Below are 55,737 nucleotides of genomic sequence, written 5' to 3' on the forward strand. Positions count from 1 at the left end.
GTTTTCCCGTCGTCGGGCATGATGCTGACGGCGAACACGTTCGCACCGGCTTTGGCCAGCGCGAGGGTGAACGCCTGACCGAGCCCGGTGTTTCCACCGGTGACGATCGCGGTCTTGCCCTTGATTGAGAAGAAGTCCATCTGGAAGTCCGAGATGTTGACGTCAGTCATGCGTTTTCTCTGTTTCTTGTTCAGTGGGGTTGTGCGGGGGTGCGCCGGTCGGCACACGGTCATCGTGTGCCTTTCGGCGCACCCGCGCCGGAATGGGTGGCTACTTCTTGAGCGGGAAGATGGTGCCGCGGTTCATGATTCCGTTCGGATCGAACGCGGCCTTGAGGGTCTCGAGCATGTACAGCGACGAGCCGTATTCCTCGGCCAGGAAGTGCGTGCGGTGCTTTCCGACGCCGTGGTGGTGGCACATCGACCCGCCCAGCTTGAGGGTTTCCTCGACGATGATGTTCTGGATCGGGTCGTGGTAGGTAGCACGTTCTTCGGTGGGATCAACGTCGATCTTGTAGTAGTAGACGAAGTACATATTGGTTCCGTTGAGGTAGCTGTGGCTGGAGTGGCCGCCGAGCAGGCTGAACTCCGCCGAGATCTCATTCCGGATGCGAGCAAGCGCGTTGGTGTAGATGTCGTGGATGACGCTCCAATTGCCCGAGATCTCGGTGGTGAAACCGTTGATCAGGGTTTCGCGAATCTCCACTCGTTCTTCCTCGATCTTCGAGACATCCCAGTTGAGGTTGTCGAACCAGTCCTCAATGAGTTTGTCGTCGACTCGATCGGCAGAGCCGAAGGTGGAGACGATCTCTTCGATCGCGGCTCCCGTCGCATCGGCGATCGGCTTGGGTCCTTCGGCGACGAAGATGAGCACGCAGCGTCCGTCGGAGAAGTGCTTGAAGTGGTACAGGCCGTCTTCTTTGTCGTAGAGGCGGGCAACGGACGGTCGGTAGCCCTGGGTGATGACCTCCCGCAGAATCTCCAGCCCGGTCTTCATGTCGTTCAGCAGGTAGCCGTAGAACTTATTGTTCTCGGGGTAGTAGCGGAAGATCTTGACGGTCACTTCGGTGATGAAGTTGAGCGCACCCTCATTGCCGATCACCAGGTGGCGGATGTCCGGCCCGGCGGCGCGGCGCGGCACGTTCTTGATGCGGCAGATCTGGCCGTTCGGGAAGACCGTTTCAACACCGACGAGCATGTCTTCGATTCCACCGTAGAGGGTGGAGAACTGTCCGATGGAGCGGGTTGCGACCAGCCCGCCGTATTGCGCGAGGGGCTTGGACTGCGGCGAGTGCCCGGTGGTGTAGCCGATCTTACGGAGCTCATTCTCAAGGTCTTCGAGGCAGACGCCGCACTGCACGGTGGCCAGCATGTTGGCGGTGTCGATGCTCAGAATCTGGTTCATGCCGGAGCCGTCGACGACGATGGAGTCTTCGATCACCGTTTCGAGGCCGCCCTCAGTGGCTGAGCCTCCGGTCTTCGGAACGACGTTGATGCCGTTCTCGTTCGCGAATTTCAGCACCTGGGCAACCTCCTTGGGGGTGCCGGGCTTCACGACGGCCGCGGGCAACGGCAAGGCGTAGATGCCGAAGATGTTCTCGACTTTGTAGTACCGATCTGCGCTGTTGTCCTTCAACGTCTGCTCGTCGGTGATGACTCGCTCGCTACCGAGGATGTCAACGTAGGCACTAACGATCTGTTCACGGGTGAGGCGCATTATTCGACTGGTTCCGTTCGTTCTAGGTGTTCGTGTTTTGCGGTGTGAGGCACTGAACCCACCACTTCGTGGATTGACGACAAAAAAAGAACAGCGATCCCCTCAGAAGAGGGGGTCGCTGTTCTCTAAGTTTTAAGCAACAGTCCCGAACCAGGTCCGGAACGCGTGTGAAGTTGTAGGTTGAGCGGAAGCCTAGCATGGCCATTCGTCTCCCGCGCAAGCAGGTTCTCGAATGAGGCGCGTGGAACCGTGCCTGAGTCGCCCGGTAGAGTTCAGCGCATGGCTGACGAATCGTCCCGGATCAGCGACGTCATGTCGCTTCACCCCGTAATCGCGAGCATCAAGGATGAAGACGGGCTCAGGGCGGTTTTGCGTGCCCCCTGCCCTGTCGTCTTCGTTCTCTTCGGATCCGTGATGACCATTCAGGGCATCGTTGCGACCCTGAAGAACGCCGAGAAGACGGTCTTCGTGGATGTGGACCTGCTCGACGGCTTTTCGAGCAAACCGATCGCAGTCGATTTCCTGAAGGCTCACACCCAAACCGACGGAGTTCTGAGTTCAAAGACCATCATGGTGAAGGCGGCGAAGGCAGCCGGCCTGATGGCTGTCCATCGACTGTTCCTCGTTGATTCCCTCAGCTACAACAACGTGTCCAAACAGGTGAAGATTTCGGAACCGGATGCCATCATGATCCTGCCAGGATGCATGCCGCGAGTGCTCTCCTGGGTGCGCGCCGACACCAACCTTCCCCTGATCGCGGGGGGATTGGTCTGCGACAAGGAAGACGTGATGGCCGCCCTGAACGCCGGCGCCAATGCGATCGCGTCTTCGAATCGCGGCGTCTGGCTGATGTAGCGGCCACCCGGCTCGGGCTGCGCCAATCTGCGTCACCGCTACCAGCCGTCGCTCAGCACCTGGTCGAGCGCGTCCACGAAGAAATCCGCGCTCTCCCGACTCAGGCAGAGGGGCGGCTTGATCTTCAGCACGTTCTGCCGTTCGGAAGTCGGCTGCACGATCACGCCGAGCTCCAGCATCCGTTCGCAGATGGCGGCGGTCTCGCTCGTCGCCGGCTCGAGGGTGTCCCGGTCGCGCACGAGTTCCACCCCCAGGTACAGGCCCAGGCCGTGCACCATCCCGATCAGCGGATGCCGCTCCGCGAGTTCCGCGAGCCGGCCTGCCAGGTGCCGGCCCACGGCATCCGCGTTCTGCTGGAGGGATTCGTCCCGGATGACGTCGAGCACCGCGAGGCCCGCGACGCAGCCGACCGGGCTGCCGCCGGCCGAGGAGAAGAAGTTGCCCTCCTCGGCCAGGGATTCGGCGATGTCCCGGCGGGTGAGCACCGCGCCGAGCGGATAGCCGTTGCCCATGGCCTTGGCCACCGTGATGATGTCGGGCACCACGCCCTGCTGCGCCGAACCCCAGAAGTGGCTGCCCAGCCGGCCGTAGCCCACCTGCACCTCGTCGGCGATGCACAGCCCGCCGCGGGCGCGGACCTGCTCATAGGCGAGGCCGAGGTAGCCCGGCGGGGGCACGACCCCGCCGGCGTTGCCCAGCACGGGCTCGCAGATGAAGGCGGCCAGGTCAGCCCCCGGGCCGTTCGGAGCATCGAGCAGCCGGGCCAGATCGGCCGCGTATCCCTGCGCCGCCCCGGCGCCGCGATGCGTCCCGCGATACGCGTTGGGAACATCCGCGATGTGCACCCAGCCGGGCCGGGAGGCCGCGGCCCGGGGGTTGTCGAAGGCCGAGGTGGACACCGCGTCGGAGGCCATCGTCCAGCCGTGGTAGCCCTCTCTGAGGGCGACGACGCTGTCGCGGCCGGTGTGGATCCGGGCCAGGCGCAGGGCCAGGTCCACGGCCTCGCTGCCGCTGTTGACCAGCAGCACGGTGTCGAGTGAGGGGTCAGGCGATGTCGCCACGATCCGTTCGCAGAGATCGGCCAGCGCCGAGTAGAGAAAACGGGAGTTCGTGTTGAGCAGCTGCAACTGGTCGCTGACGGCCCGGCTGAACCGGGGATGGCTGTGTCCGATCACGGCGACGTTGTTGACCATGTCGACGTAGGAGCGCCCGCGGGTGTCGACGAGCAGTTCCCGCCAGCCTCGTTCGATCTGCGGCGGCTGTTCGTAGTACTTCTCCTGCGCGGCGGCCATGACCCTGCCGCGCCGGGCCAGTTCGGCCGCCGGATCGGCGACGGATGCCTGCGCGGCCAGCCCCAGCAACCGCGCCGGGTCCGGCACGAGGGTTGCCCACGCCGCAGCGCGGGAGGTCTGAGCGAAGGGCGGGGCGGCATCCGGGGCCGCCAGCCCCGGGCGGGCGAACTCCTGCACGGTCACCCGGCCGACCGGCCCCGCCGCCGACTCCCGGTCGCCATTCGGGCGGGCAACACCCAGTGGCTCCCCCGCGGCGACCGACGCCCCCGGCACCTGGTTCGACGCGATCCCGCCGATGCGCAGTTCGAAACCGGCCAGGGCCAGAACCAGATGGTCGGCGCCGACCTCGGCGACCTCGGCGCGAGCGGGCGCCACGATCTCCGACCCGGCAGGCAGGAAGACCTCGGTGAAGAGGGCGAAGGTGTGAGGTTCCGCGTGCGAGCGCGGCGGGGTTCGGGTGAGCCGGAACTGCCCGTAGGGGGCGACGGCCGCGGTGCGCCGGGCGAGGGCTGCACGCGCGAGCTGCCATTCGGCATCCGTCTGCTGCCAGAGGCCGTCGGCCAGCAATGGGCTGGTCACAGAGAAGTCGAGCACCTCGTAGTCGCCGCCGGTGAGCGCGGGGATCATCGGGAGGAACGTTTCCGGCTCGGCCGGGGGGTGAGGCGGCCGGCCGAGCGCCTGCCGGATGGCCGCTTCCGCCTCCTCCCAGCCGATCGCGCTGGCCGCGGCGAAGACGCGCCACTCCGCGTCCATCCGGTGCCTGGCATAGTCGTTGTCCTCGTCGATCCGCACCTGCTGCTCGCCGCTGGCCACCAGCACCGCCCCGCGCAGCACGATCAGTGGCCACAGCGCGACGATCTCGTCGTCGGTCAGGGGAACCACCTCGTCGAAGGCGACGATCGCCGCAAGGGCGGCGAACGGATTGTCCGGCACGTGGTGCAGCACGGATGCGGCGGTGACCGCGAGTTCCGCGATCAGCCACCCTGTTCCGAGGTCGCCGAAGTCGATCACCCCGTCGGGGAGGTGGTGGCCGTTCGGCAACACCCGGCAGATCACGTTGTCGTCGGTGATGTCCCCGTGGATCGTCTGCAGCCGGAGGGCCGGGATCACCGTCGCCAGGCGCGCGGCGGCGCTGTCGGCGATGGCGCGGAGCCGCGCCCGGGTGTCCTCCTCCGGCACCCAGTGCACCAGCAGGTCGACCACTGCCTTCGCGTTGCGCAGGTCCCACTGCAGCGTGCGGTCGAGCCCCGCCGCCGCGAAGTCCTGCAGGTGCAGAGCCGTGGTGCCCGAGAGCCGGCCCAGCGCCCTGACCACCGGCGGGGCCAGATAGCCCTGGGCCTCGAGGGAGGGGCCCTCGATGAAGGTCAGCAGCCGAACCGGGAGGGCGCCGTCCGTTGCCGGCCAGTACTGACGGATGTTACCGTCCAGTCCGCGCACCGGCTGCGGCACCCGCATTCCGCGCGCGGACAGGTGCTCCATCACCGCGTCCTGCGCGGCCAGCTCGGAGGCGGAGAAGGCGGGATTGTCGACCTTGAGCACGTAACGCGGCGCTCCGTCACTGGATGCGGCGTCGTGGGAGCCAATCAGGAAGTTGCGGTCCTGTTGGCTGCCGAGCTCGCGGGCCGTGCCCGTGATCCCGAAGAGGGAGGCGGCCATGGTCTCGGCGTCCGCCGCGGTGACGTCCGGGCGCACGAGTCCCTGCCCACTGAAGAAATCAAAACCTGGCACGTCGACGCTCCTCGCAGATGGGGCAGTGAATCCTGCCAGTTTGGCACCACCGCGACCCGATCACCGCCCGGCTACGTCGGCGACCGACCTGGCCCGCTGAGAGGGCGCAAGCTGGCCCGGTCACCCAGCGAGACGGTGCCCGGGCGGATCACCCGGGCATAGACGCCGAACTCGATCTCGCCGGCGTTGAGCCGGTAACCGGCGAGCGTCTTGAGCAGGCTCGTGCCGCGTGCCCCGGTGTCCGGCTCGAGGTCGATGACGGCGCACCGCGGGATCCCGTGCCCCACGAGCAGCCGGGCACCGCCCAGGTCCAGTTCCCGGCCGGCCCAGGAATCCTCGGCGTGAGCCGCGGCGTCGCCGGTGTCGATCGTGAAAGTCGACCGGAACCGGCGCTCGTCGACGATGATCCCGGCCTCGTCGGCCAGGCGACCCAGCGACCCGGTCGTGGAGAGCGTGACGGAATCCCCGTAGACCACCGCACCCACGACGGAGCAGCGTGCCAGCACGACCGCTCGTCCGAGAAGCCGGGAGAATTCTTGGGCCCAGGGCCCGTCGACCACCTCCATGGCGGCGGCACGGCCCCAGTACTCGAGTGCGAGGCGGCGCCCGCTCATCCGGGGAACCGCCTCGATGCGTTGCCCGTCGATCTCAACCGACAGCACCCCGTCGTCCCAGCGCGCGTCGCAGGTCACCAGAGACGGATGCTCAACGGTCCTGATGACCTGTCCGGCCTCCAGATCGACGACCGCGAAGACCCGGTCTCCGACCGGCCCATCCGGCCCGAGCAGAACGTGGCTCCGCGACCGGTGGCGACCGCCCTTGAGCGCGGAAACACCGATGCCGTGCACGTGCATGATGATCACCACCCAATCGGCCGGATGCGGCCCAGCACAGCGTACCCAACAGCGCGCGGGCCGTGCGCCCAGCATTGACCACACCACTGACCGCCAAATGATATATGATTCAACAAGCGATAATCGAACTGCGCGTTCCATTATCGAATCGACAGTGCCGTCCGATTCGCCCACACAGAGAAGTGAGGAAGCCGTGCAGTTCCACCACCACGGATACGTGTCCACCGATCCCCGCATACAAGACGCCGCGGGCGTCGGCCTCGATCGCCCCGACGAGCTCCCCGAGAACGTCGACGTTCTCATCGTCGGCACCGGCCCCGCGGGCATGATCACCGCCGCCCAGCTCTCTAAGTTCCCGGGCATCACCACCCGCATCGTGGAGCGCCGCGGCGAACGCCTGGCGATCGGGCAGGCCGACGGCATCCAGGCCCGCAGCGTCGAGACCTTCCAGGCGTTCGGCTTCGCGGAGCGCATCATCGCCGAGGCCTACCGCATCACCGAGATGGCGTTCTGGAAACCCGACCCCGCAGACCCGTCCCGCATCGTGCGCACCGCCCGCGCCGTCGACGACCCCACCGGCATCAGCGAGTTCCCGCACCTGATCGTCAACCAGGCCCGCGTGCTGGACTACTTCGGCGAGGTGATGGCCAATTCGCCGACGCGGATGAAACCCGATTTCGGCTTCGACTTCCGCAGCCTCGTGAACACCGACGCGGGCGAGTATCCCGTGACGGTGACGCTCGTGCACACGACCGGGGAACGGGCGGGCCAGGAGCGCATCGTGCACGCCAAGTACGTGGTCGGCGCCGACGGCGCCCGGAGCGCCGTGCGCGACTCGATCGGCGCCGTGATGGCCGGCGACCAGGCCTTCCACGCCTGGGGAGTGATGGACGTCCTCGCGGTCACCGACTTCCCGGACATCCGCACGAAGTGCGCGATCCAGTCCGGCTCGGGCGGGAACATCCTGCACATCCCCCGGGAGGGCGGCTACCTGTTCCGCATGTACGTCGACCTGGGCGAGGTGGCCCCCGACGACAACGGGGCCGTGCGCAAGACGACGATCGAGGAGATCATCGTGAAGGCGAACGAAATCCTGCACCCCTACACGCTGGACGTGAAGAACGTGGCCTGGCACAGCGTGTACGAGGTCGCCCACCGGCTCACCGACCGGTTCGACGACGTGCTCCCCCACGAGATCGGCACCCGCACCCCGCGCGTGTTCATCACCGGTGACGCCTGCCACACGCACAGCGCCAAGGCCGGCCAGGGCATGAACGTGTCCATGCAGGACGGCTTCAACCTGGGCTGGAAGCTCGCCTATGTGCTCGACGGTCGCAGCCCCGAGTCGCTGCTCGGCACCTACTCCGCCGAACGCCAGGTGATCGCGAAAAACCTGATCGACTTCGACAAGGAGTGGTCGAGCCTGATGGCGACGAGGCCGGAGGACCTCGAGGTGCCGCTGGAAGACTTCTACACCCGAACGGCCGAGTTCCCGGCCGGTTTCATGACCCAGTACCCGCCGTCGATGCTGGTCGGCGAGGCAACGCACCAGGATCTCGCCACCGGGTTCCCGGTCGGCAAGCGCTTCAAGTCCGCCCCGGTCGTGCGGGTCGCCGACGCCAACCCCGTGCAGCTCGGGCACCACCACCGTGCCGACGGACGCTGGCGGGTGTACGCGTTCGCGGATGCCCACCTCTCCGGTGAGCCCTCGGCCCTCGCCGACTGGGCGCACTGGCTTCAGACCTCGCCCGAGTCGCCGCTTGGCGTGCACACCCCCGCGGGCAGCGATATCGACAGCGTCTTCGATGTCAAGGTGGTGTACCAGCAGGACCACACCGGCGTCGACGTCGGCCGGGTGCCCGAGGCGTTCCTGCCCAGGACCGGCCCGTTCGAGCTGATCGACTACGAGAAGCTGTACGCCGCCGACCCGGAGCACGACATCTTCGAGCTCCGCGGGATCAGCCGGGACGGCGCCGTCGTCGTCGTGCGCCCCGACCAGTACGTGGCGAACGTGCTGCCCCTGGCCGCGACGGCGGAGCTCGCTGCGTTCTTCCGGCAGATGCTGCTCCCCCGGTAGACGTCACCGCCCGGCGGCCGCGCTCCGCTACTCGGCGGGCGGGCGCTGCCGTTGCCGTTTGGTTTCCGACCGCTGCTGCTTGGCGGCCAGGTGCCGCCGCCCAGACCCTCGGGTGGGTTTGGTCGGGCGGCGGGGAGCCGCCGCGGGGGCAAGCCCGGCCGCGACGAGTTCGGCAAGCTTGGCCAGGGCGATCTCGCGATTGCGCAGCTGCGATCGCCGCTCTGAGGCGGTCACGGTGATCACCCCGGCGATGAGCCGCCGGCCGAGGCGGGTGATCAGCAGCATCCGCTGATCGTCGGTGAGCGCGGCCGACTCGGCGACGTTCCAGAACAGTTCGACCCGGCTGTCCGAGGTGTTGACGTGCTGGCCGCCCGGGCCGGACGACCGCGAGAACCGCCAGCCGAGTTCCGACGCGGGAATCGTGAGCGCGGGTGACACCTCCAGGTCCATCCCCCCAGCGTGGCACGATCCGAGGTCGAGCGAGCGCCGCACGGGGCTCTGAGAGCGAACGCGTTGCGCTCAGGCGGAGCCGACTGGGGGTTCGCCGTGCAGCGGCAGCGTGCGCACGCTCTCGAACTCGCGCAATTGTCCGTCCACGGGGTCGGTGAATCGCACCTCGCTGGCCAGGAGCTGCAGCGGGCGGGTGAAGTCGTCGATCTCGACGTCCTGGACGACCGGGTACACCGGGTCATCGATGATGGGAATGCCGAGGCCCAGCATGTGCATCCGCAGCTGATGCGTGCGCCCGGTCCTCGGCGTCAGCCGGTAGACGGCCGCGTCCTCGACGACCGTCTCCAGCTCGATCAGCGACTCCGCGTTGGGCGGCAGGTCGGCCACCAGCTCGGCCTGCCACTGGCCTCGGCGCGTGGTGAGGTGGTTGCGCACGGTGACGGGCAGATCCAGATCGGGCCGCAGCGGGGCCAGCGCCCGGTAGGTCTTGCCGACCTCGCCGCGCTGGAACATCGACTGGTACGCCCCGCGCCAGCGTCGTTCGGTGGCCAGGATCAGCAGCCCCGACGTCACCCGGTCCAGCCGGTGCAGCGGCGAGAGCTCGGGCAGTCCGAGCTCGGCGCGCAGGCGCACCACCACGCTCTGCAGAACGTGCCGGCCGCGGGGGATGCTCGAGAGAAAGGCCGGCTTGTCGATCACCACGATTCGCGCGTCCTGGTGCACGATGTGGACGATCCCGGGCACGAAGGCCTCATCGGCGAGATCGCGGTGGAACCAGACGAAGGTGTGCGGCGCATACGGGTCGCCGTCGACGACCGGCGTGCCCGAGTGGTAGGCGAAGCGCTCCCCGGCCAGAAACCCGGTCACGTCGACGAACTCGGACAACCGCTCGTTCAGCCAGGCGCCCATGCTCGGCCACGGGTGCGCTGGGGCGCTGCCCCGTTCCGGGGTGCACACCCACGCCGCATCGAGCCCGTGACGTTGCGGCAACGGGGAAGGTGGGGGCATCACCGTATCGTACGTCTCACGCGACCTGCCCGCACGAGGAGTCGACGCCCGCGGCGGCCCACTTCCCCTCCTGCCAGGACACACTGACCACGCCACAATTCGGCACGCTCGCGCCGAAGCGATGTTCGGGCACCAGGCTGCGAAGCAGGCTCCCGAGCACACTTCCGTGGGTCACCACGAGCACGTCACCGGCATCCTGCTCGGCTGCGCGCCCTGCCGCGGCGACCACGACCTCGAGTGCGGCCGTGACGCGTGCGGTGACATCGGCCCCGGTCTCGGCGCGGCCGATCGGGTCGAGACGATGGATGCTGTCGATGACGCTGTCGAAGCCGTCGGCCGTCACTCCCGGCCAGTCGGCCGGGCTCGGGGCGTAGCGTTTGCCGTGCGCCTCGAAGACCGGCGTCCAGAGGTCGGCGTTGGGCTGGCCCTCCCAGCTGCCGAAGTGCCACTCGCGCAGTTCCCGCAGCGGCGTCGGCTCCAGCTGCGGATGCCCGGCGAGCGCCGCCGTCATCGTCGAGCGGGTGCGGGTGAGATCGCTCACGAACGCCGCGGCCAGCGGAACGTCACGCATCCGTTCGCCGAGGGCGGCGGCCTGGCGTTCGCCGCGTTCGGTCAGCGGAGAGTCGCACCAGCCCTGCAGTTGCCCGCTGACGTTGAAAAGGGTTTCCGCGTGCCGGACGAAGTGGATCTGGGCCATGGTGGGTGAGGCCTTTCGGTTGTCTGGAGCATTCCGGGCGCGCAACCGCGCCGAAAATCGGAATCAGGCCAGGAAGAATTGGGGGCCGGTCAAAAGTCTAGGCCGAGAGAATCGCTCTCAGAACAGCGGCCAGGGCACCGCGGGCATCTGCCCGTGCGGGGCGGGGAATCGCCCTTCGGCGCGCAACCGGTCGCAGCGTGCGGCGAGGGCGGCGATCTCCGGGTCGCTGAGCAACCCGGCGAGGGTCTCCCCGAGCCCGCCGGCCAGCTGGGAGACGACCCGGTCGATCCCGGCCAGCTCCTCGGCGGTGAGCGCCTCACCTATCCACCCCCAGAGCACGGTGCGCAGCTTGTGGTCGGCGTGGAAGGTGAGTCCGTGGTCGACGCCGTGACGGTGGCCGCCCGGCATCGCGAGGATGTGGTCGCCCTTGCGATCGGCGTTGTTCACGACGATGTCGAACACCGCCATCCGTCGCAGCGCGGCCGAGTCCTCGTGGATGAGCGTGACCTGGTTGCCCTGCTCGTCCGTCCCGTCGAGCACGGGGCGCCAGCCTGCCTCGGGCACGGCTCCCGATCCGACCAGGTCGACGGCATCCTGTTCGGGGTCGGACTCCTGCCAGAGCTGCACCATCCCCCGGCCCATCGGGCCGTCGCGCAGCCAGGTGCGGGGCACCACGTTCCAGCCGAAGACCTCCGAGACCAGGTACGCCGCGGCCTCCCGGCCGGCGAGATCGCCGTCGGGGAAATCCCACAACGGATGCTCGCCGGCGATGGGCTTGTAGACGACCGTGACGCCGCCGATGCTGCCGAGGAAGGTCGCGTTCGAGGCCGTCGTGATCCGGCCCGTGAGCTCGAGCTCGCCGTCGCGGAGGTCGGTATCGGCATCCGCGTCGGAGCCGGCCTCGGGCGGCATCAGGGACTGCCGGGGAGGGCGCAGGTGTGCCCGTCCTCGTCGATGGGCTCGCCGCAGAACGGGCAGAGTGGGCGGCCTGCCCCCACCACTTCGCGGGTGCGCTTCGCGAACGCCCGGGCGGTGCCGACCGGCATCCGCACCAGCAGCACATCCTCCGGCTCCGGCGCGGCCTCGTCGAACTCGTCGGCCTCGCCCTCCACGAGCGGGTAGGCCTCGACCACGACCTGCACGGTCGAGGGGTCCCAGGCCAGGCTCATCGAGCCGGTGCGGAATTCCTCCGCGACCGGCTCGTCCAACGGGTCGTTGTCGACGAGTTCGACGGGAGTGCTGGTGGGGATGCTGAACGGGTTGCCCGTGTGGCTCATCAGCTGGTCGAGCATCTCGTCGATCTTCTCGGCGAGCAGCGCGGACTGCTGCTTCTCCAGCGCGACGCTGACGATGCGGGCTCCGTCGCGCACCTGAAGATAGAACGTGCGCGACCCGGGCTGGCCGATGGTGCCGACGACGACCCGGTCCGGCCAGTCGAACTCGTGGACGATTGTGGGCATGTGGGTATTTTAGGCGCCGGATGCGTGCGGCGCCTGACCGGCCCCGCCACCGACCGGCGCGTCGGCCGGCGGGGCTCCGGCGCCCAGCCAGGAGAGGTCGCCGGCGTCGGTGTTGACCGCGTGCACGCTCGGCCGGCCGGCGCCGTAGCGCACGATCGAAACGGATGCGGGGCCCACGTTGATGCGCTGGAACAGGTCAAGGTGCATGCCGAGCGCGTCGGCCAGGACCGACTTGATGATGTCGCCGTGGCTCACCGCCACCCACACGGCGCCGGGCCCGTGCTCTGCTTCGAAGGCCGCGTCGAGGCGCCGGATCGCGGCGACCGACCGGGCCTGCATCGCCGGCATCGACTCGCCGCCGGGGAAGGTGACGGCCGACGGCTGCGTCTGCACCACCGACCAGAGCTCCTCCGCGGCGAGGTCACGGAGGGTTCGGCCCTGCCACTGCCCGTAGTCGCACTCGGTGATGCCCTCCTCGATCGGCGTCGCCAGGGAACCACCCTGGCGGTCGAGGATCAGTTGCGCCGTCTGCCGGCACCGTTCCAGTGGGCTGGAGACCACGGCGACCAGCGGCACCGCGGCCAGTCGCGCACCCGTCAGGGCGGCCTGGTCACGGCCGAGCTGGTCGAGACGGACTCCCTCGGCCCGCCCGGCCAGCACGCCGTCGGCGTTCGCGGCGGTGCGGCCGTGCCGCACGAGAAGGACTGTGGCCATGGGTACAGCCTAGAGAGCCGCCGGAGAAGCGGACTCCCGGGTCAGCGGACGCTCCTGATCGGCAGGATCGCCAGCGCCCCGATAAAGACGATGACGCCTGCCACGACGAACAGCCCCTGAAAGCCGAAGACCGTTCCGATCAGCGCCGCGGACAGGGCGGGCGCGAGAGCCGTCGGGATGCCGGTCGCCATGTTGAGGATGCCGAGGTCTTTGCCCGCGGTCTGCCCGGCCCGCGGCAGCACCTGGGTCATCAGCACAACGTCGGACGCCTGGTACATCCCGTAGCCGAAACCGGTCAACATCGACATCACGGTGATCCCGACCAGGGTCGGCAGTGCGATCGGAACGACCAGGCCGGCAATCATCACTCCGGATCCGATCCAGATGAAGATCTTCCGCCGGCCGAGCCGGTCGGAGAGGAAGCCGGTCAGCAGCACAGCGATCACCATCCCCGGCAGGGCGGCGAGGCCGACAAACCCGACGTTCGCGTTCGCCTGCGCGAGCGACAGCCCCGCGTAGTTCGTGAGCAGGAAATAGGTGAACGTGCTCACCGAGGAGAATCCGAGCACGAACAGGAAACGCGCGAGGAACACCCACCCGAACTCCGGATGCTTCCTCGGACTCAGCCAGAACTGGGTGATGAAGGTGCGCAGGGAGAAGGGGTCGAGGCTGAGCTCCGTCGACGAGTAGTCCCGGTTGAGGATCAGGAAGAGCAGCGTCAACACCAGCAGCATTACGGCGAACGCGACGTACGCGACGCCCAGCTGCGCCGCCAGCATCCCCGCGATCACCGAACCGATCGTCGCCCCTAACATGGTCCCGGCACCGATCATGGCGGATGCCCCGCCCCGCCGCGCAACGGCGTACCGGTCGGGCAGCGTCGCCGTGAGCGGGGAGATGAGCGAGTTGATCCCCAGGCTCAAGACCGCCGCGGACAGGCCGACCGCCACCACGCTGGTCGATGCGCTCAACGCCAGTAGCGCCGCGGAGCCCAGTCCCGCTCCCAGCAGCATCCAGAGCGCTCGACGGCCGAACCTGGATCGAGTGCGATCGGAGAACGCGCCGATCAGCGGTTGCGACAGTGTCGTCACCACCGCGAAGAGCGTCGCAATTACCGCAAAATCGTTGATTTTGTTCGCCGGGTCGATGATGCTCAACTGGTTCGGGATCAGCACCGCCGCCACCGCCCCGTAGACCCCGTAGATGGCGAGCGCCTGCACGAGGAGCCACCTGGTCAGCCGGCCCGTGGCAGGGCGCGCGATCTGCTGCACCGGGGCGCCGGATCCGTTCGAGGGGAGACCGGCACCCGAATCGGCCGCACGATCGGGCAGGGTCATGCGGGTCCCTTCCGCTTCGGTGGATTCAGGCTAGGGCATGAGTGGTCGTTTCGGGCCTCACCGCTGGGCCGGATCCTCGCCCTGCGGAACGACCCTAGGATGGTCCGATGCAGTTCTCCCTGTGGTTGGCCCTTGTCGGCGCGGGCACGTTGATCAGTTTCACGCCCGGCGCGGGCGCGATCAACACCATGAGCAACGCCCTGAACGCGGGATTTCGCCGCTCCATCTGGGGAATCCTCGGCCAGCAGGCCGCGCTGCTGATCCACATCGTGATCGTGGCGCTCGGTGTCGGTCTGCTCGTGGCCAGCTCCCCGATCGCCTTCAACATCATCCGTTACGCCGGCGCCGCCTACCTCGTCTATCTGGGCATCCGGCAGTTTCTCGCCCAGCCGGAACTCGACTCCGAGCGGGCGAGGGCGCTGAGCGACGAGCCGCGCTGGTCGATGTTCCAACGCGGCCTGTGGGTGAACATACTCAACCCCAAGGCGATCGTGTTCTTCCTGGCGTTCCTGCCCCAGTTCATCCGGGTCGACCGGCCGCTGCCGGCCCAGTACCTGATTGTGGCGGCCACCGTCGTGGCGATCGACGTTCTGGTGATGTGGTTCTTCTTCGCCGGGACGGCCCGCTCATTCCAGCGATTCACCCGCGACGCCCGCGGCCAGCGCGTGCTCAACCGCGTCTTCGGCGTGCTCTTCGTCGGCGTCGGCGTGCTGCTCGCGTTCATCCACTGAGCGCTCAGGGCGCACGCCGCGCCGGCAGCTGGACGAGGCGGGTGAGCTGGATCAGGTTGCCGCAGGTATCGTCTACGCCGACCCCAGGTGATCAGCTGACGTGGATGTGCGGGCGTCGCTTGGCGTTGGGTTCCGATTCGCGCAACACCTCACGGGTGACGGGAGCGATCTCGCCGAGTCCGGTGAAGAAGAACTTGAACATGTTGGAGATCGGGTTCCCCTGGGTCCACTCGAAGTAGATCTCCGGGATCAGGCCGGTCTGGTCGCGGATCTCGAGCAGCACGGCGGCGATCGTGTTGGGCACGTTGCCGCTCGTCACCTGCAGCACGCGGTACCCGTGCTTGGCGACTCCGCGCACGAGTAGATCCTCCTCGAAATCGGACGAGTCGGAGGGGTGAACTTCGAGGAACATGATCGGCGACCCCGGCGGGATGTGCCCGAATCGACGCTCGTCACGGCTCTTGTTGCGGTACTCGGCCTCGGTGTCTTCATCGGGCTCGTGCGAGATGATCCGAATCACGTCATACTCCTCGGCATCCGACATGACGTAGTCCAGTGCGTTGGAATCCAGCACGACCGAGGTTGCCCGAAGTTCGAAGGAACGCCGAATACGGGAGAGGATCGAGGTTGCCATGATGGCGAGAATGAAGAGGCCCGCGATCCGCACGCCATCCGGGCGTTCAAAGACGTTGGCGACCGTCGTATAGACCAGGATCACCGCCGTGACGCCGAACCCCAGCGTGCGCCAGCGCTGCTTCTTTCGCCGGGCTGAGAGGGTCACCGCGATGGAGGCGGACGTCATCAGCACGAGCACGCCGGTGGCGTAGGCGCTGCCCTGGGCGTCAACGCTCGCCTGGAAGACGACAGTGAGCAGGAAGGCGATGCCGATGAAGACGAGCACGAGCGGGCGGACGGCCCGGGCCCATTGGGGTGCCATCCCGTACCGCGGCAGGTAACGGGGAACAAGGTTGAGCAGGCCCGCCATTGCGGACGCGCCGGCGAACCAGAGGATGCAGATCGTACTGATGTCGTATGCGGATCCGAAGACGGGGCCGAGGTACTCGTGTGCGAGATAGGCGAGGGCGCGGCCGTTGGCCGGTCCGCCGGGCTGGAAGTCCTTCTGCGGGATCAGCAGGGTCGTCACAAGGCTGGAAGTGATGAGGAAACCGCTCATGATGAGCGCCGCCGTGGTCAGCAGGCGCTTGGTGCCGCGGATCCGGCCGGCCGGGTCCTCTTCGGTGTCGCCCGGGTCACCGGTCACTTGCGGCATCACGGCGACCCCGGTCTCGAAGCCGGACAGGCCCAGCGCCAGCTTGGGGAACACGATCAGAGCGATCCCGACCATGACCAGCGGATTGCCGTGTTGCACGGTGAGGGCGGCCCACCAGTCCGTGATCAGGGTCGCGTGCCCGGCGACGTGTCCTATGGCGACCAGGATCACGACAAGATTGAGGAGCAGGTAAACCGCCACGAGCACGACGGCGATGCCGATGGCCTCCTTGAAACCACGGAGGAAGACGATGCCGAGCAGCGCGACCAGGAACAGCGTGACCAGCACCTCCTGGCCCTGCATCCACGAGGGAGCGAACGGGTTCTCGATCGCGTGGGCTGTAGCATCCGCCGCCGACAGGGTGATCGTGATCATGAAGTCCGTGGCGGCGAACCCGAGCAGCACGAGCACGAAGAGCTTGCCGGCCCACCAGGGCAGCAGGCGTTCCAGCATCTGGATCGAACCGGACCCGTTGAAGCTCTCCTGCGCAACCCTTCGATACACCGGCAGGGCACCCAGAAGAGTCAGGACGACCAGCACGATGGTGGCGATCGGCGACAGCAATCCGGCTGCGAGGGCCGCAATGGCGGGCTGATAGCCGAGAGTCGAGAAGTAGTCGACGCCGGTCAGGCACATCACCCGCCACCAGGAATGCGTCTTTTCGATGCTGGCGGCATGCGGCCCCACGTGCTCGCCCCGCTGGTTGACGAGGCCCTTGAGCATCCACGTGCGGACGCCGTCGGAGAAGACACGAGATTTGGTCACCCGCAAACATTACGCCGTGTCGGTCAATGCCGTGTGCGCCCAATCGTGGGGCTGAGACGATGGCTGCCTTATTGGCATTGCTTCCAGCACCGATTTGAGTTGTCCAAGCTGAGCGACTTCGGCCTGCATCGACCTGGTGATCATGGACCCCATGATCTTCATGAGCCCCTTCGCTTGGAAATCGAGGAAGAAACGAACCGTGGTGCCACCGTCGTGTTCCGTGAGAAGGTACCTTCCCGTTGGTCGCGCCGGGACCGTGATCACCCGAAAGGCCAATTCTTTCCCCGGTAGAGCAGTTGTGATCTCATAGTCGCCCTGAATTGACCGGCCGCCAGAGCCGATCAAGGTCTGGCTGTAGACGGCGCCTGACGTACCGCCCCTGCCGCTCGCCAGGGCGATACTTCTCACGCCGGACCGCCATGTCGGGTTATTCACGCCATGCGCCATGCCGGGTTATTCACGCCATCCGCCAGGAAGGCATACACCTCTGCGCCCGGGCGGCTGATCATGATTTCGTTCTCGGCGTGCGCCATGGGTCTCCTTGAGTGCTCCGATGTCTCTACATCATGGCGCAGCACCTGACCGTGTCGAATGGCGGGGCTTCCCCATTCATTCACGGATCGCGGAAGATCGGTGCGTCCGGCACGCAGGGTATCCGCGCGCCATGAACGAACCCGGGTGTTCTGCCGGTTAGAAAACGAGCACGCGAGTCAGCTCGTGACGGATGCCATCTTCCCGGCGACGCAGACAACCACAACTTCTCCGACAGGACCGCGGGTTATGAGAATGCTTTGGCGATGCTGATCACGGCGGGGGTCAGCAGAACGATGAAGAGCACCGGCAGGATACAGAAGACCAGCGGGAAGACGACCTTCACTGGCACCTCCATCGCTTGTTCTTCGGCGCGCTGGCGTCGACGCATACGCATTTCAGCGGCCTGAACGCGCGGGACGTCGGCGATCGCGATGCCGCAGGTGTCGGCTCGGATGACGGAGCGAGGGAACCGTCCGAGGTCCGGTGAGGACATGGGTTCGCTGAACGCCTGGTAGGCATCTTTCCGGGCCTGTCCAACGCTCATGTCCTACAGGGTTCGGATGACCTCCTCGGCGAGAGGGCCCTTACCGTTCGTGGCCGATTGCGCCCTGGCCGCTTCGATGCCGAGGCCGGCCTCCACGGCGATCGTCATCTGGTCGAGGGTGTCGGCGAGAGCATTCTGGGTCAGTTCCTGCCGTTCCTGCCCCAGCTGTAGATGAGTAGATCGGGGACGAAGAAACGGAGGAGCACAAGACAGATGCCCAATGCGATACGCAGCGGGCCAGGGTCCCCGCTGATCCAGAGAACAGCAAGGAGCGCGCCGGCCGCGGCGATGAGGGGTTTGCCGATCAGGATCTTCTCGAGACTCCACCCAGCCGGACGTCCGGCGGCGATGCCTTCATAGAGGATCGCGGCGTTCATCGCCGGCCTCGGGTGGTCAGGTCAGCCTGGAAGACGCTCGTTGACAAGGTGATCCCCCGGTCGCGGAACTTGTCTGCGAACCGAGGTCGAAACCCGGTTGCGACTGCGTGGCCAGAACACCCCTGCACTGGGGGACGGCGAGGCCTTACGGATCGCCGTGGAACGTCTTACGGTTCCTGACATGTCCTCCCAAAGGGGGACGATCGAGACCCGAAATCGAGACGAAGGACAACCCATGACCAAGAACACCACGCTCACGGCAGTCACCGGCGACATGCCGCACAAGAGGTTCCGAGGCAAGAGGGCCATTGCGATCGTCGCGGCCGGCCTGCTCCTGGCCGGCGCAGGCGGAGCGTACGCGTTCTACTCGACGACCGGCGCCGGTACCGGGTCGGCGAAGAACGCCCCGGGCAATGGCACGCTCGTGCTGACCGCGAGCTTCGCCCCCGGGCTCACCCCCGGTGCCTCCACGCCGGTGACGTTCACCGTCACCAACCCGGGCACGTCGACCCTCAACCTCAACACGATCACCTCGGTGGTCAGCACATCTCCCTCTGGTTGTCTCCCGGCTGACTTCTCGATTTCCCCCGTCGTTGTCGACATCCGAGTGCCGGGCACTCCGAAGAACCAGGCAGCCGTCCCCGTTGCCATCCAGCCCACCGGTACCCTCGCGTTCGCCGACACGGCCCTCAACCAGGACCTCTGCAAGGACGCCATCGTCACCCTGACCCTCAGCTCCAACTAGCGCACCAACGAGTGGGCGTGCTCACCTCCGAGCCCGCCCACTCGTGCAGTTCCCCGGTTCCCGGCGTGCCCGACTGCTTTGAGAGGTTGACGTGATTTCCCTCCGTCCCCACCGCACCACGCCCGGCACCACGCGTCTCTCGCTGTTCTCCCTGACCACCGTGCTCACCTTCATCGCGCTCCTGGTGTCCGTCACCGGAGTCGCCTCGGCTTACTACACCGCACCAGGTGGGGGCTCCAGCTCGGCCACGCTCGGCACTCTGCAGCCGCCCACGAACCTGGTCGTTCCCGCGACAAGCTCGGGCACCGTGAATCTCAGCTGGACGGCATCCGTCGGCGCGCTCGTCCCGACCGGCTACTTCGCCACGCGCACCGCGACCAGCACCGGTTCGACGGCGGTGGCGGCCTGCGGCACCAGCCTGACGTCGACCTTGACTACCGTTTCCTGCGACGACTCGGGCGTGCTGACGGGTACGTACACGTACACCGTCACCGCCGTCTACAAGAGCTGGACCGCCACGAGCACGAAGAGCAGCAGCGTCACAGTTTCGAACGCCACCAGCCTGGCCTTCCAAACCGAACCGTCCGGCGCTGCGAGCGGCACCGCCTTCACCTCGCAGCCCAAAGTCGTCGTCCGGGACGCCGGCGGACAGACCGTGACGGCCAGCTCGAACACCGTCACCCTGGCCATTTTGGGCTCCCCCGTCGGCGTCACCCTGACATGCGCACAGAACCCGCTCCCGGCGACATCCGGCATCGCCACCTTCAGCGGCTGCCGAATCGACAAGGCCGGCACGTACACGCTCACGGCAACCTCTCCAGGCCTCACCGCGGCCACGAGCGCCAGCATCACCGTCACGTTCGGCGCCGCCACGAAGCTGGCCTTCACTACGCAGCCCACCGCCAGCACCGGCGGGGTCGCGTTCAGCACCCAGCCCGTCCTCACCGTGCAGGATTCGGCCGGAAACACCGTCACCACCAGCACCACTCCCGTCACCCTCAACATCACCACTCCCGCCGGCGCCACACTCACCTGCACCTCCGCGAACCCGCTCCCGGCCACAGCCGGTGTCGCCACCTTCGCCGGCTGCAAGATCGACAAGGCGGGCACCTACACGCTGACGGCAAGCTCCGGAACCCTGGCCTCCGCCACCAGCACCAGCCTGACCATCTCGGTGGGCACGGTTGCGAAACTGTCCTTCACCACTCAGCCGCCCAGCACCAGCGGCGCCGGCTCTGCGTTCGCCACGACCGTCACTGTGCAGGACGCGGGCGGAAACACCATCACCGGCAGCTCCGCCGCCGTTGCCCTCACTCTCACCACTCCCGGCCCGGCTGTGCTGACGTGCGCGTCGAACTCCCTGGCGGCATCCGCCGGGATCGCCACTTTCACCGGCTGCCAGATCGACAAGACCAACACCTATACGCTCACGGCAACGTCGTCCGGCCTCACCACCGCGACGAGCAGCACCATCGCCATCACACCCGGCACCGCCACGAAGCTGGCCTTCACCACGCAGCCGTCCGCCACCGGGACCAGCGGCAGCGCGTTCCGCTCCCAGCCCTCAGCCACCGTGCAGGATGCGTTCGGAAACACCGTCACCACCAGCGCCGCCCCCATAACCCTCAGCATCACCACACCGGCCGGCGCCACGCTCACCTGCACCCCGACGACCTCGCTCGCGGCCGCATCGGGCGTCGCCACCTTCGCCGGCTGCAAGATCGACAAGGCAGGTGGCTACACGCTCACGGCCGCCTCGTCGGGCCTCACCGCCGCCACAAGTATCGGCATCACCATCTCGGCCGGCGCCGCCGCGAGGCTGGCCTTCTCGGCGCAGCCTTCCGCCAGCACCGGCGGCATCGCGTTCGGCACCCAGCCATCGGTCACCGTGCTGGACACGTTCGGAAACACCGTCGCCACCAGCATCGCCCCTGTCACCCTCAGCCTCACCACACCCGCCGGCGCCGCTCTCACGTGCACCTCCGCGAACCCGCTGGCAGCCGCATCCGGTGTCGCGACGTTCGCCGGCTGCAAGATCGACAAGGCCGGCAGTTACACCCTGACTGCAAACTCTGGAACCTTGACCTCCGCCACAAGCAGCAGCCTGACGATTTCAGTCGGCTCCGCCGCGAAACTCGGCTTCCTGCAGCCCACTGCCAACTTCTCCGCCATTAGCCAAACCGTGTTCGCCACCGGCAGCCAGCCGAGCGTCGCCGTGCAGGACCTCGGCGGAAACACCATCACCGGCAGCACCGCCACCGTCACCCTCAGCCTCACCGCCCCCGCCGGCGCCACGCTGGCGTGTACCCCGAACGCCCTGGCGGCCGTATCAGGCGTCGCCACCTTCACCGGCTGCCAGATCGACAAAACCGGAACCTACACACTCACGGCAACGTCGCCCAGCCTGACCAACGGCACAAGCAGCACCGTCACCATCACGCCTGGCACCGCCACAAAACTGTCCTTCACCACACAACCCTCCGCCAGCACCGGCGGCATCGCCTTCCCCACCCAGCCTGTGGTCAGCATCCAGGACGCATCCGGAAACACCGTCACCACAAGCACCGCCCCCGTAACCCTCAGCATCACCACACCCGCCGGCGCCACGCTCACCTGCAACTCCGCGAATCCGCTCGCGGCCACGTCCGGCATCGCCGCCTTCGCCGCCTGCAGGATTGACAAGACCGGCAGCTACACCCTGACGGCGATCTCGGGAACCCTGACCTCTGCGACGAGCACCAGCGTGACCATCTCGGTTGGCGCCGCCGCGACACTCACCTTCACCACTCCGACACCCGCCCCTTATGCCGCCAACACGGCATTCTCCACGTCGGTCACAGTGCAGGACGCGGGCGGGAATGCCGTCGCGACCTCCGTAACCCTGGATATCGCCAGCGGCGGCAACTCATCCGCAGTACTGACTTGCTCCAGCCTGACAGCGCCGACCGTGTCCAGCGTCGCCGCCTTCAACGGTTGCAAGATCGACAAGAAGGGCATTACGCCTTACAAGCTGAGGGCAACGGCGGGGGGCGTCTTCTCGACGTTCGACATCCAGGTCAACTGACTGCGTTGGTCCGCATCGCTTGGTTTATCGCGATACCGAACAGGCTCACAATGCAGCGCGGTAAACGACCTCAGGTGTGAGCTCGGAGAGAGGCCCAGGCGGGCGACCGACGCAACCGACCTCATGCCCTCAGTTGGTGCGTATCCGGGATCTCGGCATCTTCCGCACAGCTCCGGGGAAACAACTTTCGACCGCGGGGCGATAGTCGGGCTGCTCGTAGCGCTGGGGCGCCTAGGGCAGCGGGCCGCGCCGCGCCAGAATCCCGGCGAAGAGGGCGTGCAACAGCGGGAGCGCAGAAACGGCCACGAGCACCGTTCCGATCACGACATCCTCCGCCCGAAGCACGATGCCCCCGATCAGCAGGGCGGCGAACAAGACCGCCGAGACGATCTGCCGTCCGGTCCGCTCGAGAGCGCCCAGGCGCCGCTCGAGCCGCGGGGTCTGCACCGAGACCGTGCCCTCTTCGATCCGGGTCGTGAGGTTGTCGAGCCGCTGCGGCAGCCTGGCGATGATGCCGGCAACCGACACGGCTTGCCTGGCGGCCGCCTGAACCAGGTTCCCGCCCTCGGCCCGGATCAACTGGGCCGAATAGGGCTCGACGGAGTTCCAGATGTTGAAGGCGGGGTCGAGCGAACTGCACATGCCCGAGGTCAGCGACATCGCGCGCACGATGAGGAGGAAGTTCTCCGGAAGCTGGAACGGCAGCGAGCGCACCACGTCACCGAACTCGAGGGCGAAGGCGCGGAACTCGCGCGGGTCGACATCCTGCAACTCGGCGAAACCCATCCCGCCGAAACGGGCGAACAGCTTCGTCATCGCCCGCTCGAGCTCCGCGGTGTCGGCGGACGGCAGCAGCACCCCTACCTCGCGGATGCCGTCGACCATACCCTTGCCGTTGCGTGACGCTGCGGCGATAAACAGCTTGCGAAGCCCCTGGCGCAGGGCGTCGGGCACTTCGCCCATCATCCCGAAGTCGATGAAGGTGAACTTCCAGCTCCGGCTGCCCTCCGCTCCGGGCCCGCTTGCGCCGCCGAGCGGGGTGACGAAGATGTTGCCGGGGTGCGGGTCGGCGTGGAAGTAGCCGTTCACGAAGAGCTGGTCGAACATGACGGCCGCGAAGTCGTCGGCGACCTCGGACGGGTCGATGCCGGCGGCCCGCAGCCCGTCGACATCGTTGATCTTGATCGCGGTCACATCCTGCAGGGTCAGCACCCGCCGGGTCGTGCGCTCCCACACCAGTTCGGGGACGCTGACCCGGGCGTCGTCGCTGAAGTCCTGGCCGAACCGTTCGGCGCTCGCCGCCTCGTGCAGGTAGTCGATCTCCTCGAGGCTCGTGAACGCGAACTCCTCGACGAGGGCGGGCATGTCGACGCGATCCGAGACCAGGCGCACGTGGCTGAGCCAGCGGGCGACCCGGCGCAGCGCGCTGAGGTCGACGTCGACGATCGTGCTGATGCCGGGCCGCTGGATCTTGACGACGACGTCGAGCAGGCCGGTGTCGGCGGCATCCGTTTCCGAGAGCCGGGCGCGGTGCACCTGGCCGAGGGATGCCGCGGCCAGCGGTGTCGGGTCAATGAACGAGAACGCACGCTCGAGCGTCACCCCCAGTTCGGCTTCGGCGAGAGCGCGGATGGCCGGGAACGGCACCGGCGGAACCTCATCCTGCAGCCCCTCGAGCTCCCTGGTGATCTCCGGCGGCAGCACGTCGAGGCGCGATGACATGAACTGGCCGACCTTGATCATCAGGCCGCCCAGGTCGACCGCGAGCACGTGGAAGTTCTGGGCGATGCGCTGCAGGCGCGCCGACCGGTTTCGGGCGGCGACGCGCGCGAGTCCGAACCGAGGGAGAACGAGTTCGTACCACCAGGTCTGCACCAGGTAGCGGGCGGCGAACCGCAGGATCCTGCGGGAGCGGGCGCGCATATTCCCGACGTCGGTCATCTGTTCTCCTTGATGCCGACGTGCTGTGGGCACTCGGTCAGTCCTGGGCGAGGATGGAATAGAGCTTACGACGTGCCTCGTCCAGTACGGCGACAGCCTGCTTCACCTGCTCGGGGTTGCCGGAGCGCCCGACCTGTGCGGCCGCCTGGGCCAGGTCGATGCCGGCCTTGGGCAGCGCGGTCGCCCGACCGGTGTCCCGGGCACCCTGTGCCTCCCACGGCGCAGGCTGGTCCGGTGCGGCCTCGGCCAGCCGTCGCCCCTCGTCGGTGAGCGAGTAGGTCTTGCGGCCGTTGGACTCCTCGGCGCCGATGATGCCCTCGTCCGCCAGCAGCTGAAGTGTCGGATACACCGAGCCGGGACTCGGCTTCCAGGCACCCCCGCTGCGTTCCTCGATCTCGTGGATGATCTGGTAACCGTGCATCGGCTTCTCGGCGAGCAGCGCGAGCACCGCCGCGCGCACGTCGCCTCGTCCCATCCTCGTGCCGGCCTTGCGGTCGAACTGTCCGCGCAGCTGCTCCATCGCGTCCCACACCGCGGCACCCGGCCAGCCCTCAGCACCGTGGCCCCGGCGGCCCCCGAACCCCTCGCCCATGAATGAATTGCTCATGATGTCCTCCTCAGTGCGCCCTAGCCACCACGGCTCGGCGATACCTAACGATATATCGTCCGGGGGTTCGATGGCGAGACCCGATTCCATATTCCGCCAAACCGTGCCGCCCAGGCCGTCGTTGCTAGGGGTGGGGTTCGAGCACAATTTCCAGGCCGGCTGGTGAGTTGGCGGAGAGGAGCAGGGCGTAGACCCAGTCGGAATTGAGGGGTGGCCTGCGGCTACCGGCATATTTGTAGGAGAGGGAGATGTTGGGGTGCAACCAGATGGTGGTGCGGCCGATTCCGCTTGGGGGGCTGTCGGTCCAGCTGAAGTAGCAGCCTTCGCCGTGTTGGAGTTTGGCGGCGATGGCTGCTTCGAGGTGGGCGAGGAGCCGGTCCTCGAGATTGACCGTCAGCGACGCGTTGTAGGTCAGTTTTCCCATGCCAGCACCTCGCCCGGGCGCGACAGACATGGTTCTGGGCACCCCGGATTGTGTCGGTCGGTGTGGGGCGGCCCGGTTGTCGGGAAGGTACGCATCGGCACTGAGCTTGTCACCAATCGAGTAGGAGAGAACGTCGCGCGGGAACCACGGTGAGGCGGGAACCGTCCTGCCTGCTCAGGCAGGTCATTCGGTGAAGTCGACGTCGTGCCAGTCGACGTCGGTGGTCGCGATAGTTTCCTCAATTGGATACGACTTCGGCGCCGTGAGCGCGTGGATGCGGGCGTTGAGCACGGCGATCACCAGAGTCGTGTCGGGCCCCGTCCACGGGGAGAACTCGGGGACACTCATCAGCGCGCTCATCGGGCCCACGACCATGGTCACGATCAGGGTGTCTCCGTCGTCACCCACGGCGGGGAGGTCCAGGGTCTCGTTGGTGTGACTGATTCCCAGCACTGTGACTAGTTCCAGGAGAGCGTCCGCGACGTCGTCGGGGGTCAGGAATGACGCCCCACCATACGAGATCCGTTTCATACACCCCACCATGGCCCCGTGCAAGCCAGTGGCCTAGGCCCTTGCGCACGGCCCCGAGAGGGAGTGCCCCGTCAGCTGACCCATCACGCAAAGGTGATGCTCGGTGGCAGAGGTCAGTTCCCGGAGAGGCCGTTTGAGGATGCGTCGGCCGCCACCCGGGCCGCGAACTCGTCCATGCCCCTGGCGATGTTCTCCTGCCGCGACTCGTCGTCTTCAGGGTCGTCGGGGGCGTCATACGGCCACGCCATGTACACGTTGGGGTCGATGATGAGGTACGCGGACAGCGAGCTGCGCGGGATCGATTCATAGTCGCGCACCTGCTCGTCGGAGGCGTCCATGCCCATCCACGCGATGCCCGTGTCTTCGGGCAGGACGACCCAGCCTTGACCGCGGAACACTTCGGCGAGATCCGGCGGGACGCTGGCGTGCACCTGGGCGAAACCGCGGGTGGTGAGGGCCGGCGCAAGAGTGTTGAGAAGTTCCCGGCACACCTCCGCGGATCCCCCGGTGATCAACAGTTCGATGACGGCGGTGCCGTGGTCGCTGACGATGGCATCGTCGATGTCGTCGTCGGTGGAGTCCTGGTCGAGCTGATTCTCGTCGACGTAGCTGTCGGGCTCGGTGACGACAGCGCCGACGACCCGGCCGTCCTGGGTCTCGGCGACCAGGGCGAGGGCCATGGACTCCATTTGGAGTTCGATGGTGTCGTCGAAGTAGATCTCGGGCGCGTCGTCGATTTCAGCCTGCGGGTTCTCAGCGAACAACGTGACGAACGCTGCCCGGTGACCTGTGCCCAGGCGTCGGACTCGGATGCTCGGTTGCTCGCTCATGCGTGAGCCTTTCAACGATGGTGTGCGTGATGGAACGCTCCGAACGCGGAACGCCCGTAGCCATCATCCCGCATGGCACGCACTACGGTGCTCGAAACCGGGCCAATCCGCCGTTCCGGCCGATACCCGTCGGGATCGGGGCTCGGACCCACGCCGACCATCCGACGTGTACTTCCACGGTTAGGGTGAGCACATGCGTTGGGGCCGAACATATTTCGCCGTGCAGGCGGTTGCCGGTGCACTGTGGTGGGCCGCCGTGTTCGCGTCTCCCGTCGTGCGCGACGTGACGCTTGGCGGCCTCGACCCGGTTGCGATCGCGGTGTTCGACATTCCGCTGTTCGTCGTGGCCTCGTTCGTTGCGGCGTTCGGCGTGAGGGGCGCCGCGGTTGTCTGCACCGGCTGGACGGGCGTCGTCGCCATCGCACTCGCCGTGTACGCCACGGTCACCACCGAGGCAGGCTGGGGCGCTGTCACGATGGCTCCGGCCACCCTCGGATGCGTCGTGGCGCTGTGCCTGGTGATGCTCGGCCGCGTCCCAACCGCCTGGATAATCCGGGGTCCGTTCGCCTTCCGCCCCGCCGCGATTCGCGCCACCGCTGCGACGAACGTGGCTTCGACGTTCAGGCAGATCGTCGTGTTCTGGGGTCTGTTCCTGGTCGTGATTCCGCTCATCGTTGCGGCGGTCGAGCAACGCTGGGCCATCGCGCTGCCGTTTCCGGCCTTCGCTGGGCCCGTTGGTGGCGTCGTTCTCCTGGCCGCCAGCATCCTGGGCCTCTCGTCGGCATTCGTCATGTCGACCCTCGGAAGCGGCACACCGTTGCCGTCGGCGATGCCCAACAACCTGGTCATCGCCGGCCCCTACCGCTGGGTTCGCAACCCGATGGCGCTCTCCGGCATAGTGCAAGGGGCCGCGGTCGGCGTCATGCTGTCGTCGTGGGTCGTGATCGGCTATGCGATCGCTGGTTCCCTGCTCTGGAACTACGTCATCAGGCCACTGGAGGAATCCGACCTCGAGCAACGGTTCGGCGAGGTGTTTCGTCAGTACCGCGAAACGGTGCGGTGCTGGATTCCGCGAGCACCGGCTTCGTTCCCCTTGATTCATCGATGACGAGGCACTAGCGCGCGCATTGCCGGGCACAGAAGCCTCCCATTCCCGCCGCGCGATAATGTGGACACCATTTCCGGTGCCCTGCTCCAGGGCGACGCCCCCAATCCGAGGAGAACTACATGTCGGTCGGCTTGCTCGCCGTAGTCGATGACATCCTGACCGCCGCCCTCAAGGCGAGCGCGAAGACCGCCGGCGTCGTCATCGACGACGCGGCCGTCACCCCGCAGTACGTTCAGGGGCTCACGCCGGCGCGCGAACTGCACGTGGTCTGGCGAATCACACTGGGCAGTCTGTTTAACAAGTTCGTCATCATCATCCCGCTCGCCTTGCTCCTGTCCGCGTTCGCTCCGTGGGTGTTGCCGTTTCTGCTCATCCTCGGCGGCAGCTACCTGTGCTTCGAGGGAGCGGAAAAGGTCACCGAATGGTTCGGCGCGCATCACGACACCGCCGACACTGAGCTGCGGGATGAGCGCAAGCTCGTCTTCGGCGCGATCCGCACCGACCTCATCCTCAGCACCGAGATCATGCTCATCGCGCTGGCCAGTCTCGATCCCGATTTCGGGATCTGGATGACGCTCGGCGCGCTTGTCGTGATCGGCCTTGGGATGACGGTGCTCGTCTACGGCACGGTGGCGCTGCTCGTCAAGATCGACGACATCGGGCTGGCGCTGATGGAGAACTCGGCCAGACGGGTGCGACGCGCCGGCGCGCGCATCGTTCGATCGATGCCCGCCGTGTTCCGGGTGATCGGGATCGTCGGCACGGTCGCCATGTTGTGGGTGGGCGGCCATTTGGTGATCACCAACCTCGCCGACACGTTCTGGCACGGCCCCGCCGACATGCTGCACGCCATGACGCGCGCCGTCGAGGCTGCCGGCCCGGTCGTCGTCTGGATCACCGACACCGCGCTGTCGGCCGTGTTCGGGCTGACGCTTGGCCTGATCATTGTCGCGGCTGTTCTCCCGCTGACGCTCGCCCGTCGGACACGAGACCGCTAGCCCTCACCAGTCACGCCACTGTTGACGCCAGCCGGGCGATGGCCGAGTCGATCGGCGGCATCAGTGCGCGGACTCACCAAGGCGGCGGCCCTTGATCTCGGCGCAGACAACATCCGTGTGGTCTCGGTTCCCGCACAGCGATGACGGCCGGACTGGAGGGTTCGGAGATGTACGCGACACAGCCAATCCCGCGGATAGGCGAGCCGGAGGGAGCGGCGAAGGTGATTCTGTACCTGGTCGCCGACGCAACCTACTCCACGGGCATCGACTTCATCGCGGATGGCGGCGGGACGGTGGGGCCAGGTCCTGAACGGGTAGGCGTGTTCCGTTGTTCGGATTCCGCATCCCTGACCTCGTCGGGGTGAGCCTCCACCACTGGCCGGAACGGGATCGACGACGCAATCGCCAACACGGTGAGCAGCGAGAACGCGAGCAGTGCGACCCAGACGCCGCGCGCCTCGGTCATCGCGAGACGTGGTCCGGCGATGTCGAACGTCGTGAGCGTCACGCCGAGGATCAGCAGGGCGCTCAGTACGCCGCAGACGATGCGCGCCGTGAGGCGGCCTCGCCCCGAGATGGCGAACCCTCCGCCGATGGCGAGCAGCGCGACCGCTATGGCTCCCCCGCCCAGGCCCTGCGTGAGAAGCGCCAGGATGGCGTCGGGGAGGAGCATCGGGGCGATGGCGAACGCCGCGGGCGCGGCACCGAGCCACCGCCACCGGCGGCGTCCTCCGCTCAACCGAATCGTGTGCGCCCACCCCAGCAGGCCGCCGACGATCACCCCTGGAAGCAGAATGGCGGCGAACGTTTCGAGCCAGGCGACGCTCGACCCAGATCCCGCGAACTCGCTCATCACCGCGCGGAAGGACGCGGCCCAAGCTAGCCCGCACAGGGCGCCGAAGGCCACGGTCGCGCCGACGTTGCGGCCTTTCATCGACGAACGAGACTCTCCACCAGATAGTTCAAGCTCTCGAACTCGCATTCGGCTCACCTCCATCGTCAAGTGACTCCTCCGAATGACTCTCAGGGTAGGCTCGCCATCATCAGGCGGCATCCGTGGAATCACTCATTTTCTCGAGGACACCATGAGTAGCGACAACAATGCCGATGGCGGAGCTTCGCGCTCCGACGCTCTGGCTGCGCTCGCCCGGGCGCGCGACGAACTCGCACGCGGTTCCGTTGAACGAGGGTGGGACGCCTGCCTGATCGCGGCCGGAATCGGACGGGAGCTCGGCGATGCGGGTCTCGTCATTGACGCGGCCACGCTGATCCCGGGCCCCCAGCTCGGGTCGCACCACATGACCACCGCGCGCCAGGCCGTGTGTCTCGAGGCGCTCGGGATGCTGGACCCCGGGGAATCCGCTCGGCGCCGGCGTCTGGAGAGTTACCTTGCCGGGCTGTCGGGCGGTTGGACAGAGACTCCCGCGGTGACCGCGGTGCCCCTGACCGACGAGCAGGCAGACTCCCTGATCCTCGAGTTGCGCGCCGCGCACGCCGCGGCCATGGCTCCCGAGCGGCTTGCGGAGCGTCTCGAGATCGCGACCCGGCTGCGTGACACGGCGCGCGCGGCGCACCGGGACGACGACACCGCATGGGGGATGTTGTGGCGGCTGGATGCCCTCGCTCTTTACGGCCGACGAATCGAGCTGAACGCGGACTTCATTGAGCTGGTCGGCGTCATCCGCCGGCTGGACAGCCCGCAATGGCATTGGCGGGTCGCGACCATCCGCTCGGCGTTGGCGTTACTGGACGACTACATCGACGACGTCCCCCCGCTCACCGCGGAGGCCGCGCGTCTCGGGGCGGATGCGGGCGTGGAAGAGGTGTGGTTCATCGACCTGATATTGCGTTCTGCTCTCGCCCGCCGAACAGGCGAAGGACTCCCGGGCATCGAGGAGGAAGTGCGCCACGCGCTCGCGGATGCCCCGTTCCTGGCGCAGGGCTGGCGGGCCGGCCTCCTGATCGCACTGGGGAGCATCGACGACGCTCTCGAGATCTGGCGTGCGCTCGCGCCGCACGTCGATGAGGTGCCGCTCACCGCAATGGAGTGGCTGCTCGCGGCGACCACTCACGCCGAGCTCAGCATCGTCGCACACGATCGGCCCGCCGCCGCCCACCTGTACGAAATGCTCAGCCCGCACGGACACCTGCACGTGATGCCGACCGTCATGACCCCTTACGGGGGCGCGGTCGCTCTCTACCTCGGCGATCTCGCGGCATTCCTGGGACGTTCCGCGAGTGCGCGGACGCACTACGAGGCGGCGCTCTCGAGCAGCCAGGACATGCACGCGCCCGCATTCTCGCGCCGGGCGCGAGAGGCGATTGCGCGACTCGGTCCGCCCACGTCTCCGCGTTCGCCGCTGTCGCCGCTGTCGCCGCGCGAGGCGGAGGTCGCTGAGCTGGTCGGAGCGGGGATGACCAATCGCGAAGTGGCGCATCGGCTGTTCCTGTCGGAACGAACCGTCGAGAACCATGTCAGCAACATCCTGCAACGCCTGGGTCTGCCGAATCGCGCTGCCGTCGCCGCATGGGTATCGCGGCAGCACCCCGCCTGACTGGCCGGATCAACCCGGTGATTCCCGGTGGCACTACTCACCCTCCGCAGGCGTCGACCCCTGCGGGGTGACGACAACCTTGCCGAGCGCCCGCCCTTCGCCCACGTAGGCGAGCGCCTGCGGCACCGATCTCGTAGCGGAGTGAAGAATCGTTCATGCCGTCAACGTATCAGCGGAGATTTCTCTGCCCGACACTCGGGTGAGCCAGATCGGATTCCCCGGTCCGCATCAGCGCCGGAAAGTGACGTGGATGACGCCGCTCTCCGCCACCTCGGATGACACGTCGTACCCGTCTTCCAGCCAATGCAGATCGTCCCAGAGATGGTGACCTCGGCCGAGGACGATGGGCGTGATCGCGACATGCAGACGGTCGACCAGGCCGGCCCGGAGGAAGTCGCGCACCACGCTCGCTCCCCCGCCGATCCGAATGTCGCCGTCACCGGCCAGGTGCCGTGCCTCGGCGAGCGCCTCGTCCGGGGACATGGTGCGGAATTCGAACCGGGTGCCGTTCGGGAACTCGATCGGAGGGCGCGGAGCGTGCGTGAGGACGAGGACGGGAAAGCCGAACGGCGGTTCCTCTCCCCACCACCCACGCCAGTCGGGATCGTCCGGGAAGGCGTGGAGTCCGAACATCCCGGCGCCCATGATCTCGGCGCCGACTCCCTCGAAGTAGGCCTGCGCGTAGCGATCATCGATCCCGGTCGTCCCGGCGCCGTTCTCCTCGTGCATGACCCGTTCCCGAAAAGTCCGTGTGGCCGTGTAGGGGGCGACCAGGCGACCCCAGTCCTCGCCGAACATGTTCTCCGGCGTCTGGTCGGTTGTCGCGGCAACGCCGTCGAGGGAGAGATTGAGGTCGGCGCGAACGGCCATGGGTACTCCTTGGTCCGTGAATGTATAAGGTCCAAATTTTCACGGCTCCCGCGCCGTGTCAACTATCGCCGGACGGGTGACCGCCCCGGTCGCCGGCGAGATCGCCCGTCGCAGGGGCACGCGGTGATCAGCGACGGGGGCGCGTGCCTCAGGAGCGGGAGCGGGAACCGGCCAGGGTGGGGATCTGGTCGGCGGGGTCGTCCGTCTCAGCCGGGGCCTCGCCGGCGGGGACCAAGCCTGCGTCGATGGTGTCGTCGGTGTTCAGGAGCACGACCTGGTCGCGAGAGAACCCGAAGAACCAGGTGGCAAGGAATCCCGCGGCATATGCGACGATCAGGCCGGAGGCGTAGCCGAGTGCGGCGGCGCCCCAGCCGTGGCTGCCCTGGAGCAGTGGGAACAGCGATACGTCGCTGGCGCCGATGGCGATCGCGCCGACGGTGTAGCCGAGCTGGTCGAACAGGCCGATCACCGCGCCGCCGAACGCGCCGCCGAACGCAGGCAGTGATGAAGGGACGGCCCAGCGGAAGCGTGACACCGTAGATGAGTGGCTCCCCGACTCCGAGGAATCCTGCGGGCAGCGCACTCTTGATGGTTCGTCCGATGCTGGTGTTGCGGCGAAGCTTGAAGAACACGGCGATCGCGGCACCGATCTGTCCGGCGCCGCCCATGGCCAGGACCGGCAGCAGGGTGGTGTAACCGACCTGTTCGATCAGGGTGGTGTGGATGGGGGTGAGCGTCTGGTGCAGGCCGGTCATCACCAACGGCAGGAACAGCCCGCCGAGGACGAAGCCCGCGAAGACTCCCGCAGTGGTCAACAGCCAGGTGGCGCCGATACCGATCTGGATTGACACCCAGCCGGCGGCCGGCATCAGGAGGAACAGGGCGGCGAGGCCGGCGATCAGAACGGTCAGCGTGGGCACGATGAACAAGGCGAGCACGTCGGGGGCCCATCTACGGGCCCACCGCTCGACGTACGCGCCCAGGATTGCGGCGGCCATTGCGCCGAGAACCCCTCCCTGGCCGGGGGCCAGCTGCTGACCCCAGACGACGATGTTCGCGACTCCGGGGGCCACGATGATTCCCCCGATGACGCCCCCGATGATGGGCGTGCCGCCGAACTCCTTCGCCGCGTTCATCGCAACGAACACGGCGAGCAGGGCAAAGAACCCGCTGGACATTACGCTGAAGATCGGAGACAGTGTGGCCAGCCACGGGACCGAGCCGTTGGTGGCCAGGTTGGTCAGGATGCCGTTGATGCCGGCAATCAGACCACAGGCGATCAGCGCGGGGATCAGCGGGACGAAGATGTTGGAGATGCGTCGCAGGCCGTTCTTGACCGGGGTGTTGTTGCGCTGCTTGGCCTGCTGGCGGATGACGGCACCCTTGTCTGCCAGCTGAGCGGCCGAAGAGGCACTCACCCCAGCCTGCCTGGTGACGTTCAGGATCGACTGCACGTCGACGGCGACCCGGTCGACCAGGCCCGGGCCCAGCACGATCTGGAAATTGTCGCCGGGAAGCGCGGCGAGCACGCCGTCGATTGCGCGCAACGCGGCGACGTCGACGTGATTCTGGTCGCGGACGCTGACACGCAATCGGGTCATACAGTTCTCGACGTCGACGATGTTGTCGGCGCCGCCCAGACCGATGAGCAACTGGTCTGCGATGACTCTTGAGTCGGCCATGACTGATGTCCTTTCGAGCAAAGTACGGGGTTGCGCGGAGCTCCAATGGGGATGGAGAACACGATCAACAAAAACAATCTCTAGCAATGAAAATTGCTTTCATGAACTCGAGAGTCAAGAGTCAATTATTTTCATCCAGTAAGCGCGGCGGCGGCGTCAGGTGTGGGCGATCGAAATGGAAGCGCGCGCCACACGGCAGGACACCTATGGCCGGTGCCGGTTCGCTCAGGGCGACGTGATGGCGGCGCGGACGTCGCCCTGCGCTCGGGCGAGGCGCGCGGTGGCCGTGGCGAAATCAGTGTCGGTGAGCAGCATCACAACGGCGGTCTTGGCATGTCCGCCGGCCTGATCGATTGCGGTGGCGGCAGTGTCAGGGTCCACCCCGGTGGCGTCACTGACGATGCGGCGTGCCCGGTCCACCAGTTTCGCGTTGGTGGGTTGGACATCCACCATCAAATTGTGGAATACCTTGCCGGTGCGGATCATGCTGGCTGTGGAGAGCATGTTGCACACCAGCTTCTGCGCCGACCCTGCCTTCAGCCGGGTGGAGCCGGTCAGAACCTCGGGTCCAGTGTCGACCTCGATGGCGACATCGGCGTGTCCGCTGATCTCTGCGCCGAGATTGCAGGCGATCGAGACGGTGGCCGCCCCGACGCTCCGGGCATGGTCCAGACCGCCGATCACATACGGAGTTCGGCCGCTGGCGGCGATGCCGACGACCACGTCGACGTCGGTGAGTCCGACAGCCCGCAGGTCGGTCACCGCTAGATCGGGATCGTCTTCGGCGCCTTCGACCGCTCGGAGGAATGCCCGCTCGCCGCCGGCGATGAGGCCGAGCACTTCCCCGGGGTCGGTGCCGAAGGTCGGTGGGCACTCGACCGCGTCCAGCACACCGAGGCGACCACTGGTGCCGGCACCCAGGTAGATCAGCCGTCCGCCGCGGCGGCGCGCGCGCACAATCGCATCTACGGCGTTCTCGATCGCCGGCAGTGCCGCCGCCACGGCCACCGGGACCGTGCGGTCCTCCTGATTCATCACGGTGAGGAGGTCGGCGACGGACATCGTGTCCAGGTCCGTGGTGCGGTCGTTCGCGGTCTCAGTGCCCAAACTGGCGAGTGCCATGGCGTTGTCCCTATTCCTGATGTCGATGCAGTTGTTCATGGTTGTTTGTTTCGCCCCGGATGAGAGGTGACGGCGGCGTAGGTGCGTTCGAGCGCGGCGCGGGCTCCGGGGAGCACCTGGGCGACCCCGACGAAGATGGCGTCGACGAGCAGGAGCTGCCCGGTGCGGCTGGCCATCGCGGCGGATCGGAAGCCGAATTCTCGGCCCGCGGTGACCAGGACGTGTTCGGCATGCCCGGCCAATCGAGAGCGGACGGCGCCGGTGATGGCCACCGTGCCGGCACCGGTCGACCGGGCCGATCGCAACGGCGCGACCGTGCCCGGGTTCTCGCCCGAGTGGGACACGCCAATGGCCAGGTCATCAGGGCCAAGCAGCGAAGCACTGACCATCGCGGCGTCGTGCTCGGTATGCGCCCGTGCGACCAGTCCGACCCGGTTCAGCTTCGCCGTCAGATCCTCCGCGACCAGACCGGACGCACCGATTCCGTAGACGTCGATTCGGCGGGCCGCCCGAATCAGGTCGATCACCTTCTCCAGCGCGACGAGATCGACCAGTTCGGCGGTCGCCCGGAGCTGCTCGGACTCGAATGCCGCCAGTTTGGTCAACACCACGCCGATCCGGTCACTGTCGGCGATGTCGGCTCCCAGGGCGACACCATCGTCGTGGTTGGCGCCGCTGTGGGCGGCCAGCGCGAGCCTGAGCTGCGGGTAGCCCTCAAAGCCGAGCCGGCGCGCGGTGCGGACAACGCTCGCGGTGCTCGTCGACGCCTGCTCGGCCAGTTCGCTGACCGTCAGGGCAGCCGCCGCCATGGTATCCGACAGCAACACCCTCCCGATCCGGCCTTCCGCGGGGGTCAGGCCAGGCAACATCGCGAGGAGCCTCGTGACCACATCCGACGGAACCGGAGTGGCCGGTCCGACCAGTTCACGCCCAGCCTCTGTCGCGACGCCACGATCAGGATCGCGCCTGTCGTCCTTCTTGGGTGCCATCAGCGCCGCCCTCCTCGCAGGTTGCATTCCCGGGATCATCCCGGTCATGTAACAAAATTACACTCTTTTGAGAAGTTGATGTCAAGATCAACCGAGGAGTGTGTGACGTATTCGGCGCCGTACCTTCCGGGTCCGCCTGCGGATCACCGCTGAGCGACTCGCGGGCGGAGTGTCACGCCTCGCTGGCGAGCATCCGGCCGTCGGGGTCCAGTCGCTTGAGCATCGCCGCCGAGATCGCTGAGAGCTGCGCGACCTGTTCGGCGGTCAGCGCGTCGAGGACGAACCCGCGGACCGCCCCGACGTGCCCGGGGGCGGCGGCCACGACCTTCGCCCAACCGGCTTCGGTGAGCGTGACGTTCGTCGCGCGGCGATCCTCCGGGCACAGCGAGCGTGCGACGAACCCGGCGCTCTCGAGGCGGGAGATCACGCGTGACAAGCGAGGAAGGCTTGCGTTGGTGCGAGCCGCGAGTGCGCTCGTGCGAAGGATGCGGCCGGGTGCCTCGGAGAGCATCGCCAGGGTGAAGTACTCGAAGTGAGTCAGGTCCTCGTCGGTCACGAGCTGAAGGTCCAGGGCCGCGGGGAGGAGTTCAAGCACAGCGGTGAAGCGCACCCAGGTCGTGCGCTCGTCGGCGGACAGCCATCTCGTCTCGGTCATGAGGAACATCCTACCGATAGTTGTACATGCAATGAATCGGTGGGTAATAGTTGCACCTACAAGCAATTGATGTATAGTTGCATCTACAAGTAATCCGCAGTCCGCGGTACGCCTCGATAGACAGGACACGAACATGACGAGCTTCACGATCATCGGAACCGGCAACATGGGTAGTGCGATCGGGGGCGTCCTCGCCGCCGGCGGCAGCGGCGTCACTCATGTCACCCATGAGGAGGTCGGAACTGCGCCACTGACCGGCGACGTCGTCATCCTGGCCGTCCCTTACTCCGCCCTCGACGGCATCCTTGCCGCCTACAGTGAGCAGCTCGCGGGCAAGACCGTCGTCGACATCACGAACCCGCTCGATTTCGCAACCTTCGACTCACTCGTGGTGCAGGCCGGAAGCTCAGCCGCCGCGCAGCTCCAGGCGCAACTGCCGGGCAGCAAAGTCCTGAAGGCCTTCAACACCAACTTCGCAGCGACCCTCGCGAGCAAAACGATCGGAGGGCTGACCACGACGGTGCTCGTTGCCGGTGACGACCTGGACGCGAAGGCTGCGCTCATCGCCGCGGTCGAGGCTGGCGGCGTTTCCGCCCTGGACGCCGGATCGCTCTCCCGCGCCCACGAGCTCGAGGCGCTGGGTTTCCTGCAGCTTGCCCTCGCGGCCCGCGAGAAGATCGCCTGGACCGCGGGCCTCGCCGTCGTCCGCTGACCACATTGGTGGGGCCGGAATCCTGGCCCCACCGCCGAAGAGGAGCACCATGATGAGCGTGTCAACTGACGAACGGTCTATCAACACCGAGACCTCGATGGGCGCGGTGACCCTGCGGGTCGGCGACCTTGAGGGCCTGTCGGACTACTATTCGCGAGCGTTCGCGATGGAACCCCTCGAGGAGCGCAGCACGGGCCGAGAGGTGCACCGGGTTCTCGGCCGGGGTCTGACACCGCTCGTGCGGCTGATCCACACCCCGGACATGCCCGGGGGTGACCCGCGTCAGGCGGGCTTGTTCCATACCGCGTTCCTTTTCGAGAGCCCTGCCAGTCTCGCGGCGACCGTCTACCGTGCCGCGCAGGACTCCCGCAGCCGCTTCGTCGGGTCGAGCGACCACCTCGTGAGCGAGGCGTTCTACTTCACCGATCCCGAGGGCAACGGCGTTGAACTCTATACCGACCGGGACCGTGACCTGTGGGTTCGCCAGGGCACCGAGATCCAGATGGACACCCGATACCTCGACCCCAAGGCCTACCTGCAGCGCCATCTCGTCCAGGAGACTCCGGACGAGGTGGCGTCGCTGGCAGGAACGGTCGGACATGTCCACCTGCAGGTGGGCGATCTGCACACCGCCCGCGCCTTCTATGTCGACGCGCTCGGCTTCGACGCGACGCAGACCCGCTACACCGGCGCACTGTTCGTAGCCGCGGGCGGCTACCACCACCACATCGCCATGAACGTGTGGAACAGCCGTGGCGCTGGGCCGCGCGCGGCGACCCTGGGTCTCGGCGACGTCGCGGTGACCGTCCCTGGCGCGGCAGACTTGGAGTCCCTCATGGCGAGGCTACGGGCCCGATCGATTCCGTTCGGCAACGACGGCCGTTCCGTGACCGTCACCGACCCGTGGGGCACGCACGTCACCGTCGCCCTGCCCGACCTCTCTACCGAGGAGCTCCTCACCCGATGAACACCCTGTTGCGTGATGTGCGGTCGCCAGGCTGGGCGACGGCCGGCACCACCTCCGCCATCGCCATCTTCCTGCATGGTTTCGGATCGAACGAACGAGACCTGACCGGCCTCGCCCCGGCTCTGGCACTGACGATGCCATGGGCCGCTCTGCGCGCCCCGATTGAACTGGGGAATGGCGGGGCCGCGTGGTTCACCATCACGACCCCCGGCAGTCCGGACCCGGGGCCGGTCGCCGAAGCAACGGATGCGATCTGGGCGTGGGTTGATGCGGAGGTGGGTCCGGGCATCCGCGTGGTTCCCATCGGTTTTTCTCAAGGAGGCCTGATGGCCAGCCAGCTCCTGCGCACGCGCCCCGAGCGGGTGCTCGCCCCGGTCGTGCTCGGCGGTTTCGTGCAGGGCGCTGCCCAGCCAGGTGACCCGACGCTCGCCGTGAGCCGCCCGCCGATGTTCTGGGGGCGCGGCGCCGACGACCGCGTCATCGCCGAACCAGCGATCGTGCGCACCAGCGGCTTCCTCCCGCATCACACCTCCCTCGTGGCGCGGGTCTACCCGGGCTTGGCTCACGGCATCAACACGGCCGAGATCAACGACGTGCGCGACTTCCTCACCACCCACGTTGGCGTCGGCGCCGTCAGAGCATGATGAACGCCACGTCCGGGCTGTTCGAGATCGGCATCTTCACCTTCGACGAGCTCACCCGGAGCGCTGGCGCAACCCGACTCCCCGCCGATTCACGATTCTGTCCCTTTCGCCAGGCAGACGGCGGTACCGCTGGTCTCAGGTGATCCCGTCGTCGGTGCGAAAGGCTTAGGACACGGCGCTGGCCCGTCGCGGCTCGTTGACGATCTCGTTCAGGGGCAGCATCGCCGCCCCCAGGGCGACCGTATCGCCCCCGAATTTGCTGGCAAACAGCGTGAACTGGTTCCCGGGACGCTCCAGCGCCTCCCGACGGATGGCGGCCTCGATGCGGGGCGCCAGGGTGTCCATCAGCCGCAGGCCCACCCAGCCACCGATGACGACGCGCTCCGGGTTGGTGAGGTTCACAAGTCCCCCCAGGGCCGAGCCGAGCGTCGCAATGAGCTCGGTGACAACCGCGGATGCCTCGGGGTCACCGCTCGAGTTCGCCTCGAGCAATTCGCCGAGCGCGTTCCATCCGCTTCCCTCGAACGTGCCCCCCGCGTCACGCCAGTCGGACAGGATGGCATCCGCGCCGAGGTACGCTTCAACGCAGCCGTGACCGCCGCACCGGCACAGGCGACCGCCACGCTCGATCTTGACGTGGCCCCATTCGCCGGCGCTGCTGTAGCGTCCGTGTGCGAGCTGGCCGTTCGTGACGACGGCCAGGCCGACGCCTCGGCCCATCAGCACGACGAGCGCTTCGCTCGCACCACGGGCTGCGCCGTCCCAGAGCTCCGCCATGGCCTGAGTCTTCGCACCGTTCTCGGCGAAGATGGGGAGGTCATGCGACACGAGTTCGGTGACGGGAATGGCCGGCCAGCCGAGGCTCTGGGCGTAGAGCACCTGCTGCCCGGAATCGTCGGTCTCCACGATTCCCGGGAGCCCGAGCCCTATGCCCACCATGCGATCCCAGGCCGCCGGGTTCCGTTCGAGGAGTGCGGCCACGGCCTCGTCGAGGTCTCTGGCGATGGCGGAGATCGGCTCGCCGGTGTGCCCACCGCGGAACTCCCGGTCGACACGCTTCATCGACAGGTCGAAGAGTTCGACGGCGACGCCGCGCTCGCCGACATCCGCCCCGAGCAGATATGCCCCCGACGGATTCGGCTCGATGAGCGTTGTGGGCCGGCCGCCACTGGACGCAATGGTGCCGCCTTCCATGACGAGGCCTTCAGCGAGGAGCTCGGAAACAAGATTCGTCACCGACGCCACGGAGAGACCCGACTCCCGCGCGAGTTCCGCCCGGGTCGTTGAGCCAGAGAGGATGATGCGTCGGAGGGCCCGAGCGCGGTTGCGCTGGCGAACGTCGCTCACCGTTGCTGGCGCGGTCGAGGCTGCTGCGGCTGAACGCTTGGTCATACTTCCAGAACCTACCAAGTTCCTGCACCCCCCATCACGAGACTGGACAGCGCGGCATTGCCCGTGGCAACGACGCGGATTCCCCGTGGGCTGGACTCGACGCGGGTCGCTGCCTCGGCTCCCACGACCCGCACGGATGCCGGGTCAACGTCCACGGCTTCGAATTCCAGCCAGTCGCCGGCCTGAAGGGTGATGACGAGTTCTTCGTGGAGTGCGTACGGGCGTCCGTCCGTCTGCTGGAAGGGATTGTCGGGGTTTCCGGTTCCGGGATTCGCCCAGGACAGTGCAACCCCGTCCGCCGAGCGAATGCCGGGGATGAGGCTCACTCCGGCGGCTGAGTACGATTCTCCCGCGCCGCGTGCGCCGAACCCCCAGGCAGGAATGACACGCGGTCGCTCCCCCAAGAGCGCCGCCACCAGCCCGGGCTGCCAGACACAGTTGTCGATCTGCGCATTCCGCAGAAGATCGTCAAAGATCCGGCTGGCCTCGGGAACCTCGAGGGTCGAGTCGGCCCCAGCCGCGACGATCTGGTCCCATCCGTGCGGAGCTGCGATGGAGGCGGGCGACGTTCGGGTGTCGATCTTCTTCCACGGCCAGAAGTTCCACCCGATATCGTACGACTCGTAGAGCCGGAACGCGGTGTACAACCACTCGAGCGTGTTCTCGCCTCCCTCGCCCATGTAGATGGGCAGCCCGAGACGGTCACGGGTTTCCAGGAACTTCTCGATGCTCTCGGTGTCAGGTGACGACCAATACTTGTGGAACTGGAGAAGGGAGTTCTCGTCCCAGACCTCGGTGAAAATGCTCCAGTTCGTGGCCCAGTGCGAGCCTTCGTAAACGATGAGGTGCCGGGCATCCTCTTCTCGAATCACCGAGGTCAGGTCTTTGTAAAGGTCGACCAGCTCAGCGGCATAAATGTTCTGCCATTCGTTCGGCAGGGGCTCGTTGAGAAGGTCGTAGCCGAGCACGACAGTCTCGTCGGCGTAGCGCCTTGCGAGGTCACGCCACAGCCGCAGGGTGAGGGCACGGTATGACTCCTCCATGAATAGCTCCGGCTTGTTCCGGGGCGAGTCGTCGATGTTGGTGCCGGTCTGGCCACCGGGCGCCCCATGCAGGTCGAGCAGCACCCAGAGCCGGTGCGTGCGGCACCAGCCGATGAGCCGGTCGATCATGGCGTATCCGGATTCGATCGGCGTGCCATCCGGTGCCTGGATCAGCCGCGAGTTGATGGGCAGGCGGACGTGGTCGAACCCGCTCGCGGCGATCCGCGAGATGTCGGCCTCGGTTATGAAGCCGTCGTAGAACGACTGCCAGAACCTGCGGGCGCCCGCTTCCCCCAGCAGCCGGGAGGTCAGCGCTTCGATCTCCCGCGGGGATTCCGCGCCGGGGCCGAATTTCCACATGTAGCCCTCCGGCAACATCCAGTTGCCGAGCCCCACACCGCGAAGCAGTAGCTCGCGCCCGGAACCGTCGACCAGTCGTGCATTGCGGGCCTGGACGAAGCCGACGAACGACGCCGGACGCGGCCGGAAAGCTGGGCTGTGTGACATGAGAAGGGACTCCATGGTTATTTCAATCCGGACAGGGCGAAGCCCTGAATGACAAAACGCTGGAAAATGATGAACACGACGAGGATCGGGATCACCATGACGGATGCCCCGGCCATCTGCAGCGACGGGTTCACCGCCAGCTGCTTGTTGAGCAGGGACAGGCCGACGGAGAGCGTATAGAGATTCTGGTCGCTCGCGATGATGAGTGGCCAGAGGAAGCTGTTCCACCCGGCGATGAACGTGAGGACGACCTGCACGGCGAGGATCGGCTTCGAAAGCGGCAGGACGATCTGCCAGAACGTGCGCCACTCGCTCGCCCCGTCCAGACGCGCAGCCTCCAGCATCTCGGTGGGGATCGTCGTCATGAACTGCCTGAAGAGGAAGATGCTGAAGCCGCTGACGAGCGTCGGAAGGGCGATGCCGAGGAGGGTGTTCGTCAGTTTCATCTGGTTGAGGATGAGGTAGGTCGGGATCATCGTGACTTGGATCGGCACCATCATGGTCGCGAGCACGAGGAAGAACAGCCCACGTTTGCCGCGGAACTCGAACTTCGCGAAGGCGTAACCGGCCATCGCCATCACGAGCAGTCCGACCATCCCGATGCCGACGACGGCCAAGGTGTTGACGAGGTAGCGGCCGAAGTCCAGCTCAGTGAAAAGGACGCGGTAGTACTCGAACGTCGGCTCCTTCGGGAGGATAGACGGAGGAAAATCCGTCGACTCCCGTTGCGGCTTGATCGACGCGGTGAGCATCCAGAGAAACGGGAAGGTCGTGACAAGCGCGCCGACGCCGAGTATGACGCCGAGGACGATGGTCGTGGATCGGATCCGGCGGGCCGCGGAACGGTCCGAACGGGTGGAATCGACAACGGGGGCCGGTCGTTTCAGTTGCGGTCGGGTGAGGCTAGTAGTCATCGTCGGCCTTTCTCGCGCGGAGTTGAACCAGGGTGATGACGGCGATGATCGCAAATAGCACGATGGAGCCGGCGCTCGCATAGCCGAACCGGTTCAGCTGGAAGCCTTGCTGGTAGAGGAAGATCGAGACGCTCGTGGTCGCACCGAGCGGGCCGCCGCGGGTCAGCACGAAGGGTTCGTCGAAGAACTGGCCCCAAGCGATGATCGTGGTGACCGTGACGAAGAAGATGGCGAAACGAAGCAGCGGAATGACGATCGAGAACGTTTTGCGCACTTCGCCGGCCCCGTCGATCGATGCCGCCTCGAGGTATTCCTTCGGCACACCCTGGAGCGCCGCCAGGAAGATGATGATGTTGAGGCCGGTGCCGCGCCAGACGGCGACGAGGGCGACGGAGAACTTGGCGAGGACCGGGTCTGACAGCCATTGGACCTGCTCGATGCCGACCAGCGACAGGACGTAGTTCAGGAATCCGAATTGTGTGTTGTAGAGGTATCCCCAGATCAGCGAAATCGCAACGATGGCCGTGATCGCGGGGATGAAGTAGAAGGACCGCAGCGTCCGGAAGAACCAGGAGTCGCTGCGGTTCAGAAGCAATGCGACCGCCAGTGACAGCAGTACGATCGCCGGCACGCCGAGTGCGGCAAAGAGGCCGGTATTGCCGAGAGCCTGCCAGAAATCGACGTCGTCGAAGAGTTTGACGTAGTTGTCGACGCCGACGAACTTGACGTTGCGGATGTCAGCGAAGGCCGAGATGTTCATGTTCGTCACGCTCACGCCGAGCGCGACGAAGATGGGGAAGACTCCAAATGCGATGAGTAGGAGCATCGCCGGGGAAACGAAGAGGTACGGGGACAATCGAGTGCGCACGATCACTCCTTTCGAGAGGTGCTGGAGAGGCTCGAGGTGGTGTGGAGGGCTGTCGGGGGCACCGGCAACCCTCCACCTTGTGCTACTCCGTGCTGAGACCCTCGATCTTCGAGTAGAAGGTCGCCAGCGACGTGTCACGGTCGGCGCCAGTGAGCGCGATCGCGTTCAACGCCTTGAGCAGTTCGGTACCGACGGCACCGTCCCAGTTCGAGACAAGAGGCAGCACCTTCGCCGTCTCCAGCTGCTTGGTGTAGACCGCGACGTTGGGGTCGCTGTTGAGCGTCTTGTCGCTCAGCGCGCTGGTCACCGTGGGCAGCGAGCCCGTCGCGGAGTACCAGTCGAGCTGGGTTTGCGACTGTGAGAGGAAGTCGAGCAGGGCGAGCGATGCATTGGGCTTGTCGGATTTCGCCCACACGCCGAGGTTCGATCCGGCGAACAGGGACGTCGACGAGGTACCGGAAGGCAGCGGGCTGGCCTTCCATTGGCCCTTGAGCTCGGGGGCGCCGTCTGCGATCGCTTTGCCGAGGTACGGACCACTGACGAGCATCGGCGCGACACCGGAGATGAACCCCTGCGTCTGGTCGAAGTCGGCGTTCGTGGGCACGCTGCCGTCGGCGTATAGGCCGGTGTAGAGGTCGACCGCCTTCTTGAATGCGGGGGTGTCGAAGGCGACGTTACCGTTTTCGTCGATGACGTCGCCGCCGAGGCTCCAGGTCATTTCGATCGGGAGGGGGGCATCCCACTGCGGGATGTAGTAGCCGTATTGGCCGTCGCCGCGGCCGTGGAGGGTCTTCGCATCCGCCCGCAGGTCGTCCCAGGTTGCCGGGGGCGCAGTGATGCCGTTGGCGGCGAGGATGTCGGTTCGGGTGAACAGCACGCGGGTGTCGCTCACCCACGGCACGCTCACGATCTGACCACTGACGGATGTCGCCTCGCCGCTGATACCCGACGGGAAGTTCTTGGGGTCGAGAGCGGGGTGGTCGCCCAGCAGGTCGTCGAGCGGAAGGAGTGCGCCGGCATCGGCGAACGTGCGGAGCTTGGAGAGCCCGATTTCCAGGACGTCCGGCCCGGAACCCGAGGCCACCGCGGTGGTGAGCTTCGCGTCGATGCTATCCCAGGGGATGGCGACGACGTCTACCTTCTGGCCGGATTTCTTGACGTACGGTGCTACGAGCTTCTCGAAGTTGGCGCCAGAATCACCCATCACCCAAACGGTGAGGGGTCCTTTGGCGTCTGCTGCGGTGTCGCCGCTGGCGGTCGCCGAGCACGCAGCGAGGCTGAGTGCCAGGCCCACGATAGCGACCGGCGCCAGCGATCTGGCAAGTATTCTCTTCACTGAGTTTCCTTTTCTTGATGCGGGTTGAAGGGGATTTTCGGCGGGAGCCTGCGTCTGCAGGTTTCCCGCCCTTTCGGACGGAACTGGGTCAAGCCGTGACTGCTTTCGCCTCGGCGCAGATGCGGTGGCGCGCGATTTGGTCCGCGTACCAGCGGGCACTCGCCTTCGGGATTCGCTCTTGATTTCGGTAGTCGACGTAGACGAGCCCGAGGCGCTTGCTGTAACCCTCGGCCCATTCGAAGTTGTCGAGGAAGGACCGCGCGTAGCAGCCCTGGAGATTCACCCCCTCCCGGAGGGCTCGTGCGGCGGCCGAAAGGTAGCCGGCCAGGAAGGAGAGGCGGTCCGCGTCGTTCACGTCACCACCCTCTTGCGCCGCCCCTTCGATCTCGAAGGCGGCGGTCGCCACTCCCCAACGGAATTCGGCTGGAAACGCAGCAAGGTCCAAGGAAACGTCGGTCATCTGTGATCGGCTCTCAGGTCAGGCTAGGGCGGGACTTATTACATCTTTTATAATAACTATTGTCGGAAGCGTGTCAAGGAAATTGGAATCATTTCGGCACTCGCTTCAAATCCATAGTGTCGGGCATCCCCGCACGGTCAATACCGTTGCCAGGCCACGCGTTCGACGAAGGCTACCCACTCGACGGACCACCGCGTCGACCAAAGTACGACTGGACGAAATCACGAAACTGTTCCTGGTCATGACCTTCAACGAGCAGTCACGCAGAATTCGCCGTGCCTCAAGAAGATTGATGTTTCCTGCGACCAGACCCACAGGATGGAAACCGGGCGCTCCCCCACGGAAGAGGTTGTAGCGGTCGGTGATGTCCAGGATGTCGACCCCGGGGCCGAAGCAAGAACGCACTTCACGCCGCAGGTTCGCCACGGGTGTTCTGTGCAGAGGTCAGCTTCCCCACACAGAGGAAGACGCTGCAATTTCCATGTTGCTGACACCCCGTTCTCTTCTTTCGCGGGCAAGCTCCCCCGGCAGTGAATAGCGAGGCGCGGCGGCGGTCGAAAGGGCGGCGTGAGCGACGATTGAATTCGTGAGCGACTTGACCATGTCCAGCCGCGGGTAGCGTGAGTGAATGAGCCGCTCCTGTGACATGACGATGTCGGCCTTGTGGCCAAAGTCGATCCCGATCCCCTCCGTTGTCAGGTAGGCGAGGAGCCCTCGACGCTCGGCGATGCCCGGCGAACTGTGCAAGGCAATCGCTTCCCACACCCGGTCAACGTCCCCCGCCGCCACTCCATGCTCGGTCAAGATTTCGGCTGCAAGATCCGCGCCTTCCACCTCGAACCGCTGCTTGCCGGGTGCCTTGGCGCCGGTACCCAGGTCGTGCATGACGCAGGCGGCAAAGAGTAGATCCCGGTCATACGCCGCATCGTTGAGTGCGCCCTCATGGCCGGCGAGGAGTTCCGCAAACAGGAAACTGCGGATGCTGTGATTGGATACCGAGATACTCTCTGAAGTCTGTGCTGCAGCGAGCGCCGCGCGAGCAAGGGGGGTGGCGGGCAGGTCGATTGAAAGTCTCATGGCCCCACGCTAAGGATTGGGGCTTGGCATAGGAATGGCAGAAATGACAGCTCTGGACGAGATACTGCCATTCTTTGAAGGCGTGTGCTCACCAGCCGAAGGGGCCAGCACGCGCAAATGACCGCTGCACGAGCCGACTCAGTGACGCGCGCTTGGCCTCGAGCGCCTGGACGGCCAATCCGACGCCAAATTGCCTGGGCAAAATCGAAGGCGTCGAACAAGGTCAGTCACGAGCGCACCATCGGTTGGGCAATCGAAACCCCTGGTTTTCGAGAAAACCAGGGGTTAGGGTCGGAAGCCCAACCCGGGCGCGCGCGGTCGCATACAGGCGACCTGTAGTCGTCTTACCAGCAGGCGCCCGGGTCATGGAGCCCAGCGGCGGCCCCGACCGGATCGGTCAGGGACGGATGTACGCGCCAGACTCGATCGGCAAGCCGGCCTCTACCCAATCCTGAATACCCTCGCTGTACTTGCGAATATTGGAGTATCCAGCAGCAGTGAGCATGTTCGCGACGTTCTGGCTGTTCGGGCAGGAAACATTCGAACAATAGGTGATGATCGCGGCGTCCTTGTCCGGAAGCAAGCTCGAAGCCTGGAGCGCGACATCCTCTCCCACAAGTGGCAGCGCCCCCGGAAGGTGCTGCTGCTCGTAGTACATGCCTCCCAGCGCGTCGATCACGGTGACGGTCCGAGAGTCGATGGCCGCCTTGAGGTCGTCGCGGGTAATGAGTTTGGTCATGATGCCCTTTCTTGTTTATGTGCGTGCGCACACAACAATACCAATGTGTGCGTGCGCACGCAACTCCGCTATGTTTAAGGCATGCCCTCTCGCAAGAAGCTCGCCGCCGATGCTTGGGGCGCACTGCTCCAAGTCCACGCCTCCCTCGTCCCCGCGCTGGACAAGGAAGTCCAAAGGCAGACCGGCCTGCCGCTGTCGTGGTACGACGTGCTGCTCGAGCTAGCGGCGGAACCTGCCGGTCGGCTGCGGATGACCGACCTTGCGGAACGGGTGGTCCTTAGCCGATCCAGGGTCAGCCGTCTCGTCGATGAGCTGGCGAGCCGGGGCCTGATCACCAAGGAGGAGCATCCAGACGACCGGCGCTCAGCGTACGCAGCCATCACGAATGCGGGACTCGCCGAGTTCCGTGCAACCGCCCCCGTCTATGTACGCGCGATCGAAGGCCAGTTCGCGTCCAACCTCACAGACGAGGATCTGGCACTCTTGGGGCGCGTCCTCAACAAGATCCGAAAGCCCGCAGGGTGACATCAAGGCAAATAGTGCCCAAGGATTTTTGCGTTCACTGAACGATTCATTGAAGAGCTCACAACGACCGGATGTCGCCCTCGACGCAGGGTTCATCGGAGCGCCTCTCCACGTGTCCTCCTCAAAGCAGAGCGGGTGTCGGCGCCGTTTGACGGCGAGCCGACGACCACACAAACTCAAGCAATTTAGCTATTTGGCGTCCCGACGATCAACGAACCGTCTGCGGTATTCCGTTGGGGTGATGCCGACCAGTCGCGTGAAGTGATGTCTCAGCAAGGGGGCCGCACCGAACCCTGATTCTGCCGCGACGTCCTCAACCGAAAGGCGCGTGTCGTCCAGCAGCTCTCGCGCGCGTGCGACTCGTTGCTGGGTGAGCCACGTATGTGGCGCACAGCCGACTTCGGCCATGAAGCGACGTGTGAGCGTCCGTTCCGCAACACCAGCGACGCGTGCCATGGCCGCGACCGTGATGGTGTGTGCGATGTTTTCGGTGATCCAATCAAGAGTGGGCTGCAGGCTCTGTTCTGAGCGACCAGCCACCGGTCTCTCGATGAACTGCTTCTGACCCCCGTCCCGGTGGGGCGAAACGACCATGCGTCTTGCAATGCGGTTCGCCACGGCCGAGCCAAGTTCTGTGCGCACAATGTGCAGGCAGGCGTCGATCCCCGCGGCCGTGCCCGCGCTGCTGACGATCGTCCCATCCTGCGCATAGAGGATGTCGCTGTCAACTCGCACGGCCGGGTAGTCGCGCGCCAGCCGATCCGCATAGCTCCAATGCGTGGCCACCGTGCGGTCGTCCAGGAGCCCAGCCGCTGCCAGGGCGAAGGCGCCCGAGCAAAGAGACATCACGTACGCACCACGTCGGTCAGCATCCCGTAGCGCGCTCATCACCGCTTCGCTCGGCGTGGCGGTGAGCGAGGACGAGGGGACGGCGACCAGATCAGCGTCTGCTGCCGCGTCCAACGTCTTGGTTGCCACGACGAACGAGCCTGGTCCCGCTGCCAGAGGCTCGTTCGGATTCTCGGCACACACTACGTACTCGAACTTCGGCACTCCGTCGGCCGACCGATCAACGCCGAACACTTCTGTGAGCACGCCGAATTCAAACAGAGCGACGGGTGGTTGAAGGATGACGGCGATCTTCTTGAGCACTCGACCAGTATGGCCGTATCTTGTCTATAAGACGCGTTTATGCCACTGGCATGTGCCAGGTGGCAACAGGACGATAGGTCTTATGTCCCTTCTCTCGAGCAATATCTCATCCCCTTCTCACAGTGCACCGGGCGTCATGACGGCGTGGACCACGACCGGCAGCGGCATAGAGAATATGTCAACGGTCCGGGTTCCGGTGCCCCAACCCGGCCGAGGCGAGGTGTTGGTCAAGATCGCCGCCCTCTCGCTGAATTATCGCGACCTCATGGTGATCAATGGTGTCGGCAACTGGAAGCCGACGAGTCGCGTGGTTCCGCTTTCAGATGCCGTCGGCACAGTCGTTGGCGTCGGAGAGGGTGTTGACCGGTTCGATCTCGGGGATCGCGTTTCGGCCATGTTCCTGCCGGAGTGGCGATCGGGTCAGCTTACGCGCGAGACGTATGTGAATCCGATCGGCGGACCCATCAATGGCGGCATGTTGGCCGAGTACGTGGTCGTGTCACAGGACAACGCCGCGAGAACGCCGCACAGCCTCGACGACGAGCACGCCGCAACTCTCCCGATTGCCGCCCTGACGGCATGGCATGCCGTGGCACGGCGAAGTCGCGTCCAGCGGGGTGAAACGGTACTGATCCACGGCACTGGCGGCGTGGCCCTGTTCGCGCTGCAGTTTGTCCTGGCGCTCGGCGGGATTCCGATCATCACCTCCAGCAGTGACGAGAAGCTGGATAGAGCGCGCAAATCCGGCGCCGCCCACTCGATCAACTACAAATCCACCCCCGACGTCGCCGCGGAAGTGATGAGTCTCACTGGCGGGGAAGGCGTCAATCATGTGATCGAAACGATCGGCGGGGAAAACCTCAATCGATCGCTTAAGGCCGTGAAGATTGGCGGGACGATTAGCTTCGTGGGGCTCATCGCCGGCCTGGCCGCGCAGATCAACACCTACGACTTCGTGACGAGACATGTGACCATTCACGGAATCGAAACCGGATCGCGGGAGATGTTCGAGGAGATGGTTCAGATCATCGATAAACACGGGATCGTTCCTGTCCTCGACTCGACGTACCCCGTTCAGCGGATCCGCGAGGCACTTCAGCATCTGGCAGAGGGCAAACACTTCGGAAAGGTTGTGATCACGATCACAGCCTCGAACCTCTAGTAGTTCATCCGAGTTATCCCTGACGAATCGGCGCGCGGACCAGATCCCACGACAGTTCCAGGTCACGAATGGTGGTCGCGAGCCCCAGCATTTGCTCTGATTCACCGTTCACCAAGTCGCCTATGACGGTTGCCGGGTTAGCGATCGTCCAAGGAACGCTGAGCTTGGTCCGCATAGGCCTGGACGACCGCGTCATTCTCCACCTGGATACCTCATAGGCGCCGAGGCGGGTTTACTGGTACTTGCGTTTGGCCTCCAACCAGGGAATCGATGCCGGTCCTGCCCGCCGACCCGATAGCCGGACAGGTGCACCAAACGGCCAAGGTGCGGAAGCGTCGCCGCGACTCCACCACGCGACGCGAGGACATTCGCCGCGCGCGCCGCTGCCGGCGTCATTCCGCACGCGTGGGCTCCGGCAACGTTAAAGATTTCGCGGATGTGGTTCAGGCGTCCCGGCCTCAACTCGATTCCGTCGACTACCAGGTCGACTTCGACAACACTCAAGGCCGTCGTGGCGACGTTGTGGTCGCGCAGCCACTCGGCAACGGCACCAAATCGGGCGAGGTTGCGAACCGCGGCTGTGGTCGAGATGCCCTGGTCGAGAAGCTCCTTCACCAGCCACCGCCCAAAGAACCCTGTCGCGCCGAAGACCAGTGCGTTTCGGGTACCGTCGCCGCGTGCGATTGTGGATTCAGACGGCACGGTGTGCAATGCCGCCTTCATTTCGTGACACATTCGAGAGCGAGGCGTGCCGAGCAGAACGCCACAGGGCGATTACAAGCGCGATTGTCACGGGCGCCCAGACGATGCGCTCCAGGAATGAGGGTGAGGCGACGTTCACTACCGTTCCAATCACCATCAAAGCGGCCGCACCGTACAGCAGACGTCGACGGAGCGTTGCTCCGGTCCACCGGGTGCCAGCGACGGCGGCGAGCAACACATACACAACCACTGCGATAGCGCTATTCGTGCGGAGAGATGCAGGAAGGACCCCCGGGTTGGAGCCGCCAAAGGAGGCTTCACCCCATGGCGCGCCTGCAGCTAGCGCCACCTGGAAGGCCACCACGACAAGGAATAGGGCAGCGGCGGCCTTTCCGGCAGGGCTTGCGGGCGGGTGAACTTTGAACGGTGTTTGACCTATGAAGGTCTCCTTGCATAGTTTTCCAATTTCGCCCCTGGCTGGCATCGTCCACAGCGACTTCCACCTCGCCTTGCTCTCTGCTGCCTTTCCACCGCCGAGGCCTTCGTCGTTTCTGCGGTGTTCCCTGAGATCGGTAACCCGTTCTGCGGCGAGACGATGCACCTCGAGTGCGCGCGTGACACGGTCTTCCTCGGCCCTGTGGAGGCGGTAGAACGATATATCCGAAATGTGCATCGTTTGGTCTTCCTCAGATCGTGAAAATTGTGTGAACAGCCAGGATGCCGGCGGCAACAAAGTCGACAGTCGCGCAGAACGGAGGCCACCATCTGGCATTGCGGACGAATCGGGTGCGGTGCTGCCAGAGGTCCTTCAGGCCGTGGCCCGCGAAACCGGCCACGACCAGCCAGGCGGAACCCGTGAGCGCCGCAATAGCCAGCGCCACGAATAGCACCGCGACCGTGCCCTCCAGAGCGAGCACCCGTGCCCGGCCGTCGGCGACGGCGAACCCGATGTAGACCGCGGCGACGATTGCCAGAACGAGCGCGTAGACCATTGATGGGGTGAGCCACCACAATCCGAGTGGAGCGGCGGCCGTGACTACTCCAACGACCGCTCCCCAGCCGATTGCTGGTGAGAACATCGCCGTAGGCCACCGTGGTGTCTGGTCGTGCGCCCGGATGTCGGCGGGAAATGGCATGGCGTCTCCTGGCGTGTATTGGCCTTGCGGCTGCGAATGGACTCGGAATCAGTGCAGGAAAGGGGGCGAATCCGACGGTTGCATGACGCGCGGCGCCAGGACGAGCGCCCAATTTTCGCCGTGCCATGCCGGGAATGAGCTCAGACCGGCGGCTGGGGGTCGTACTGAAGATCCCGCCGTACGTTGAGGGCGCGGTCGACACCGGCGAGGCGTTCGACGAGGTGAAGTGCCATGTCTATGCCCGCGCTGACCCCGGCGCTCGTAATCACGTCACCATCGTCGACGAAACGGTCGTACCTGGTCACGATCGTGGGATCGAGCTCTGCGAGCAGACCCAAACTCTCCCAATGCGTCGTCGCCGGCCTTGCCCGGAGAATACCGGCAGCGGCGTACACGAGGCTCCCGGTGCACACGCTCGTCATGAGCGGGGTCGTCGCACGCTGAGCGCGTACCCAATCCAGATGCGCGTCGTCCCTCATCAGCGTGCGAGTTCCCTGCCCACCCGGGTGCAGCAAGATGTCAAAGCTTGGCGCGTCCGCAAAAGAGTGGTGTGCACCGAGAACGAGCCCCTTCGATGCCCGAACCGAACGCCCGTCACGGGAGACGCAGGAGACCTCGTATCCGTCGTCCGGAAATCTGAGGGTCCAATTTGCCAAGACTTCCCAAGGCCCCACGGCGTCGAGTTCTTCGACGTCGTCGAAGAGGAAGATGCCAATGTGTCGGGCCTCTCCGGCCGTAGTAGTTGTCATGAGACACACGATGGCAGGGCCGTTGGACAGACGAAAGTGGCAGGAATGCCGCAGATCGAAAGAATTCTGCCTGAATCGTGCGACACTGACTGCATGCATCGCATTGTGGCTCTGGCTCTCCCCGACGTGGTTGCCTTCGACCTCGCAATACCGGCGCAGGTCTTTGGTCACAGTGACGAGCGCGAACGCTATACTTTCTCGGTCTGCGCGGAGATTCCGGGACTGATCCCGACGACATCCGGATTCGCCATTGAGGCGACGCGTGGCCTGGACTCGCTACTGGATGCGGACACTGTCATCGTTCCAGGATTCGTCCCCCTTGGAGACCCGTCGGCCGCCGTACTCGACGCGCTGCGTGAAGCGTCTCACCGCGGCATTCGCATGGTTTCCGTGTGCACCGGCGCTTTCGCGTTGGCGGCCGCCGGGCTTCTGGACGGCAAACGGGCGACAACTCATTGGCGAGACGCCGCCGAACTCTCCTCCCGCTATCCGCGCATCAGCGTCGACCCCGACGTGCTCTACGTCGTTGACGGCGGTATCAGCACAAGCGCCGGAGTCGCCGCCGGCATCGACCTGTGCCTGCACCTTGTCCGACAAGATTTCGGCACCGACGCCGCAACCGGGATTGCTCGGCGCATGGTCGTGGCCCCTCACCGCGACGGCGGCCAAGCGCAATTCATTGAGCGCCCTGTCGTCGCCCACTCTGAAGGGCTCGCTGCCACCTGTGCGTGGGCGGTCGATCACCTCGCAGAGCCCATATCGGTCGCCGACATGGCCAAACACGCGCGCTGGTCTCCGCGCACCTTTGCCCGCCGGTTCCTGGCCGAGACGGGCACAACCCCCTTACGATGGCTCACGTCCCGGCGCGTCGACGAGGCACGGCGACTGCTCGAGGTCACCGATCTGACCGTGGAGGCGATCGCGCAGCGTTGCGGGCTCGGGACATCCAGCAACCTGCGATTTCACTTCGCGGGCGATCTCGCGACAACTCCCACAAATTACCGACGCATTCACCGCGGGACGTAGGGCACCGGCACCCATCCGCTCGGAGTCGAAAGCTTCTTTCTGGAATAGACGTCAGCGAGGCAGCTAGACCAACAGCAATCCGGAAGCCGACCATGCGGGTGATTGTGAAGTTGGTCTTCTCCGCCAGCTTCAACTCGAACGCTTGACGTTCGTATCCGATGCTTCCTAGGCGAAAAAGATGGACGCTATATCCAAGAACGCCCTGTTGTCTCGGAGCTCGCGGGCCACGGTCGTGGCGGCCAAGCCGGTGGTGACGACCAGCTTCACAGCCTCGTCTTTGTAGTCAGGAGTGAACTCCGGACGTGATCTTGCCATGATGAACATTCTCCCTTGTGAGGTGTCTCCCAACGGGGTCACGGCCAAACAGATGCTCATCCCGGCGGTCGTCGTGATGAGGCCGACCATCCGGACGATTGGCTCGTAACTACTGGCGGCTAGATTGCCAGTTAGTACGGCTAGAGCGATCGGTACGGCAGTGCCAAATCGATCGTCGACGCGTCGCTGGGCGGTGACTTCTGGAACGCGTGGCCCGATTCGGCTCGGGACCAGGAGCAGGGCGCGTTCCTTCCGGCCGGTCCACGCGTCGTGGTTCGATACGGCCAGTAGGAGTGGCAACTGCGGCTGGCGGCGGGGCTGAGACCAGCCGATTAACCAGGCCAGGTGGGTCACTTCACAGCGAGCGAGGCCGGTGAGTACCGAGTCCAACCGTGCAGCCACCTATCGGGCGCTCGCAGTCGTCATGATGAGGTCGACCGCCTGGACGATTGGCTCGAAGCCAGTGGCGGCTTGATTGCCCCGATGCGCGCCTAGTACCGGGGTGCTACTTTCCCGCTCTGAGGAATGTCAGGTAGTCCGACGACGAAAGCCGCCCCGGTTCGTAATTTGGATACAGATTTACGCATGTGCTCTCAATTCGAGGTCGCTGGCGTAACCAGATGAACCGGAGACTTTCATGCATCACCGCCTTCGACGCGTAGGTCGCGTCGCCCTCGACGTCAACCAGGTGGATCGTTTCCTGGCTGTCCGGGAGGCCGGGGAAACCACCAGCCAGAGCGAGATGGGCGGCTTCGACGCCGCGTTCGAGCAACTGGGACCCACGGTCAGCCCCTCCTCGGTCGATTCCGTCAGCAAGGTTCGCACGTGCCCGCTCGACATGGTGAACGGTGACCAACCGCCCATGTACCAGCAGTGGCGATCGCCGGTGCTCCTCGCCACCGCCGACTCGCTCCAACTCGTGGCCCACCGGATCCTGCGCCGCACATGAAACCCGACCACTTCGCCCCAATCCCACCCAAACCAAGAAGGAGGCCAGCCATGGCCAGCCAACCGAACACAGCCACAGGACACGAGACTTCTCACCACGCCCGGCGCCACCTCCGAAGCCTTCTCGAGTACCTCGGCATGGTTGCGGCGATGCTCGCGGGAATGGTCATACTCGGTTTGATCCGAGATCTTGTCGCACCCGGTCCCGTCCTGCGGGCCGACGTCGAGGCGATCATCATGGCCAGCGAGATGGTCATCGGCATGTCAGCGTGGATGGTCGCACGCCGCCACGCCTGGCGCGGCATCGTCGTCATGTCCGCCGTCATGTACCTCCCCTTCCTCATCCTCGCCCCGCTATTCTGGGTCGGCACAATCTCCGGCGACGTACTCGCGGCCGGAGGCCACCTGCTGATGCTCCCGGCCATGGCCCTCGCGATGCCGCTCACTCACCGAACCCGTGGCCCCGCAGAACGGTTGAGGTTGACCGAAGCACCCACCATGGAAGCAGGGGCGTCGAGTGCCGACCTCGGCGCAACCGGTGAGCAACCTCGATGAGCGTGGACACGGGAGTCGCTCGCAAGCAGGATCTATTCGGCGAAGCGCCCTGAGTACATTTGGGTCTCCTGACCTCGGAAACGGGGATGGGGACTTGCCGGGAGAGCAAGCAGTGCGCAAGCCGACGACGTGTCGGTATACGCCGGAGGAGAGAGCCGGCGCGGTCCGAATGACGCGGACATCGCAGGTGAAGTTGGGGACTGAGCACGGGATGGTGCGGGCGTGGGCCGATCAGGCCGCCATTCATGAGGGTGTGTCCGCAGGCGTGACGAGCGTCG

Annotated in this window: 56 protein-coding genes (1 of these 56 running past the window's edge); 16 read left to right on the forward strand and 40 right to left on the reverse strand. The window is 66.0% G+C overall.

The window, feature by feature from the left end; genetic code table 11:
* Both E3O32_RS04415 and E3O32_RS04420 read right to left on the reverse strand, forming a co-directional pair.
* Nucleotides 1-170 carry the beginning of an SDR family oxidoreductase gene (locus E3O32_RS04415; protein ID WP_134507315.1) on the reverse strand. It extends 619 nt beyond the left edge of the window, so 170 of the gene's 789 nt are visible here — the first part of the coding sequence; it begins with the start codon at nt 168-170; the stop codon falls past the left edge of the window.
* Nucleotides 171-270: 100 nt separating this feature from the next.
* Nucleotides 271-1,716: an FAD-binding oxidoreductase gene (locus E3O32_RS04420; protein WP_134507316.1), complete on the reverse strand. Its 1,446-nt coding sequence runs from the start codon at nt 1,714-1,716 to the stop codon at nt 271-273.
* 249 nt (nt 1,717-1,965) lie between these two features.
* Between E3O32_RS04420 and E3O32_RS04425 the strand changes: the two genes are divergently transcribed.
* A complete protein-coding gene (locus tag E3O32_RS04425; RefSeq protein ID WP_198417523.1) occupies nt 1,966-2,571 on the forward strand; it encodes a glycerol-3-phosphate responsive antiterminator in 606 nt (201 codons plus the stop codon).
* Nucleotides 2,572-2,609: 38 nt separating this feature from the next.
* Here the strand turns inward: E3O32_RS04425 and E3O32_RS04430 are convergent, their stop codons facing one another.
* Both E3O32_RS04430 and E3O32_RS04435 read right to left on the reverse strand, forming a co-directional pair.
* Nucleotides 2,610-5,591: an aminotransferase gene (locus tag E3O32_RS04430; protein ID WP_134507317.1), complete on the reverse strand. Its 2,982-nt coding sequence runs from the start codon at nt 5,589-5,591 to the stop codon at nt 2,610-2,612.
* A 71-nt stretch (nt 5,592-5,662) separates the two neighbouring features.
* Complete coding sequence (locus tag E3O32_RS04435; RefSeq protein ID WP_241974576.1) at nt 5,663-6,445, reverse strand: MOSC domain-containing protein; 783 nt, start codon at nt 6,443-6,445, stop codon at nt 5,663-5,665.
* Between the two features lie 193 nt (nt 6,446-6,638).
* Here E3O32_RS04435 and E3O32_RS04440 point away from each other — a divergent pair, with 193 nt between their 5' ends.
* Nucleotides 6,639-8,522, forward strand: coding sequence for an FAD-binding monooxygenase (locus E3O32_RS04440; protein ID WP_134507319.1), 1,884 nt, complete (start codon nt 6,639-6,641; stop codon nt 8,520-8,522).
* Between the two features lie 27 nt (nt 8,523-8,549).
* Here E3O32_RS04440 and arfB read toward each other — a convergent pair whose 3' ends face one another.
* The 7 genes from arfB to E3O32_RS04475 all read right to left on the reverse strand — a co-directional run bounded on the left by arfB (nt 8,550) and on the right by E3O32_RS04475 (nt 14,188).
* The gene (gene arfB / locus E3O32_RS04445) at nt 8,550-8,972 is read right to left on the reverse strand and encodes an alternative ribosome rescue aminoacyl-tRNA hydrolase ArfB (RefSeq protein ID WP_134507320.1); all 423 of its coding nucleotides are present in this window, start codon (nt 8,970-8,972) and stop codon (nt 8,550-8,552) included.
* 69 nt (nt 8,973-9,041) lie between these two features.
* On the reverse strand, nt 9,042-9,980 hold the full coding sequence (locus tag E3O32_RS04450) for a pseudouridine synthase (protein WP_134507321.1): 939 nt from the start codon (nt 9,978-9,980) through the stop codon (nt 9,042-9,044).
* Between the two features lie 16 nt (nt 9,981-9,996).
* Entirely contained in the window at nt 9,997-10,677 is a 681-nt protein-coding gene (locus tag E3O32_RS04455; RefSeq protein WP_134507322.1) for a histidine phosphatase family protein, read from the reverse strand.
* 117 nt (nt 10,678-10,794) lie between these two features.
* On the reverse strand, nt 10,795-11,589 hold the full coding sequence (locus tag E3O32_RS04460; RefSeq protein WP_134507323.1) for an SCO1664 family protein: 795 nt from the start codon (nt 11,587-11,589) through the stop codon (nt 10,795-10,797).
* Nucleotides 11,589-12,137, reverse strand: a complete 549-nt coding sequence (locus E3O32_RS04465) for a DUF3090 domain-containing protein (RefSeq protein WP_134507324.1) — start codon at nt 12,135-12,137, stop codon at nt 11,589-11,591. Before E3O32_RS04465 ends, E3O32_RS04460 begins: the two co-directional genes overlap by 1 nt.
* 9 nt (nt 12,138-12,146) lie before the next feature.
* Nucleotides 12,147-12,851 carry a histidine phosphatase family protein gene (locus tag E3O32_RS04470; protein ID WP_134507325.1) on the reverse strand — a complete coding sequence of 235 codons (705 nt, stop codon included), beginning with the start codon at nt 12,849-12,851 and terminating at the stop codon, nt 12,147-12,149.
* Nucleotides 12,852-12,892: 41 nt separating this feature from the next.
* Nucleotides 12,893-14,188: an MFS transporter gene (locus E3O32_RS04475; RefSeq protein WP_134507326.1), complete on the reverse strand. Its 1,296-nt coding sequence runs from the start codon at nt 14,186-14,188 to the stop codon at nt 12,893-12,895.
* 107 nt (nt 14,189-14,295) lie between these two features.
* On the opposite strand from E3O32_RS04475, the gene E3O32_RS04480 reads away from it, so the two are divergent.
* Entirely contained in the window at nt 14,296-14,919 is a 624-nt protein-coding gene (locus tag E3O32_RS04480) for a LysE family transporter (protein ID WP_134507327.1), read from the forward strand.
* A gap of 91 nt (nt 14,920-15,010) precedes the next feature.
* Here E3O32_RS04480 and E3O32_RS04485 read toward each other — a convergent pair whose 3' ends face one another.
* The 4 genes from E3O32_RS04485 to E3O32_RS04505 all read right to left on the reverse strand — a co-directional run bounded on the left by E3O32_RS04485 (nt 15,011) and on the right by E3O32_RS04505 (nt 18,409).
* Nucleotides 15,011-16,912, reverse strand: a complete 1,902-nt coding sequence (locus E3O32_RS04485) for an APC family permease (protein WP_241974577.1) — start codon at nt 16,910-16,912, stop codon at nt 15,011-15,013.
* Nucleotides 16,913-16,963: 51 nt separating this feature from the next.
* A complete protein-coding gene (locus tag E3O32_RS04490) occupies nt 16,964-17,389 on the reverse strand; it encodes an SRPBCC family protein (protein WP_241974566.1) in 426 nt (141 codons plus the stop codon).
* 343 nt (nt 17,390-17,732) lie between these two features.
* Complete coding sequence (locus E3O32_RS04500; RefSeq protein WP_134507329.1) at nt 17,733-18,032, reverse strand: type II secretion system F family protein; 300 nt, start codon at nt 18,030-18,032, stop codon at nt 17,733-17,735.
* 140 nt (nt 18,033-18,172) lie between these two features.
* Complete coding sequence (locus E3O32_RS04505; protein ID WP_134507330.1) at nt 18,173-18,409, reverse strand: hypothetical protein; 237 nt, start codon at nt 18,407-18,409, stop codon at nt 18,173-18,175.
* 235 nt (nt 18,410-18,644) lie between these two features.
* On the opposite strand from E3O32_RS04505, the gene E3O32_RS04510 reads away from it, so the two are divergent.
* Both E3O32_RS04510 and E3O32_RS04515 read left to right on the forward strand, forming a co-directional pair.
* Nucleotides 18,645-19,154 carry a hypothetical protein gene (locus E3O32_RS04510; RefSeq protein WP_134507331.1) on the forward strand — a complete coding sequence of 170 codons (510 nt, stop codon included), beginning with the start codon at nt 18,645-18,647 and terminating at the stop codon, nt 19,152-19,154.
* A gap of 91 nt (nt 19,155-19,245) precedes the next feature.
* Complete coding sequence (locus E3O32_RS04515; RefSeq protein WP_134507332.1) at nt 19,246-22,218, forward strand: beta strand repeat-containing protein; 2,973 nt, start codon at nt 19,246-19,248, stop codon at nt 22,216-22,218.
* Between the two features lie 231 nt (nt 22,219-22,449).
* Here E3O32_RS04515 and E3O32_RS04520 read toward each other — a convergent pair whose 3' ends face one another.
* From E3O32_RS04520 to E3O32_RS04540, 5 genes are all read right to left on the reverse strand, one after another.
* A complete protein-coding gene (locus E3O32_RS04520) occupies nt 22,450-24,159 on the reverse strand; it encodes an ABC1 kinase family protein (RefSeq protein WP_134507333.1) in 1,710 nt (569 codons plus the stop codon).
* Between the two features lie 37 nt (nt 24,160-24,196).
* The gene (locus E3O32_RS04525) at nt 24,197-24,766 is read right to left on the reverse strand and encodes a PadR family transcriptional regulator (protein ID WP_134507334.1); all 570 of its coding nucleotides are present in this window, start codon (nt 24,764-24,766) and stop codon (nt 24,197-24,199) included.
* Nucleotides 24,767-24,890: 124 nt separating this feature from the next.
* On the reverse strand, nt 24,891-25,190 hold the full coding sequence (locus E3O32_RS04530) for a DUF7882 family protein (protein ID WP_134507335.1): 300 nt from the start codon (nt 25,188-25,190) through the stop codon (nt 24,891-24,893).
* Between the two features lie 183 nt (nt 25,191-25,373).
* A complete protein-coding gene (locus E3O32_RS04535) occupies nt 25,374-25,721 on the reverse strand; it encodes a hypothetical protein (protein WP_134507336.1) in 348 nt (115 codons plus the stop codon).
* A gap of 113 nt (nt 25,722-25,834) precedes the next feature.
* Complete coding sequence (locus E3O32_RS04540) at nt 25,835-26,551, reverse strand: hypothetical protein (RefSeq protein ID WP_134507337.1); 717 nt, start codon at nt 26,549-26,551, stop codon at nt 25,835-25,837.
* Nucleotides 26,552-26,744: 193 nt separating this feature from the next.
* On the opposite strand from E3O32_RS04540, the gene E3O32_RS04545 reads away from it, so the two are divergent.
* Together E3O32_RS04545 and E3O32_RS04550 are read left to right on the forward strand one after the other, a co-directional pair.
* Nucleotides 26,745-27,659 (forward strand): methyltransferase family protein, encoded by a 915-nt coding sequence (locus E3O32_RS04545; protein ID WP_134507338.1) that lies wholly within the window; start codon nt 26,745-26,747, stop codon nt 27,657-27,659.
* Nucleotides 27,660-27,778: 119 nt separating this feature from the next.
* Nucleotides 27,779-28,657, forward strand: coding sequence for a DUF808 domain-containing protein (locus E3O32_RS04550; protein WP_134507339.1), 879 nt, complete (start codon nt 27,779-27,781; stop codon nt 28,655-28,657).
* A 250-nt stretch (nt 28,658-28,907) separates the two neighbouring features.
* Here E3O32_RS04550 and E3O32_RS04555 read toward each other — a convergent pair whose 3' ends face one another.
* The gene (locus E3O32_RS04555) at nt 28,908-29,591 is read right to left on the reverse strand and encodes a hypothetical protein (RefSeq protein WP_134507340.1); all 684 of its coding nucleotides are present in this window, start codon (nt 29,589-29,591) and stop codon (nt 28,908-28,910) included.
* A gap of 151 nt (nt 29,592-29,742) precedes the next feature.
* Between E3O32_RS04555 and E3O32_RS17740 the strand changes: the two genes are divergently transcribed.
* A complete protein-coding gene (locus E3O32_RS17740; protein ID WP_277612768.1) occupies nt 29,743-31,212 on the forward strand; it encodes a helix-turn-helix domain-containing protein in 1,470 nt (489 codons plus the stop codon).
* A 228-nt stretch (nt 31,213-31,440) separates the two neighbouring features.
* Here E3O32_RS17740 and E3O32_RS04565 read toward each other — a convergent pair whose 3' ends face one another.
* From E3O32_RS04565 to E3O32_RS04585, 5 genes are all read right to left on the reverse strand, one after another.
* On the reverse strand, nt 31,441-32,082 hold the full coding sequence (locus E3O32_RS04565) for a dihydrofolate reductase family protein (RefSeq protein WP_134507341.1): 642 nt from the start codon (nt 32,080-32,082) through the stop codon (nt 31,441-31,443).
* Nucleotides 32,083-32,288: 206 nt separating this feature from the next.
* Nucleotides 32,289-33,851 carry a PTS transporter subunit EIIC gene (locus tag E3O32_RS04570; protein WP_241974568.1) on the reverse strand — a complete coding sequence of 521 codons (1,563 nt, stop codon included), beginning with the start codon at nt 33,849-33,851 and terminating at the stop codon, nt 32,289-32,291.
* A gap of 138 nt (nt 33,852-33,989) precedes the next feature.
* Nucleotides 33,990-34,886, reverse strand: a complete 897-nt coding sequence (gene murQ, locus E3O32_RS04575) for an N-acetylmuramic acid 6-phosphate etherase (protein WP_134507342.1) — start codon at nt 34,884-34,886, stop codon at nt 33,990-33,992.
* A 35-nt stretch (nt 34,887-34,921) separates the two neighbouring features.
* A complete protein-coding gene (locus E3O32_RS04580; RefSeq protein WP_134507343.1) occupies nt 34,922-35,875 on the reverse strand; it encodes a MurR/RpiR family transcriptional regulator in 954 nt (317 codons plus the stop codon).
* A gap of 172 nt (nt 35,876-36,047) precedes the next feature.
* Nucleotides 36,048-36,530, reverse strand: coding sequence for a MarR family winged helix-turn-helix transcriptional regulator (locus E3O32_RS04585; protein WP_134507344.1), 483 nt, complete (start codon nt 36,528-36,530; stop codon nt 36,048-36,050).
* Between the two features lie 133 nt (nt 36,531-36,663).
* On the opposite strand from E3O32_RS04585, the gene E3O32_RS04590 reads away from it, so the two are divergent.
* Genes E3O32_RS04590 through E3O32_RS04600 form a run of 3 tightly spaced genes read left to right on the forward strand, consistent with a single transcriptional unit; the run spans nt 36,664 to nt 38,853 of the window.
* Nucleotides 36,664-37,242 carry an NADPH-dependent F420 reductase gene (locus tag E3O32_RS04590; RefSeq protein WP_134507345.1) on the forward strand — a complete coding sequence of 193 codons (579 nt, stop codon included), beginning with the start codon at nt 36,664-36,666 and terminating at the stop codon, nt 37,240-37,242.
* Nucleotides 37,243-37,294: 52 nt separating this feature from the next.
* The gene (locus tag E3O32_RS04595; RefSeq protein ID WP_198417524.1) at nt 37,295-38,209 is read left to right on the forward strand and encodes a VOC family protein; all 915 of its coding nucleotides are present in this window, start codon (nt 37,295-37,297) and stop codon (nt 38,207-38,209) included.
* The gene (locus tag E3O32_RS04600; RefSeq protein ID WP_134507347.1) at nt 38,206-38,853 is read left to right on the forward strand and encodes an alpha/beta hydrolase; all 648 of its coding nucleotides are present in this window, start codon (nt 38,206-38,208) and stop codon (nt 38,851-38,853) included. The genes E3O32_RS04595 and E3O32_RS04600 overlap by 4 nt, the downstream gene beginning before the upstream one ends.
* Nucleotides 38,854-39,018: 165 nt before the next feature.
* On the opposite strand, the gene E3O32_RS04605 is transcribed toward E3O32_RS04600, so the two are convergent.
* From E3O32_RS04605 to E3O32_RS04640, 8 genes are all read right to left on the reverse strand, one after another.
* The gene (locus E3O32_RS04605; RefSeq protein ID WP_134507348.1) at nt 39,019-40,245 is read right to left on the reverse strand and encodes an ROK family transcriptional regulator; all 1,227 of its coding nucleotides are present in this window, start codon (nt 40,243-40,245) and stop codon (nt 39,019-39,021) included.
* Nucleotides 40,246-40,256: 11 nt separating this feature from the next.
* The gene (locus tag E3O32_RS04610) at nt 40,257-41,795 is read right to left on the reverse strand and encodes a glycoside hydrolase family 5 protein (RefSeq protein WP_198417525.1); all 1,539 of its coding nucleotides are present in this window, start codon (nt 41,793-41,795) and stop codon (nt 40,257-40,259) included.
* Between the two features lie 17 nt (nt 41,796-41,812).
* A complete protein-coding gene (locus E3O32_RS04615; protein ID WP_134507350.1) occupies nt 41,813-42,709 on the reverse strand; it encodes a carbohydrate ABC transporter permease in 897 nt (298 codons plus the stop codon).
* The gene (locus E3O32_RS04620) at nt 42,699-43,577 is read right to left on the reverse strand and encodes a carbohydrate ABC transporter permease (protein WP_134507351.1); all 879 of its coding nucleotides are present in this window, start codon (nt 43,575-43,577) and stop codon (nt 42,699-42,701) included. The genes E3O32_RS04615 and E3O32_RS04620 overlap by 11 nt, the downstream gene beginning before the upstream one ends.
* An 82-nt stretch (nt 43,578-43,659) precedes the next feature.
* On the reverse strand, nt 43,660-44,781 hold the full coding sequence (locus E3O32_RS04625; RefSeq protein WP_134507352.1) for an extracellular solute-binding protein: 1,122 nt from the start codon (nt 44,779-44,781) through the stop codon (nt 43,660-43,662).
* A gap of 220 nt (nt 44,782-45,001) precedes the next feature.
* Nucleotides 45,002-45,373, reverse strand: coding sequence for a family 1 glycosylhydrolase (locus E3O32_RS04630; RefSeq protein WP_134507353.1), 372 nt, complete (start codon nt 45,371-45,373; stop codon nt 45,002-45,004).
* A gap of 444 nt (nt 45,374-45,817) precedes the next feature.
* The gene (locus E3O32_RS04635) at nt 45,818-46,450 is read right to left on the reverse strand and encodes an HD domain-containing protein (protein ID WP_134507354.1); all 633 of its coding nucleotides are present in this window, start codon (nt 46,448-46,450) and stop codon (nt 45,818-45,820) included.
* A gap of 397 nt (nt 46,451-46,847) precedes the next feature.
* On the reverse strand, nt 46,848-47,189 hold the full coding sequence (locus tag E3O32_RS04640; protein ID WP_134507355.1) for a rhodanese-like domain-containing protein: 342 nt from the start codon (nt 47,187-47,189) through the stop codon (nt 46,848-46,850).
* Between the two features lie 81 nt (nt 47,190-47,270).
* On the opposite strand from E3O32_RS04640, the gene E3O32_RS04645 reads away from it, so the two are divergent.
* Nucleotides 47,271-47,714 (forward strand): MarR family winged helix-turn-helix transcriptional regulator, encoded by a 444-nt coding sequence (locus E3O32_RS04645; RefSeq protein WP_134507356.1) that lies wholly within the window; start codon nt 47,271-47,273, stop codon nt 47,712-47,714.
* 189 nt (nt 47,715-47,903) lie between these two features.
* Here E3O32_RS04645 and E3O32_RS04650 read toward each other — a convergent pair whose 3' ends face one another.
* Nucleotides 47,904-48,866 (reverse strand): helix-turn-helix domain-containing protein, encoded by a 963-nt coding sequence (locus E3O32_RS04650; protein WP_134507357.1) that lies wholly within the window; start codon nt 48,864-48,866, stop codon nt 47,904-47,906.
* Nucleotides 48,867-49,086: 220 nt separating this feature from the next.
* Here E3O32_RS04650 and E3O32_RS04655 point away from each other — a divergent pair, with 220 nt between their 5' ends.
* Complete coding sequence (locus tag E3O32_RS04655; RefSeq protein WP_198417526.1) at nt 49,087-50,028, forward strand: zinc-dependent alcohol dehydrogenase family protein; 942 nt, start codon at nt 49,087-49,089, stop codon at nt 50,026-50,028.
* 192 nt (nt 50,029-50,220) lie between these two features.
* Here the strand turns inward: E3O32_RS04655 and E3O32_RS04660 are convergent, their stop codons facing one another.
* The 4 genes from E3O32_RS04660 to E3O32_RS04675 form a co-directional block, all read right to left on the reverse strand.
* Nucleotides 50,221-50,751: an NAD-dependent epimerase/dehydratase family protein gene (locus E3O32_RS04660; RefSeq protein ID WP_166790770.1), complete on the reverse strand. Its 531-nt coding sequence runs from the start codon at nt 50,749-50,751 to the stop codon at nt 50,221-50,223.
* Nucleotides 50,720-51,403: a hypothetical protein gene (locus E3O32_RS04665; RefSeq protein ID WP_134507359.1), complete on the reverse strand. Its 684-nt coding sequence runs from the start codon at nt 51,401-51,403 to the stop codon at nt 50,720-50,722. Before E3O32_RS04665 ends, E3O32_RS04660 begins: the two co-directional genes overlap by 32 nt.
* A gap of 13 nt (nt 51,404-51,416) precedes the next feature.
* A complete protein-coding gene (locus tag E3O32_RS04670) occupies nt 51,417-51,809 on the reverse strand; it encodes a hypothetical protein (RefSeq protein WP_134507360.1) in 393 nt (130 codons plus the stop codon).
* A gap of 197 nt (nt 51,810-52,006) precedes the next feature.
* A complete protein-coding gene (locus E3O32_RS04675) occupies nt 52,007-52,615 on the reverse strand; it encodes a DJ-1/PfpI family protein (RefSeq protein ID WP_134507361.1) in 609 nt (202 codons plus the stop codon).
* Nucleotides 52,616-52,708: 93 nt separating this feature from the next.
* On the opposite strand from E3O32_RS04675, the gene E3O32_RS04680 reads away from it, so the two are divergent.
* The gene (locus E3O32_RS04680; RefSeq protein ID WP_134507362.1) at nt 52,709-53,641 is read left to right on the forward strand and encodes a GlxA family transcriptional regulator; all 933 of its coding nucleotides are present in this window, start codon (nt 52,709-52,711) and stop codon (nt 53,639-53,641) included.
* Nucleotides 53,642-53,806: 165 nt separating this feature from the next.
* Here the strand turns inward: E3O32_RS04680 and E3O32_RS04685 are convergent, their stop codons facing one another.
* Nucleotides 53,807-54,046: a hypothetical protein gene (locus E3O32_RS04685; protein WP_134507363.1), complete on the reverse strand. Its 240-nt coding sequence runs from the start codon at nt 54,044-54,046 to the stop codon at nt 53,807-53,809.
* A gap of 547 nt (nt 54,047-54,593) precedes the next feature.
* On the opposite strand from E3O32_RS04685, the gene E3O32_RS04690 reads away from it, so the two are divergent.
* Together E3O32_RS04690 and E3O32_RS04695 are read left to right on the forward strand one after the other, a co-directional pair.
* Nucleotides 54,594-54,905 (forward strand): hypothetical protein, encoded by a 312-nt coding sequence (locus tag E3O32_RS04690; RefSeq protein ID WP_134507364.1) that lies wholly within the window; start codon nt 54,594-54,596, stop codon nt 54,903-54,905.
* A 50-nt stretch (nt 54,906-54,955) separates the two neighbouring features.
* Nucleotides 54,956-55,459, forward strand: a complete 504-nt coding sequence (locus tag E3O32_RS04695; protein ID WP_134507365.1) for a hypothetical protein — start codon at nt 54,956-54,958, stop codon at nt 55,457-55,459.
* Nucleotides 55,460-55,737: the final 278 nt, after the last annotated feature.

Origin of the sequence: Cryobacterium mannosilyticum (assembly GCF_004402705.1) — a bacterium.
Taxonomy (GTDB): Bacteria; Actinomycetota; Actinomycetes; order Actinomycetales; family Microbacteriaceae; genus Cryobacterium; species Cryobacterium mannosilyticum.

Coding starts and splice junctions, on each gene's coding strand:
- E3O32_RS04695 (WP_134507365.1), top strand. CDS start 54,956: ATGGCCAGCCAACCGAACACAGCCACAGGACACGAGACTTCTCACCAC.
- E3O32_RS04485 (WP_241974577.1), bottom strand. CDS start 16,912: ATGCTCAAGGGCCTCGTCAACCAGCGGGGCGAGCACGTGGGGCCGCAT.
- E3O32_RS04625 (WP_134507352.1), bottom strand. CDS start 44,781: ATGGGTGATTCTGGCGCCAACTTCGAGAAGCTCGTAGCACCGTACGTC.
- E3O32_RS04605 (WP_134507348.1), bottom strand. CDS start 40,245: ATGACCAAGCGTTCAGCCGCAGCAGCCTCGACCGCGCCAGCAACGGTG.
- E3O32_RS04510 (WP_134507331.1), top strand. CDS start 18,645: ATGACCAAGAACACCACGCTCACGGCAGTCACCGGCGACATGCCGCAC.
- E3O32_RS04565 (WP_134507341.1), bottom strand. CDS start 32,082: ATGGCCGTTCGCGCCGACCTCAATCTCTCCCTCGACGGCGTTGCCGCG.
- E3O32_RS04465 (WP_134507324.1), bottom strand. CDS start 12,137: ATGCCCACAATCGTCCACGAGTTCGACTGGCCGGACCGGGTCGTCGTC.
- E3O32_RS04435 (WP_241974576.1), bottom strand. CDS start 6,445: ATGCACGTGCACGGCATCGGTGTTTCCGCGCTCAAGGGCGGTCGCCAC.
- E3O32_RS04595 (WP_198417524.1), top strand. CDS start 37,295: ATGAGCGTGTCAACTGACGAACGGTCTATCAACACCGAGACCTCGATG.
- E3O32_RS04610 (WP_198417525.1), bottom strand. CDS start 41,795: ATGTCACACAGCCCAGCTTTCCGGCCGCGTCCGGCGTCGTTCGTCGGC.
- E3O32_RS04550 (WP_134507339.1), top strand. CDS start 27,779: ATGTCGGTCGGCTTGCTCGCCGTAGTCGATGACATCCTGACCGCCGCC.
- E3O32_RS04480 (WP_134507327.1), top strand. CDS start 14,296: ATGCAGTTCTCCCTGTGGTTGGCCCTTGTCGGCGCGGGCACGTTGATC.
- E3O32_RS17740 (WP_277612768.1), top strand. CDS start 29,743: ATGAGTAGCGACAACAATGCCGATGGCGGAGCTTCGCGCTCCGACGCT.
- E3O32_RS04540 (WP_134507337.1), bottom strand. CDS start 26,551: ATGAGCGAGCAACCGAGCATCCGAGTCCGACGCCTGGGCACAGGTCAC.
- E3O32_RS04500 (WP_134507329.1), bottom strand. CDS start 18,032: ATGAGCGTTGGACAGGCCCGGAAAGATGCCTACCAGGCGTTCAGCGAA.
- E3O32_RS04455 (WP_134507322.1), bottom strand. CDS start 10,677: ATGGCCCAGATCCACTTCGTCCGGCACGCGGAAACCCTTTTCAACGTC.
- E3O32_RS04690 (WP_134507364.1), top strand. CDS start 54,594: ATGCATCACCGCCTTCGACGCGTAGGTCGCGTCGCCCTCGACGTCAAC.
- E3O32_RS04420 (WP_134507316.1), bottom strand. CDS start 1,716: ATGCGCCTCACCCGTGAACAGATCGTTAGTGCCTACGTTGACATCCTC.
- E3O32_RS04680 (WP_134507362.1), top strand. CDS start 52,709: ATGCATCGCATTGTGGCTCTGGCTCTCCCCGACGTGGTTGCCTTCGAC.
- E3O32_RS04505 (WP_134507330.1), bottom strand. CDS start 18,409: ATGAACGCCGCGATCCTCTATGAAGGCATCGCCGCCGGACGTCCGGCT.
- E3O32_RS04685 (WP_134507363.1), bottom strand. CDS start 54,046: ATGGTCGGCCTCATCACGACGACCGCCGGGATGAGCATCTGTTTGGCC.
- E3O32_RS04470 (WP_134507325.1), bottom strand. CDS start 12,851: ATGGCCACAGTCCTTCTCGTGCGGCACGGCCGCACCGCCGCGAACGCC.
- E3O32_RS04640 (WP_134507355.1), bottom strand. CDS start 47,189: ATGACCAAACTCATTACCCGCGACGACCTCAAGGCGGCCATCGACTCT.
- E3O32_RS04585 (WP_134507344.1), bottom strand. CDS start 36,530: ATGACCGAGACGAGATGGCTGTCCGCCGACGAGCGCACGACCTGGGTG.
- E3O32_RS04545 (WP_134507338.1), top strand. CDS start 26,745: ATGCGTTGGGGCCGAACATATTTCGCCGTGCAGGCGGTTGCCGGTGCA.
- E3O32_RS04600 (WP_134507347.1), top strand. CDS start 38,206: ATGAACACCCTGTTGCGTGATGTGCGGTCGCCAGGCTGGGCGACGGCC.
- E3O32_RS04590 (WP_134507345.1), top strand. CDS start 36,664: ATGACGAGCTTCACGATCATCGGAACCGGCAACATGGGTAGTGCGATC.
- murQ (WP_134507342.1), bottom strand. CDS start 34,886: ATGGCACTCGCCAGTTTGGGCACTGAGACCGCGAACGACCGCACCACG.
- E3O32_RS04670 (WP_134507360.1), bottom strand. CDS start 51,809: ATGTTCTCACCAGCAATCGGCTGGGGAGCGGTCGTTGGAGTAGTCACG.
- E3O32_RS04530 (WP_134507335.1), bottom strand. CDS start 25,190: ATGGGAAAACTGACCTACAACGCGTCGCTGACGGTCAATCTCGAGGAC.
- E3O32_RS04580 (WP_134507343.1), bottom strand. CDS start 35,875: ATGGCACCCAAGAAGGACGACAGGCGCGATCCTGATCGTGGCGTCGCG.
- E3O32_RS04630 (WP_134507353.1), bottom strand. CDS start 45,373: ATGACCGACGTTTCCTTGGACCTTGCTGCGTTTCCAGCCGAATTCCGT.
- E3O32_RS04450 (WP_134507321.1), bottom strand. CDS start 9,980: ATGCCCCCACCTTCCCCGTTGCCGCAACGTCACGGGCTCGATGCGGCG.
- E3O32_RS04535 (WP_134507336.1), bottom strand. CDS start 25,721: ATGAAACGGATCTCGTATGGTGGGGCGTCATTCCTGACCCCCGACGAC.
- E3O32_RS04475 (WP_134507326.1), bottom strand. CDS start 14,188: ATGACCCTGCCCGATCGTGCGGCCGATTCGGGTGCCGGTCTCCCCTCG.
- E3O32_RS04645 (WP_134507356.1), top strand. CDS start 47,271: ATGCCCTCTCGCAAGAAGCTCGCCGCCGATGCTTGGGGCGCACTGCTC.
- E3O32_RS04665 (WP_134507359.1), bottom strand. CDS start 51,403: ATGCACATTTCGGATATATCGTTCTACCGCCTCCACAGGGCCGAGGAA.
- E3O32_RS04525 (WP_134507334.1), bottom strand. CDS start 24,766: ATGAGCAATTCATTCATGGGCGAGGGGTTCGGGGGCCGCCGGGGCCAC.
- E3O32_RS04615 (WP_134507350.1), bottom strand. CDS start 42,709: ATGACTACTAGCCTCACCCGACCGCAACTGAAACGACCGGCCCCCGTT.
- E3O32_RS04660 (WP_166790770.1), bottom strand. CDS start 50,751: ATGAAGGCGGCATTGCACACCGTGCCGTCTGAATCCACAATCGCACGC.
- E3O32_RS04520 (WP_134507333.1), bottom strand. CDS start 24,159: ATGACCGACGTCGGGAATATGCGCGCCCGCTCCCGCAGGATCCTGCGG.
- arfB (WP_134507320.1), bottom strand. CDS start 8,972: ATGGACCTGGAGGTGTCACCCGCGCTCACGATTCCCGCGTCGGAACTC.
- E3O32_RS04460 (WP_134507323.1), bottom strand. CDS start 11,589: ATGCCGCCCGAGGCCGGCTCCGACGCGGATGCCGATACCGACCTCCGC.
- E3O32_RS04555 (WP_134507340.1), bottom strand. CDS start 29,591: ATGAAAGGCCGCAACGTCGGCGCGACCGTGGCCTTCGGCGCCCTGTGC.
- E3O32_RS04635 (WP_134507354.1), bottom strand. CDS start 46,450: ATGAGACTTTCAATCGACCTGCCCGCCACCCCCCTTGCTCGCGCGGCG.
- E3O32_RS04675 (WP_134507361.1), bottom strand. CDS start 52,615: ATGACAACTACTACGGCCGGAGAGGCCCGACACATTGGCATCTTCCTC.